Here is a 57,542-nt window from a genome sequence, read left to right as displayed (position 1 = left end):
TACGACGCGCAAGCGGCAGCGGATGCCGCGCTCGTCGCCGCCCTGCTGCTCGCCGTCAGCCACGCCGCATTCAAGTCCACGCTGTTCCTCGGTGCTGGCGCCATTATCCACGCCACCGGCGAACGCAACCTCGACCGGCTCGGCGGCCTCGGTGCCCGTATGCCCGTCACTGCCGCCGCGTTCGGCATCGCCAGCCTCGGCGCGGCCGCCATCCCGATCACGAGCGGTTTCGTCGCCGAGTGGATGCTGCTGCAGTCCCTCATTCACGGCGGTCGCCTCGATGGGGCGGTCGTCTCGGTCGCGGCATCCGTCGCTATGCCGCTCGCCGTCGCCGTGATCGCCCTGACCGCGGGGCTGGCCCTGCTCACCTTCGTCAAGGCCTACGGCATCGCCTTCCTGGCCCGGCCACGAAGCACCGCCGCAGCGGATGCCCGGGAAGTGCCGGCGCTGATGCGCATTTCACTCGCCCTCGGCGCCCTGGCCGTACTCGCTCTCGGCTTGCTGCCGGGACCGATCGCCGCCCTCGTAGCGACCACGGTCAGTTCGGACCCGACGGCCGCGGTGCGGTCGGTCGGACTGGGCGGGGTATCGCTGCCGGGCATCGGCGCGGTGCTCGACCCGATCATGCTCGTCGTCCTGTCGGCCCTCGTCGCCATCCCGGTGATCGTCGCGATCATCGTCTCGGCCCGCCGGCATCCGCACCGTATCGTCGACCTGCCCTGGGGTGGCGGCGGATCTCGAGCCCGGCCACGCATGCAGTACACCGCGACGTCGTATGCGGAGCCGCTGGTTCGCGTTTTCGACGACGTGCTCAAGCCCTCCCGTGACGTGCAGGTCACCCACGTGGCCGAGTCCCGCTATCTGGTGGAACGCGTGCGGGTGGAACAGAGCGTCTCCGATGTGATCGAGACCCGGCTGTACCGTCCGGTGCTCAACCTGTTCCAGCGCTACGGCGTGGTCGTGCGGCACGTCGCCAACGGCAGCATCCACCGCTACCTCTCCTACTCCTTTGTCGCGCTGCTGATCGTGCTGATTGTGGTCTCCCTATGAACAATTACGACGCGAATGCCACGGACGTCAGCGCCATCATCATCGCCCTTGTGCAGGTTGTCTTGTTCGTGTTCCTCGCCCCGCTGCTGATGGGTGTGATCCGGCAGGTGCGAGCCACCATCGAGGGCCGCGCGGGCGCCGGAATCTGGCAGCCCTGGCGCGACCTGCGCAAGCTCCTCGCGAAGAACCCGGTGCGCGGCACCGACAGCAGCTGGATGCTGCGAGTCGGTCCGGTCGCCCTGGTCGTGTCGAGCCTGCTGCTCTGCGTGCTGCTGCCGCTGGTGGGCACGATTCCGTTCGCGCTGATTCCCAGCGACCTGTTCGTCATTGTCTCCATCATGCTGATCGGCGTCGTCGCCCTCGCCCTGGTCGGCCTCGACGGCGGTACCGCCTTCGGCGGCATGGGGTCCAGCCGACACATGACGGTTGCCGCGCTGGTTGAGCCGACCCTGCTGCTCTCGGTCTACGCGTTCTCGATTCCGGCCGGAACCAGCACCCTGTCGGTCATCGTTGAAACCCGGCTGCTCTCCCCCGAGCTGATCATCTCGCCGGTCAGCGTGCTGGCCCTCGTCGCGCTGTCGATCGCCATCATGGCCGAGACCGCCCGACTGCCCATCGATAACCCTGGCACCCACCTTGAAGTGACCATGCTGCACGAGGCGATGACGCTCGAAGCGAGCGGACGCGACCTCGCCTGGCTCGAAGTCGGCTCCTGGCTGAAGCTGGCTGCCCTACTCGGCCTGGTCAGCAACCTGATCGTGCCGTGGGGTGTCGTCACCGATTTCAGCGCCCTGGGCCTCCTGATTGGCGTCGTCTCGATCGCCGTGAAGGTGCTGGTGCTGGGGGTGCTGCTCAGCGTCGGCGAGATCTTTCTCGCCAAGGTACGCCTGTTCCAGGTGCCCGAGCTGCTCGCGGGCTCGTTCGCCCTCGCCTTCCTGGCCGTCACTGCCTCCTACCTGGTCGCCTGAGGAGCATCCGTCGTGTTTGAAACCTTCTTTCCGCAACTGATCGGTCTCTGTACCGGAGCCCTGCTGCTGACCAGCGCGCTCATGGTCTGGCGACACTCGCTGCTCGCGTCCATCCGTCTGCTCGCGCTGCAGGGCGTCGCCCTCGCCGCGCTCGTTGCGGTGATCGGCATCGCCGAGGGTGAGTCCGAACTCGTGCTCGTGTCGCTGCTCATCCTCTCGGTCAAGGGCATCGGACTGCCCTGGGTGCTCGCGCACCAGTCCAAGGCGTCGATCAAGCAGATTCAGGAGTCACCCCGGCTCAATCCGACCGCCGCTCTGCTGGCCGTCACGCTCCTGACGATTCTCAGCTACGTCGTCGTCAGCCGGATCTTCGGGCTCGGCGACACCACGACAGGCCATGCCGCCCCGATCGGGCTGGCCATGGTCCTGATCGGCTTCCTGCTGCTGATCAGTCGGCGTCGCGCCCGCTCGCAGCTCATCGGCTTTCTACTGCTCGACAACGGAATTGCCACCATCGCGTTTTTGACCAGCGGCGGCGTACCGATTCTGCTCGAGTTCGCGGTCTCCCTCGACGTGCTGCTGGTCGTGCTCATTCTGCATGTTTTTGCCGGCCGCATGCGCACCAAGTTCGGCGGCACCGCCGTCGATCAGCTCAGAGAGTTGCACGATTGATGTCAGTTATTCTGTGGATGCCCCTCGTCGGCCCACTCGTCTTCGCCGGTCTCAGCCTGCTGCTGCGCGGGTCTTCGCTCCGCCGTTTCGTCGGTGTCGCCGCATCGAGCGCCGTGCTGGTTTCCGGCCTGTTCCTGATCGGTGCCGTGCTGGGCGGCGATGTGCCCTCCGCCGGCGGCGGCATGCTGCGCGCCGATGCTCTCTCGGCCTATATGCTCAGTGTCGTCGGAGCGGTCGGACTCGTCTCCACCTGGGGTGGTCTCAGTAGCGCGGCGTCGAGCCGCACCCGGGATGCCGCCGGCTACGAAGCGCTTATCGCCCTGTTCCTGGCCGCTATGTCCCTCGCCGTGCTCGCCGACAGCATCGGCCTGATGTGGGCGGCCGTCGAAGCCACGACCATCGCCACCGCCTTTCTGGTCGGCCACCACCGCACCCGGCGGTCGCTCGAAGCCGCCTGGAAATACGTCATCCTCGGCTCGGTCGGTGTCGCGATCGCGCTGCTCGGCATCGTGCTCATCTACGCCGCTTCGGTCGGCACCGACACCCCCACCCTGTCCTGGCGTCTACTGAGCCAGGCCGACCTCGGCCTCGACCCAGCACTCATCACCGCCGGCGGCGCCCTGGCCGTGCTCGGATTCGCGACCAAGTCCGGCCTGGCCCCGATGCACAGTTGGCTGCCGGATGCCCACAGCCAGGCCCCGGCTCCCGTTTCCGGCCTCATGTCCGGCGTACTTCTCTCGGTCGCCCTCTACGCCATCCTGCGCATCCAGTCGATCACCAACCTCGTGATCGGTCCGGAGTTTCTGCGCACCATGCTCTGCATCGGCGGGCTGCTGTCCCTGCTCGTTGCCGCATCCCTGCTCATTCGGCAACGCGATTACAAGCGGATGCTCGCCTACTCCAGCATCGAACACATGGGGCTCATGGCGATCGGTGTCGCCATCGGCCCGGCTGCCCTCCCGTCGGTGTTGCTCTATATTCTCGGCCACGGCTTGATCAAGGCGACCCTGTTCGTCATCTCCGGACGCATCCTGAAGATCGAGGGCACCCCGGTGATCGCCGATGTGCGGGCTCTGCTGGTGCGACGACCCGGGCTCGCCATCCCCTGGCTGATGGCGATGGCGGCGATCGTTGGCTTTCCCCCGTTCAGCATCTTCTTCTCCGAGGTCGGCATCATCATGGCCGGCTGGTCGGTGGGACTCGGCGGAGTCGTCGGCGCGGCCCTCCTGCTGCTGCTCGTCATCTTCGCCGCCTTCACCCGGCTGACCGTGCAGATGACCATCGGCGCTCCCGCGGCCACCGTGCCCCCGAGCCCCCAGGCGTTCACGCCGGACTATTCCACCCACGGCCCAATTTTGCCCATCATCCTGGCCCTGGCGACCACAGCGACGATCGCCTTCGTGGCCGAGCCGGTCGGCACTCTGTTGCTGCAGGCCACAGCCGTTCTGGGAGGTACCAACTGATGCGCGATGACCGACGAGCCCATGACATGACGCCTGAAGACCACGCCGCCGATGAGTTGGCCTCCGGCCGCTCCACCGAACGCGGCCTGGCCGCCGGCGACGGTGCCGAGCTACGCCACCTCGACCGTTCGAAGCTGGCGACGACAGCCGGTGCCCTGTTGGATGCCGGCAGTCGTCTGGCCCTGATCGCCTGCCACGAAGACAGCGACCAGTTTCGCATCGTGTATTCCTTTGTCGGAGCAGACCCGTCCCTGCGCGCTGATCTGTCAGTGAGCGTGCCACGCACGGACGCCTGGATTCCCAGCCTCGCCGAACTGTCGTTTTCGGCCGGGAACTTCGAGCGGGAGATTCGCGATCTGTACGGTGTCGAGCCGCGGGATCACCCGCAGCCCCACCGGTTGGTGCGCCACGGCCACTGGCCGCGCGGCTGGTATCCGATGCTCAAGGCCAACTCGGTCGTCCCCGAGTTCGAGCCCGACGTGGAATCCTTCCCGTTCGTCCCGGTCGAAGGTCCCGGGGTTTATGAGATCGCCGTCGGACCGATTCACGCCGGGATCATCGAGCCCGGACACTTTCGGTTCTCGGTCGTCGGCGAGACGATCGTGCGCATGGAAGCGCGCCAGTGGTACCTGCACCGCGGCGTCGAGAAGGTCTTCGAGGGCAAGAACGCGGCTGAGGGCGTGCTGCTCGCCGAGCAGATCAGCGGGGACACGGCCGTCGGCCACTCCCTCGCCTTCGTCATGGCCGTCGAGCAGGCCACCGGCACCCCGGTCTCCGAACCCGACCGGCTGTTGCGGGCCTTGCTCCTGGAACTGGAGCGGCTGTACAACCACATCACCGACCTGGGCTCACTCGCCAACGATGTCGGCTTCGGCATCATCGACGCGCACGCTCAGGGCCTGCGTGAGCAGCTCATGCGCATCAACAAATCGGTCACCGGGCACCGCCTGCTCCGCGGCGCTCTCAGCATCGGTGGCACGAGGGTCACCGCCCTGCCGAACGCCGACGATCTGGCTCGCATTGCCGCCGACATGGCCGAACTGGCCGAGATCACGCTCGGCCACGCCATCGTGCGCGGCCGCTTCACCGGCACGGCCCGCCTGTCCCGGGCCCATGCGACCACGCTTGGCACGCTCGGCTACGTCGCCCGCGCCTCCGGGATCCAGACCGACGCTCGCCTTGAGCATCCGTTCGTCAATCTCGGCGAGGTCTTTCACATCGTGACCGAGGACGGCGGCGACGTGCTGGCTCGCTACACCGTGCGCGCTCGGGAAGTCGAGGTGTCGACCGCCATCGTGCTGGACTTGCTTAAACGACTGCAGGGGCACACGGGGACCGCGTACAGCGTCAACCCGACCGCGGCCGGAACCGGGCTGGCCCTCGTCGAGGCCTGGCGGGGTACGGCAACCCACCGAGTCGAGCTCGCCGCCGACGGCACGCTCGCCCGGGTCAAGATCGTCGACCCGTCGTTCCTGAACTGGCCCGCCGTGCCGCAGGCCCTGTCGGAAACGATCGTTCCCGACTTTCCGCTCACCAATAAGAGCTTCAACCTCTCCTACGCCGGCAACGACCTGTAGGCCGCGTCGCGCGGGTGTTACTCCTGCTCGAGGTGGCGCAGCAGTGCGTGCGAGTCGGTGAGGCTGGCCAGCACCATGCGCTTGGCCGCGGCCAGCAGCTCCACCGCGCCCTGGTCGCGCAGCGCATAAAAGATGGAGTTGCCCTCGCGCCGGGTCACCACGACTCCCGCCCGCCGTAGCACACCGAGCTGCTGCGACAGGTTGGACAGCTCGCAGCCGAGTGCCTCGGCGAGTGACCCCACCGAGCGTTCACCGGCGACGAGCTGTTCCAAAACCTGCACCCGCAACGGATGCCCGAGCGCCTTGAACAGGTCGGACTTCAATTGGGCGGCGGGCAGACCAGAAGACAACACAGTTTCAGTATATCGCTACCTAATGATTCTTTCAATTAGATGGCTCCCGCTGAATACGGAACGCTGAATACGTACGCTGAATCGCCGTTAGCGGAGGCGCAGCACCCCGTCATTCACGAGGGCACGAGTGTAACCGAGGCTATTGCCAAGCGCGTTCGGGTGAAAGTTGGCCGGCGCGAACGGGTTCAGCGCATCAAATGCAAAGTATGGAACGCGCGACCCGATGCCGTGTGCGGCGAATTCCTGCGCGGCATCGACAAAGTGGATGCGTGGCGTCGCCATCGCCGCGACGGATCCCGCGATAACAGTGTTCAGCGCGTCGGTGGCACCATTGAGCACGTCGCCCAGCGGGGAGAATCCCGGCTTGAACTGGCGCGGATAACTGAGCACCGCGATCTTCGCCTGCGGCAACGTCGCCGCCACGAGACCGTAGGTGCCCACGAGCTTGGGGGCCAGAACGCTCAGCTGAGCCACGCTGTCTTGGATGGCGTCGAGGCAGACCGGGCCGGCCGGGTCGGGCGCACACGCCGCCAAAACGATGGTGGAGCCGGCATCGATGCCGCCGACGGTCAGCGTGACCAGAGCGGTACTCTGGCTGACCCCGAGAAGCTGAGCGGGAACATCCACTGTGCTGGCTCCGGAACAGGCTTTGTTCGACACGAGTTTGAACGGACTAACCAGGTCCGCGAAGATCGGGTAGCTGGCGCGCTTGGAACGCAGGCACGCGGTGCCGTCCAGCACGTAGGGCGGGGCACCCTGACCCGAGGTGAACGAGTCGCCGAGAGCGACATAGCTGGTTGCGGAGGCCTTGACGGACGGAGAGGTCTGCGCGAGCGCCGGGGCGCTCACCGCACCGGCCAGCAGGGCAACAGTGACCAGGGCGACAGCGCCGAGGCGAGGCAAAAACCGTGAAGCCAATCGTTGATTTGTCATGCCACGAACGTAGACCCGGTGCGGGGCCTCAACAAGGCGTGCGCGGGCCTTCTTTCGCGTCAGGAACGCGAAAAGGCCCGCACTGCAAGCAGTGCGGGCCTTCCGTCTACCCGACCGACCTGGCGAGAGGTGATCGGGAGATCTATTGGGGCAAGGTGTTCGTCAGTACTAAACCTCGACTGAAGCGTCTGCGCTGTCGGAAGCCGCAGCGCGACCTTCGGTGTCAGCAGCCTCATCGAGCACCGGAGCGAGCGAGAGCTTGCCACGGTCATCGATCTTCGTGATTTCCACGAGCACCTTCTGGCCGACGCCGAGCACGTCTTCGACGTTCTCGACGCGCTTGCCACCAGCAAGTTTACGCACTTCGGAGATGTGCAGCAGACCATCCTTGCCCGGGAGCAGCGAAACGAAGGCACCGAACGCGGCGATCTTGACGACGGTTCCGAGGAACTGCTCGCCAACCTCGGGGTTGGTCGGGTTCGCGATGGCGTTGACCTGGGCGCGAGCGGCCTCGGCTGACGGCCCGTCGACGGCGCCGATGTACACGGTGCCGTCTTCCTCGATCGAGATGTCGGCACCGGTGGTGTCCTGGATCGAGTTGATCGTCTTGCCCTTCGGGCCGATCAGCTCGCCGATCTTGTCGACCGGGATCTGCACGCTGATGACGCGCGGCGCGGTGGGCGCCATCTCGTCGGGAGCGTCGATCGCCGCGTTCAACACGGAGAGGATCGTGGTGCGGGCATCCTTCGCCTGGTTCAGCGCGCCGGCCAGGACCGAGGCGGGAATACCGTCGAGCTTGGTGTCCAGCTGGATCGCGGTGATGAACTCGCTCGTACCGGCAACCTTGAAGTCCATGTCGCCGAGGGCATCTTCGGCACCGAGAATGTCAGTCAGCGCCGCGTAACGGGTCTGACCATCAACGGTGTCGCTGATCAGGCCCATGGCGATACCGGCGACCGGGGCGCGCAGCGGCACTCCGGCGTTCAGCAGCGACAGGGTCGAAGCGCAGACGGAACCCATCGAGGTGGAACCGTTGGAGCTGAGCGCCTCGGAGACCTGACGGATAGCGTACGGGAACTCCTCACGCGTGGGCAGCACGGGGACCAGGGCACGCTCAGCGAGCGCTCCGTGGCCGATCTCGCGACGCTTCGGCGTTCCGACCCGGCCGGTTTCACCGGTCGAGTAGGGCGGGAAGTTGTAGTTGTGCATATAACGCTTTTTGGTGACCGGGTTCAGCGAGTCGATCGACTGCTCGAGCTTCAGCATGTTCAGCGTGGTCACGCCCAGGATCTGGGTTTCACCGCGCTGGAAGATGGCCGAACCATGCACGCGCGGGATGACCGCAACCTCGGCATCGAGCGGACGGATGTCCGCCAGTCCACGACCGTCGATACGGATGCCCTCGTTGAGCACGCGTGAGCGAACGACGAGCTTGGTGACCGACTTGTACGCCGCGTTGACCTGGTTGTTGGCGCTCGCGTCGAGCTCGCCGGCTTCAACCTTGGCCGCGATGGCGGTCTTGACGGATGCCTTGAGCGCGTCGTCAGCGTTCTGACGCTCGACCTTGTCGGCGATCGTGTAAACCGTCTTGAGCTGGTCGTAGGCCAGCGCGGCGACCGCGTCGTAGGTGGCCGGCTGGTACGGCGGGAAGAGCGCGAAGTCGGCGGTCGGCTTGGCGGCGGCATCCGCTACCTGCTGCTGCGCGAAGACGAGCTGCTTAATGAAGGGCTTGGAAGCCTCGATGCCCTGGGCAACGACGGCTTCGTTCGGCGCGATGGCGCCGCCCTTGATCAGGTTCCAGGCTGCGTCGGTCGCTTCGGCCTCGATCATCATGATCGCGACGTCCTGCGCGCCGTTGGCGTCCGTGACAACACGGCCGGCGACGACCATGCTGAACACGGCGTCATCAAGCTGCGAGTGCTTCGGGAAGGCAACCCACTGGCCGCCACCGTTCTCGTCCGGGATGAGGGCGACGCGAACGCCACCGATCGGTCCGGAGAACGGCAGACCGGCGAGCTGCGTCGACATGGAGGCCGCATTGATCGCGAGCACGTCGTACAGTTCGTCGGGCTCGATGGCCAGAACGGTGATGACAACCTGGATCTCGTTGCGGAGACCATCGACGAACGACGGGCGCAGCGGCCGGTCGATCAGACGGCAGGTGAGGATGGCGTCGGTCGAGGGACGACCTTCGCGGCGGAAGAAGCTGCCCGGGATGCGGCCGGCTGCATACATGCGCTCTTCAACGTCGATGGTGAGCGGGAAGAAGTCGAAGTTGTCCTTCGGCTGCTTGCTGACGCTCGTGGCGGAGAGCAGCATCGTCTCGTCGTCAATGTAGGCGGCGGCAGAACCCTGCGCCTGCTGGGCGAGACGCCCGGTTTCAAAACGGATGGTGCGCTTGCCGTACTTGCCGTTATCGATAACGGTTTCAGCGAACGTGATTTCTGGACCCTCCATGTGGGGGTTTTCTCCTTTAAGTTTGCTTCTCGCCATGCTGGCGACGAAGGCTCGCGTGCCCGTATGACAGGCGAGTTGGACGGGTTGATCTCACAATCAACCCCGCCAATTCTAACAGACCTGTTAGAAAGCGCCCATCAGGCCGACGGCCTAGCCGGCAACCGGCGTGGCAGCATCCGTCATTCCGATGGGCACAGCCGCTGCGGCGGCCGACAATGAGGCGTGGGTGGGCCCGGAAGGCACGGTGGCCGGTCGATTTTTGGCAAACTCGCGGCGGAGCACCGGCACGACCTCTTCGCCCAGAAGGTCAAGTTGCTCCAGCACGGTTTTCAGCGGCAGACCGGCGTGATCCATGAGGAAGAGCTGGCGTTGGTAGTTCCCGACGTAGTCGCGGAAACCGAGGGTGCGGTCGATGATCTGCTGCGGGCTGCCGACGGTGAGCGGGGTTTGCTCGGTGAAGTCTTCCAGCGACGGGCCGTGTCCGTAGACGGGTGCGTTGTCGAAGTAGGGACGGAATTCGTTCACGGCGTCCTGGGAATTCTTGCGCATGAAGATCTGGCCGCCGAGACCGACGATGGCCTGCTCGGCGGATCCGTGTCCGTAGTGCTCAAACCGCTCGCGGTAGTAACCGACCATTTTCTGGGTGTGACTGGCCGGCCAGAAGATGTGGTTGGCGAAGAAGCCGTCACCGTAGAAGGCGGCCTGCTCGGCGATCTCCGGACTGCGGATACTGCCGTGCCAGACGAAGGGCGGCACACCATCGAGCGGGCGCGGCGTTGATTGAAAATCCTGCAGCGGGGTGCGGAACTGGCCTTGCCAATTCACCACGTCTTCACGCCAGAGTTTACGTAGCAGCGCATAGTTCTCCAGGGCCAGCGGGATGCCCTGACGGATGTCCTGGCCGAACCACGGGTACACCGGGCCGGTATTGCCGCGACCGAGCACGAGATCGACCCGACCCTCGGACAGGTGCTGCAGCATCGCGTAGTCCTCGGCGATCTTCACCGGGTCGTTGGTCGTGATCAGGGTGGTCGCGGTCGAGAGGATGATGCGGCGCGTCTTTGCTGCGATGTAGCCGAGCATGGTGGTCGGGGACGACGGCACGAAGGGCGGATTGTGGTGCTCACCGGTGGCGAAGACGTCGAGGCCGACTTCTTCGACCTTCTGGGCGATCGTGACCATTGCCGAGATGCGCTCGTGCTCGGACGGTTCCCGCCCGGTCGTGGGGTCAACGGTGCGATCGCCGACGGTGAAGATTCCGAACTGCATGTAAACCTCCAGGAAAATCAATGCGTTTGCATTGATATTACCAGCAACTGCGGCCGGGTTGACCGCATTCCCGGCAGTAAACCGCCCCGAACTGGTGCCATGAGAATGGGTGGCACGCGTTCCAGTGTCAGTCAAAGTGTTAGTGACTGAAATGAGGATGCGCCGATGCAGGGACTCGCGCGGGTGGCGGCAGCCGGAATGATGCGTACCTGGGCCGCGATCAGCATGCAGGGCAGCGTCACCATTCCGCAGCCCAGCGACACCCCGGTGGCCCACTCCCCCGGCATCGACAGCGATCGCATTCTCGTGCTCGGCAGCGGGCCGGCCGCCGGCTGGGGCGTCAGCAGCCACGACCTCGCGTTGCCCGGTTCGCTCGCTCGGGCGCTTTCGGGGCGCACGCAGCGCGGAGCGGACGTCGCCCTCATTGCCAGCTCGATCGGGCTGCTGGCCTCCGCGCAGGTACAACTGCGCGGGGCTGACCTTCGACGCCTCGATGCGATCGTCGTCGTTCTGGGCGTCGGTGACGCCCTGCACCTCACGGCCGAACGAACTTGGCAGGCCGACCTCACTCGACTCCTGAATTTTGTCGAGCGACACACGAATGACAGCGCGTACATTTACGTTCAGGGTATCCAACCCATTCGTGCCATTCCGATCTTCAACAGCCTCGGCGGAACAATCGCCGATCGGCACGCCCGATCGCTCGACGCGATCACCGAACGGGTCTGCCTGTCGATGCGTCGCTCCGTTTTTGTCCCCGTGGCGGACGTCGAGTTTCTAGCCTCCGCTGGTCTGTCGGATTCCACCGATTATCGCCACTGGGGCGAATTTCTGGCCAAGAAGATGGCGGGGCGTTTGGACGTCGTGCAGCGCAGCCGCTATCCGGTACCGCTCGGATCCACCGATGCACCGCCCAGGACGGCGCCCATCCGTGGCGGTGACCAGCGCCGCCTCGGACGCGGCTGTGACACCCGGTTGGATCATATTGTGGCGCTGGCGCAGCAGTCTTTCGGTACGGCATCCGCTCTCTTCGCTATTCGGGACAGTAATCGCCTGCAGATTCGGTCGAGTATCGGCCCCGCCTTGCCGACCCCAGCCTGGAGCGATTCGATGTCGGCGATGGTCATGCGCGCACGCGGTGCCGTCATCGTGCCCGACACGCTCGCCGATCAACGCCTGCGGCGCAAAGCCTTCGTCACCGGCGCGCCCCACATGCGTTTCTATGCCGGATTCCCCATCGAAGCAGCCTCGGGCGAGCGCCTCGGCGCCCTCGGCGTGTTCGATCCGGAACCGCGCGCGGACTCGGGGGTCGATGCTGTCCTCCTGCGCCAGCTCGCCCTCATGATTCAGGAAGAGATGAACACGAACGGCGAGTTCGCCGGCTAGTCGACGCGCTTGGTCGCGGCGCCAGCTTCGACCCTGGCCGCTTCGGCAGCAGCCGCACGCTGCTTGATGCCGAGCACGGAGTGGCGGCGACCGTAGGCGAAGTAGACGAGGAACCCGACGGCCAGCCACACCCCGAACCGTGCCCAGGTGAGGGTGGTCAGGTTGAGCATCAGCCAGACGCAGAGCACGGCCGACAGGATCGGCAACACCGGCGAGAACGGCACCTTGAACGCGCGCGGCAGGTCGGGACGCTTCTTGCGGAGCACGACGACGGCGATGCTCACCAGCACGAAGGCCGACAGTGTTCCGATGTTGATCATCTCTTCGAGCACCCCCACGTCGGTGAGCCCGGCGATGAGAGCGACGGCGGTACCGGAGATGATCTGAATGCGCGCCGGCGTGCGGCGTTTTTCGCTCGTGACGCTGAGCCAGCGCGGCAGCAGCCCGTCGCGGCTCATGGCGAACAGCACGCGGGACAGGCCGAGCAGCAGCACCATGATCACGGTGGTGAGGCCGACCAGGATTCCGATCGAGATCACCTGCGCGGCCCAGCCGGCGCCGACCGCGACGAATGCGGTCGCGAGGGAGGCGTTCGGGTCGTCGGCCAGTACGGTGTACGGAACCATGCCGGTGAGGACGAGGCTGACGCCGAGGTAGAGCACCGTGACGATCGCCAGGCCGGCGAAGATGCCGCGCGGCAGGGTCTTCTGCGGGTTCTTGACCTCTTCGGCGCTCGTGGCGACCACATCGAAGCCGATGAACGCGAAGAACACCAGGGATGCACCGGCCAGCAGGCCGAACAGGCCGAACTGCGCCGGGGCCGCCCCGGTCATGAAGGAGAACAGGGACTGCATCCAGACGTCGCCCTCGCCGCCGGCACTGGGAACTTCGGCCGGAATGAACGGCGTATAGTTCGCGGTGTTGATGAAGAACGCGCCGACGATGATGACGAAGACCACGATGGCGACCTTGATGATCGTGAAGACGCTGGCGACGCGGGCGGAGAGCTGGGTGCCGAGCACGAGCAGGGCGGTGAAGATGGCGACGATGACGAAAGCTCCCCAGCTGACGTCGAGGCCGATCACGGTGATCGTCGCTGGAATGTTCCAGCCGGCCAGATCGAACACGGTGCTGAGGTAGATGCCCCAGTACTTGGCGATGACGGCGGCAGCCGTGAGCATCTCGAGGATGAGGTCCCAGCCGATAATCCAGGCGAGCAGCTCGCCGAGGGTCGCGTAGGTGAAGGTGTAGGCGGACCCGGCGACGGGCACGGCCGAGGCGAACTCGGCGTAACACATGATCGCGAGGGCGCAGGTGAAGGCGGCGAGCAGGAAGGCCAGGGTGACCGAGGGACCGGCGTAGCTGCCGGCTGCCTTGGCGCCGACCGAGAAGATTCCAGCTCCGACGGCGACCGCTACGCCCATGATCATGAGGTCCCAGGTGCCGAGGGTGCGTTTGAGGCTGTGGCCCTTTTCCAGCGAGTCTGCTATCGAATCTTCAATACTCTTGGTGCGCCTAAGACTCATGCTGATTTCCGTTCGTTATTGCCAACCACCTATGTTAGCAAGCCGCTGTTCTACCCCCGCTCGGCGGCGGGACGCACAACGGGCCGCCACCTAAAAGGTGACGGCCCGTTGTGAAGAAGTTCGCGTTGTCAACGCTGCATTCGCTTCGTGCAATTAAACTGCGCGAAATTAGCGACGCAGGCCGAGGCTGCCGATCAGTGTGCGGTACCGAGTGATGTCGATGTCCGACAGGTAACCGAGCAGACGGCGACGCTGACCAACCATAAGAAGCAGGCCACGACGTGAGTGGTGGTCGTGCTTGTGCTCTTTCAGGTGCTCGGTGAGGTCAAGAATGCGCTGCGTGAGCATTGCAATCTGAACTTCCGGGGACCCGGTGTCGCCTGGGTGGGTAGCGTACTTTTCGATGATCGCCTTCTTAGCATCTGGTTCGAGTGCCATAAAGTGGGATCCCCTTTCTCTCACTGCGCGGTGCCCTTGGCAGGATGCCTGAGCTCTCTTTATCCGCGGCCGTTGAACGGCAACCTTGATACCTTAGCAGAGCACCCGGGTAAAACCGGCACACCCTCCCGTTTTGGTGCCATGCGCCCGGTCTATTCCCGCCCGCTCATAGCGCTACAGTGGGGGAACGATCGAGGAGGTGCATGAACATGGGTACGTTGCTCTATGACAATCCGGGTATCGTAATTACCTTCGACGATCGTGCCCTCATGCACCTGCAGATCGTGATCAGCACCAAGCTGCGGCGCCGGGAGAGTTTCATTTTCACCTGGTCCGATTCGGCCGACGAGGGAAGTGGTCGCAGCGCGATCTGGCTCGACCCGACGAGCACGCTCTACTACCGATATTTTGGCAGTCGCACCCCGTCGATCAACCGGGACTGGATCGAGGCCCTCATGCTCTCGGCCAACAGTGCCGGCGGCCTGGCCTTCATCGCCGAGCCGACACCGTCGCCGAGCATCAGCGCGAAGACGCGGCGCTAAGCGTCGGGGACTGCGCTGCTCTGGGGGCGATGGCACCCAGCGCGTCGGCCAGTGCGTCCAGAAAATGGTCGGCGCTGGCGATACTGAGACAGAGCGGCGGCTTGATCTTGAGCACGTTTTTGAAGTCGCCGGTGGGCTGCACGATGCAGCCGCGCAGCAGTAGCTCGTCGCAGAGCCGCGCGGCCGCGCCCGTCGCTGGAGTGAAGGCGGCGCGGTCGCTGACCAGCTCGACGCCGAGGTAGAGCCCCATTCCGTACACCGCGCCGATCAGATCGAAGCGTTCGCCGAGCCGTTCCAGGCCCTGTTTGAGATGCCGGCCAACGACCTCGGCATTGTGTTGCAGGCCTTCGTCGCGCATGATGTCGAGCACGGTCAGGCCGATGCGGCAGCTCAGCGGGCTGCCGCCAGCCGACGAAAAGAACGGTCCCTCCTCGCTGAAGCGCTCCGCAATGTCGCGGCGGGTGATGACCGCGCCGAGCGGATGCCCGTTGCCCATCGCCTTGGCGATGGTGATGATGTCGGGAACCACTCCTTGTTGCTCGGTACCCCAGAAGTGCTTGCCGAGCCGGGCGTAGCTCACCTGCACCTCGTCGGCGATGCAGAGTGCGCCGCGGGCGCGCATCCGCTCGTAGACGCCCGCCAGGTAGCCGTCGGGCAATAACACGCCGCCGGCATTGCCGAATACGGGTTCGGCGATGAACGCGGCTACCGTGCGCCCGGCGTCGGCCAGGTCCCGCAGATCGCCGTCGAGGTCGTCGAGGTACTGCGAGGCAGACTGCATGCCCCGATATTTGCCGCGCACGGCGTTCGGCGCTTCGACCAGGTGCACCCAGTCGGGCCGGGTGTCGAGCGCCCGGGGGTTGTCGGCGACCGAGGAGGAGACGGCATCCGCTGCCAGCGACCAGCCGTGATAGGCCTCGCGCACCGCGAGCACGGTGTCCTGGCCGGTGTAGCTGAGGGCGAGGCGCAGGGCGAGGTCGACGGCCTCGGTGCCGCTATTGACCAGAAAGACGGTGTCGAGCGGGTCGGGGGCGAGTGCGGCGAGGCGCTCGGTGAAGCGCACGAGCTCCTCGTAGTGAAAGCGGGAGTTGGTATTCAGCAGCGACCATTGGCTGCGCGCGGCCTCGGCAATGCGCGGGTGCCCGTGTCCGACTGTCGTGACATTGTTCACCATGTCGACGTACGCCTGGCCGTGAGTATCGATGAGGTGATGCTGCCAGCCACGTTCGATCTGCGGCGGGGCTTGGTAATAGTGTTCCTGCACGCGCGCAAAGGACTGGTCCCGGCGCTGCAGCAGGGCGCCGGCATCGGCCAGTGAATGGGCAGTTTCCAGCCCGAGCAGCGCTGACGGGTCGGGGCAGACCCGCTGCCAGAGCGCCGCGTGTGACGGTGCGGTGAAGAACGGCGGGCGGATGCCGCGAAGCCGGCTGGTCTGCAGGGTCACGCGGGCCATTCGGGCGGCGTGGCGTGCACCGGCCGCACTGGCCTGAGCCGCACCGAGAGCCGCACCGAGAGCGGTACCGAGAGTCGTTCCGGCTTCGACGGTCTGGCCGTCGATGACCGCGGCGTCGATGGCCGCGGCGTCGATGGCCGCGGCGTCGATGCCGGTCAGCCACAGGTCAAAGTGGGCGGCCTCGAGCCGCACCGTGTCGGAATCGACGACCACAACCGTCCCCGCGATCGGCGCGGTGATGTGGCTGCCGGCCGGCAGGATCACCTCGACGCCGAGGGCCAGGGTGACCGATTCCTCGGCCGTGTTAATGCGCGTTTGGGAGAGCCGGTATTCGCCGTAGCGGGTGACGGCGTGGCCGAGCTGGGCTGCGGCATCCGCTGTAATGCGCGCATCAATGTCCGGTTCCAGCCAGACTCCGGCGTCGTAACCGGCGCTCGTCACGGACAAGTCGATGATGGCCGCTGGATCGAGCGGCCCAGCCAGGGGGTAGTCGGTTGTCATGATGGGGGCGTCGGTGCCCGCCAACGTGAACCGGATGAGGGCTTCAACCTCTGGACCATCAAGGTCGGCGGCCGTGGCGAAGGCGAGCCACTCGCGGGCGCGGTTGGCGTCGGCATAGTCGTTGTCACCGTCGAGCTGCACCTGCGCTTCGCCGCTCACCACGAGCACCGCCGTGCGCAGCACGATGAGGGGCCAGAGAGCGGTGAGTTCGGCGTCGGAGAGCGGCACCTGCCTGGCGAAGGCATCGATGGTGTCGAGAATGGCCAGCGGATGCCGCGGGCTGCGATACAACACACAGGCGCAGGTCGCGGCGAGTTCGGCAACGAGCCAGCCCTGGGCGACGTCGCCGAAGTCGATGACGCCGGAGATGCTGTCGCCGTCCCGGCTCACGACGTTGTCGTCGGTCAGGTCGCCGTGGATCGTCTGCACGCGCAGGTCACCCTTGAGCGGGGCGAGCTGCATTCGGGCGGCGTCGGTCACGGTGCGCAGATGTTCGCGGCGCGCGTCGTCATTGACCCGGTCGAGGAGTGCATCGATGACCTCGCCCCCACGCCGGAGGTCCCACTGCAGAAAGCGGTCGGTTCCCGCGTGCTCGAAGTTGGACAGGCCACGCACGATCCGGCCGGCCACGTCGCCGAGCGAGCGCACCTGCCCGGCCGTGAGCCGCACCGAATCGGTCAGCGGATGCCCATCGACGTAGGTCAGCAGGCGCAGATCGAGGGTCTGCCCGTCGATCGTGATGCGCTGGATCTCGTTGCCGTCGATCGCCTGGAGCGCCGCTGGCAGGTCGAGCCCCAAGCCGCGCAGGTGAGCCAGAGCGGCGTTCTGCGCCTCAAGCTCGACGGCCGCGATGGCCGGGTTGGAGACCTTGAGTACGACCGTGGCGGCATCCGTGTGAATGCGAAAGTTGCGGTCCTGGTTGCTGCCCAGCTCGGTGACGACGCCGATGACGTTGAACCGCTCGCGGGCGAGATCGGCCGCCTGTTCGATCGTTAGGCGCGGGCGCGGCAGGTGGAAATGGCTCTGCTCGGTCATGGTTCTCCAGTCATGCGGGTGGCAGCGGTGGCACGAGCAGGATGGGTTTAGCGCTTGCGCACGAGCCGCTTCGGCAAAATGGCGCGTGGGGCATCCGGGGTGTTCCAGGCCTTGGCGATGGCCCAGGCGACGGCAGCGATCGGCACCGAGAGCACGGCACCGACGATGCCGCCGAGAATGGTTCCGGCGGTCAGGCCGACCAGGATGACGAGTGGATGCAGCTTGAGTGACTGCGCCATGACAACCGGCTGCAGAAAGTTTCCCTCGAGCTGGTTGACGGCGACCACGATGATGAGCACGATGAGCGCCACGACCGGGCCACTCGCGACCAGGGCCACCAGCGCGGCGAGCACTCCGGCCGCGGTCGCTCCGATCAGCGGAATAAACGCTCCGAGGAACACGATGACCGCGAGCGGCAGGGCGAGCGGAACCTGCAAAATGGCCAGGCCGATGCCGATCGCGGTGGCGTCTACGGCGGCGACGATCGCAGTGCCACGTACGTACCCGCCCAGCACGCGCAGGGAGGTGTGACCGATGCGTCGGCCACGGGCCAGGCGCTCTCCCTTGAACGGACTCAGGAAGAAGTTCCAGATCTGGCCGCCGTCCTTAAGGAAGAAGAACAGAATGACCACGAGCAGCACGGACCCGGTGATCAGTTCAAAAACAGCGGATGCCCCGGCCAGCGCCCCCGAGCCGAACTGACTGCTGGTGAGAAAGTCGACGACACTATTGCGGGCGTCGGTAATCTGCTGCTCATCGACCTGGATCGGTCCGTCGATGAGGAACTGCTGGAGCTTGTCGATGCCCTCGGAGGCCGAGGAAAACAGTTCGTTCCACTGGTCGCGCACAGCGAACACGATGAGCGTGATGATGCCGCCGAACACGGCGATGCCGCCGAGCAGGGTGATCCAGGTGGCCAGAATAGCGGCGACGCCGCGCTTGCGCAGTCCGTTGATCACCGGACTCAGAGCCGAGGCAAGGATGATGGCGATCAAGACCGGGATGACGACGAGCTTGAGCTGCACGAGTCCGTAGATGACGGCGGACGCGAGCACGATGACGAGGAGAATCTGCCCGCTGCGCAGGCCGAGCCAGCCGAGCCTGTCATTCAGCGGAGTGCGAGGGACCAGGGGCGTGGGGTCGTCGTGTGCGCGCATGCACCCAGCCTAGACAGGCATCGGGCAGAAACCCCGATCGACCGGCTACTTCATTTGATTTCGGTGAAGGTGTCCGCCACCGCTTCGAGTACGGCTTCGTCGCCGGCGTAGATTCCACTGGCACGCGGCCAATGGCTGATGACGTCAGTGAAACCGAGGTCGGCAGCGCGGCCGACGGCATCCTCGAACGCATTCATGCTCTGCAGGGAATATGTTCCGCCGCTGTCGAGTGAGAGGTAGCGGTCGATGGCGGCCGGGTCTCGGCCTTCAGCGGTCGCCACGTCGTCCAGCCGATGTGTGAGGCCGCGCACGCCCTCCCACCAGTCCTCCCCCGAGGCTCCATCCTGGCCGGTCGTCACCCAGCCCTGCCCGAACCGACTGACCAGTCCCAGGCCTTTGGGGCCGTTGGCGGCGATGACGAACGGTACGCGTTGGCGCACCGGGGCGGTCGACCTGGGCAGCACCATGCGCGCATTGACAGCCGAGTACCAGTCACCAGCGAAACTGATTCCCGCGGTGGAACCCGCCTCCTCGCCGCGTAGCAGGAGGTCGAGGTCGGCGACGAATTCGGCGAACCGTTCGTGCCGCTGCCGGGGCGTGTACTCGGGCTGGCCCAGAACGGTGGCGTCGAACCCGGTGCCGCCCGACCCGACCCCGAGCAGAAACCGTGCGTTCGACACGTCGTCGACGGTGGCTATGTCCTTGGCAAAACGGCACCGGATGCCGAAAATTCGGTGAGGACACAAATGTGCCCAGAACGATGCGTTCGGTCACGGCCGCTGCGGCGGTCAGGGTGGGAATGGTCGCATTCCAGGGTTCGTCGACGAGCGACCGCCAGGACAGGTGGTCGTAGGTCCAGGCGTGGTCGAAGCCGTACTGCTCGGCACCGAGCCACTTCTCGCGCGCACGCGGCCACGGGTCTTGCGGGAGAATGACGATTCCAAAGCGCATGAGGCGAGTCTATTCAGCGGGGCGCTTCGACCTGTTGCGATGTCGGTGCCCGGTGCCAGACTCTGCACATGGACACTCCGCAGATTCACACTCCGCAAATCCACACTCCGCAGATCCACACTCCGCAGATCTACACTCCGCAAATCCACCCACACTGCACGATCGTGCCGCCGTACCTGCTGATGCGATTGGCACAACTGGACGTTCCCAAATTCGCGCGGGCCGCGGCTGCCGCCAGGGACTCGCTACTGCGGGACTCGCGGATTCGGCAATTGCGCGGTGGCACGCATCCACGCGCCCACCCGAGTGCGCGCAGCCTGCCCACCCGCACACCGGGGGAATCCGATCGCACCATTTCGGATGCCGGTGGCCTCGAACGCCTACCCGGTCGCCGGGTGCGCACGGAGGGTCAGCCCGCCGGAACCGACCCTGCCGTGACCGAGTCGTATGACAGCCTCGGAGCCACCCAGGCGATGTACTGGAACCAGTTCGGACGCGACAGCATCGATAACGGTGGTATGCCGATGGATGCCACGGTGCACTATGGCCAGAAATACGACAACGCCTTCTGGGACGGTGAACGCATGGTGTTCGGCGACGGAGATGGCCAGGTTTTCAACCGGTTCACCATTTCGCCGAGTGTGATCGGTCACGAGCTCACGCACGGCGTCACCCAATTCACGGCGAACCTGGAGTACCAGGGTCAGTCCGGCGCGCTCAACGAGTCCATTTCCGATGTGTTCGGCGCGCTCGTCGAGCAAAATCTGCGGGGACAGCCGACCAGCGCGGCCAGCTGGCTGATCGGCGAGGGCCTATTCACCGAACAGGTTGAGGGCATCGCCCTGCGCTCGATGAAAGCGCCCGGCACGGCGTACAACGATGATGTGCTCGGCAAGGATCCGCAGCCGGACAGCATGGCCGGTTACATCGAGACGGACGACGACAACGGCGGGGTGCACCTCAACTCGGGCATTCCCAACCGCGCCTTCTACCTCGTCGCCGAAGCCATCGGCGGCAACGCCTGGGAAATGCCGGGCCGCATTTGGTATGACACGCTCACCGGGCCGCTGCTTCGCCCGCAGAGCGATTTTGCTGCCTTCGCGGCGGCGACGGCGGATACCGCAGCCCGCCTCTATGGAAACGGTTCGACCGCCCACGACGCGGTCTTGCGGGCCTGGGCGACGGTTGGGGTAGTGGCCGCCGTTCCCTCGCCGCTGCCCAACACGACCGGCACTCCGAGGGCCCCTGGTATCTCCCTGCCGCCAGCGTATTCGGCACCTCTCGTCGACCCGCTGGCACCGATGCCGCCGGAGCCGCGACGCGGGCCGACCGCGGGGCAACCATCGGGGTAACCTTTCGGTATGAAAGTCATTGTCTCGCGCAGCGGCGGGATGGCCGGGATCCGCCTCACCTGGGAAGTCAGAGTTGAAGAGCAACCCGACCCCGCAACCTGGGCGGATTTTCTCGATTCGCTGCCCTGGGACGACGTTACCGACAGCGTGGCAACTGCAGACCGGTTCGCCTATCGCATTCGATGCGCCCCGCACGAGGTGGTGCTCGCCGAGCCCGAGGTGAACGGTCCGTGGCGCGAGCTGGTCAACCGCGTCAAGGCCGCCAACGGAATGTAGGCGGCCCTGAACCGGCGGTGGTGCTGGTTATTCTTTCGAGCGACGGCCCCAGCGGGGGCGACGGGCTGGATCGTCGGTCAGCGCGGCCTCGATGTGGCCGTCGACCTGATCGCCGAAGTGGTCGTCGAAGTTCTCCTCGAGGTGCGCGGTCACGGTCTTGCCGATGCGGCGCGCCATCTCCTCCCGACGCTGACGACGTTCAGCACTGACCAGAACCTCGTGCTCGATGCGGAACGCCTTGTAGGTGGCAATACACATACCGATCATGACGATGCTGACCGGTATCGCGGTCAGAATCGCTCCGGTTTGCAGGGCAGCGAGTCCGCCGGCCAGCAGCAGGGCGATCGCGACGATTCCGCCGAGGCTCGCCCACATGATACGGCTCCACTTGGGCGGGTTGGTGTCGCCACCCGAGGCGAGCATGTCGATCACGAGCGAGCCTGAGTCGGCCGAGGTGATGAAGAAGATCGCCACCACGATGACCGCGATAACCGAGAGGATGCCGCCGAGCGGAAGCTGCCCGAGGAAGTTGAACAGCACGTTCTCGGAGATGATTCCGACCGCGGGGTCGAAGAGACCTCCGCCGTCGCCTTCCCAGGCCAGTTTGATGGCGCTGCCGCCCATGACGGCGAACCAGACGAAGGTGACCAGTGTCGGCACGAGGAGTACGCCGGCGATGAACTCACGCACGGTGCGGCCACGCGAGATGCGCGCGATGAAGACACCGACGAACGGCGCCCACGAGATCCACCAGCCCCAGTAGAAGACGGTCCAGGCGCCCTGCCAGGCGGTACCGGCTTCCCCGGTGAAGGAACCGGCGTCGAAGGTGAGTCCGATCACGTTCTGAAAGTACCCCCCGATGGACTCGACGAGCACGCGCAGCAGGTACAGGGTGGGTCCGAGGGCCAGCACGGCGATCAGCAGCAGCCCGGCCACGCCGAGGTTAATGTTGGAGAGCCATTTGATGCCCTTGCCGACTCCGCTCACCACGGAAACGGTGGCGATGGCGGTGATCACGATGATGAGCACGACAAGGAGGGTGTTGTTGACTTCACCCACGACGCCGAGGTAGCTCAGGCCGGCCGCAATCTGCTTCACCCCGAGACCGAGTGAGGTCGCCACGCCGAACAGGGTTCCGACGATGGCAATGACGTCGATGGCGTCACCGAGGCGGCCCTTGACCCGGTCACCGAGGAGCGGCTCCAAGGCCCAGCGGATGGATACCGGACGGCCCTTGCGGTGGATGGAGTAGGCCAGAGCGAGTCCGACGACGGCGTAGATTGCCCAGGCGTGAAAGCCCCAGTGCAGGAAGGTCTGCGACATGGCGGCGGCGGCGAGCTCCTGCGAGTCTCCGGTCACGCCGGGTTTCGGGTTGGTGAAGAAGGTAAGCGGCTCGGCCGCTCCCCAGAAGACGAGGCCGATGCCCATGCCGGCGGCGAACAGCATCGCGAACCAGCTCATGATGCCGAATTCCGGCTTGTCGTCGTCCTGACCAAGTTTGATGTCGCCGAAGCGGCTCGCGCCCATCCAGATGGCGAATACCACGAAGGCGGCCACGATGACCATGTAGTACGGTCCGAGACCGGCGACGACCCAACCCTGCAGCAGGGCGAGCACGCTGCCGGTGCTCACCGGGAAGGCGATGGCGACGATCACGACGGCCAAAATGATGCCGAGCGCCGGATAAAACACTCGAGGAGCCGGAATAACAAATCGCCGGGGTCGAGGGGGACTGCTTTTCGGCGTTTTCGCCGGTACTTCGGGTAGCGCACTCACTGTGAAACTTTCTCAAAGAATAGATTGTGGCGAACGAAAGAAACCGTTGCTGAGCCGCCAGGTATGTGCCCCGCTGGGCAAATTTCCAGCTTACCGGTAAAGCGTGCCGCAAAGTGGGGGCAAGAGATTTTCTTAGGAACAGGCCGACTTTTGCCGATGCACCCCTCGATCGGGGTGCCGGACCGTGTGATTATGAATCATGACCTACGACGATGTCGACGCCACCCACAATCCCGTGCACACTCTCACGGAAGAGGAATGCTGGAATGCCCTGCTTTCGGCGAGTCTGGGCCGCCTCGCGGTCGCCGTTGGCGGCGTTGCCGACATCTTTCCGGTGAATTTCGTCGCGGCCGATCGTCGGCTGCTGTTTCGCACGGCAGCCGGTACCAAGCTCCTGGAACTGACCGTGAACCACACGGTGGCCTTCGAAACGGATGGCGTGGGTCGCGACGAAGCGTGGAGCGTCGTCGTGCACGGAACGGCACGGGCGCTCGACTCCCAGCACGAGATTGACGCGGCCGCCGCCCTGCCGCTTCGGCCCCTGATTCCCACGGTCAAGCCGACCTTCGTCGAAATCATGCCAACAACGATCACCGGGCGACGGTTCACCCTCGGCCCGGAACCCACAACGGCGCTGATGTAGAGCCGGTGACCCGGCGCGCTACCGTTGAGGTGCGCCCGTTGTCATCCAACCAGGGCAAACAGGAGTGCCGTGCCCGCCATGCTCAACCTGACCGTGCACGTGAAGCCGGGCAGCCGCAAAGGCCCCCTCGTGGTCGACGATGCCGAAAGCACCCCAGAACACGCCTCCGTCACCGTCTTTCTGCAGCAGCGCGCGGTAGAGGGCGCGGCCAATGACGCCCTGGTCGCTCTGCTGGCCAAGCATTTCAAGGTGGCCAAGCGTGATGTGAGCATCATTCGCGGTCACACCTCCAAGATCAAGCATTTGCGCATCGACCGGTCGTAGTCGTAGCGCCCACCCGGCAGACGAAACGGGATGCGACTGCAGCAGCCGCTTCCCGTTTCGTTTAGTTTCGTTTCGTTTCGAGTGGCGCTTTAGCTGACGCCGAGCAGGTCAATCACGAAGATCAGGGTCTGGCCGGAGAGACGGTGGCCGGAGCCAGCCGGACCGTAGGCGAGATGCGGGGGCACAACGAGCTTGCGACGCCCGCCGACCTTCATGCCGGGGATGCCTTCCTGCCAGCCCGCGATGAGCGAGCGCAACGGAAAGTTGATCGACTGGCCTCGGTTCCAGGACGAATCAAACTCGTCGCCGGACTCAAACTCAACACCGAGGTAATGCACGTCGACGGTCGCGCCGGCAGCCGCCTCGGCGCCGTCTCCGACGACGATATCGGTGACCTCAAGTTGCTCGGGCGCAGCGCCCTCTGGAAAGTCGATTTCGGGCTTGGAATTCATATCAGTCATGCCCCCATCCAACCGGATTTTGGACCCGATTGCACACCGGCGAGATCCAAAAAAAATAATGCTTGCGTCCACGGCGCCGCGGGTGGACTCTAGTCGTACACCAACTCGTCGCATCGGGAGAGTCGTCGGCATTGCCACACCACCGAAGCGGCGAGTTTCTGTTGGTGCGGACTATTCGTTTTCAGCGCGGAGGCTGCTGCCCCAGCACCTCGGCCCGGTGGTTTATGAGCAAACCGAGCAGGAGTGCCTCGCGGGCGTGTAACGCGGGGGTTCCCTGGCCGCGAACGAGGCGGTCGCGAACAAAGGCGAGGCGGGTCGCATCCGCTATGAAATGGCGCATGGCGAGCTGGCGCGAGCGCGGTTGACGCGCGCCCCAGGCCAGAGCCTGACGTCGGCCGGCCCCGGTGCCGAGCATCGAAACCTCGTCCGCGGTGAACCAGCCGGCCTGCGAATATTCGTGCAGCCGTCGCAGGGTGATGCGCGCCTCCTGGCGGCGGAAAAATACCACGATGAGAATAGCGACGATGAACAGCGGCACCTGCACGACGACGTAGTAGATCAGAACGGATGCGTCACCGGCCAGCACGAAGGTGGCACCGTTCCAGAGCGCGTGCAGGCCGATTGCGGGCAGGAGGCCGAGCAGAAAGAATCCGAACGCCCCACTCTTCGAGGCGCCGCGCCGGGCGGCCAGGCCCAAGGCCAGTCCGGTGCAGATGGTGAAGGTGACGTGCGCGAACGGCGAAAAGACTCCGCGCAGCAAGAACGTGTCCCCCAGGTTCTGCGCGCCGCCATCGGCCATGGCCAGGCCAAAGTACTGAATATTCTCGGAGAAGGCAAAGCCAGCGGCGATGGTGGCGGCATACACGACGCCGTCGAGCGGACCGTCAAAATGCCGACGCACCGCCCAGAACAAGACCAGAACGCCGAACCCCTTGGCGATTTCCTCGACCAGGGGCGCCTGAATAACAGCGGATGCGAAATCGCTCCCGGCGAGTGCCCCCGAGCTCGCCGCAATCGTGATCTGCACCCCGAGGTCGAAGACGAGCGCGCTGGCGATGGAGATGCCAGCGCCCCAGAGTAAGGCGAAGATGAGGGCCGGGCGCGGCTCCGGGTTCCAGCGGTCAATCCAACGCACCGCCAGCAGCACGACCGCGAGCGGCAGCAACGCCAGGAGCAGTCCGAGCAGCAGCGCCCCGGTGCCGAGGAACGTGGTCAGATACAAAATGACGGCCAGCAGGGCCAGCCCGGCGAGCACGATTCCGACAACGCCGAGCACGATCGCGCCGGCACGCGAGGGTCGCACCGCCCGGTTCCAGACCGGTTGAACCGGGGCCGGGCTCGCCTGCACGGGAAGGTGTTCGGGGGACGGCTGGCCAGGCGGCTGGTCGAGACTCATTATTTGAGAATACCGGGACGACCCCGCCGGCGCTCAGGCATCGAACATGGTGCCGGCGTTGAGTATACCCAGCGGATCGAACACCGCCTTGAGCTGACGCTGCAGGTTTAGGCTGCGGTCCCCGATCTCATCGCGCAACCACCGGCGCTTGAGTACGCCGACACCGTGTTCGCCGGTGAGGGTGCCGCCCAACGCGAGCGCTGCCCGGAACATTTCGTCGGCCGCCGCCCAGATCTCTTCGGGCACCGGCGCATCCGCTGCCGCACCGGGTTGCCGCTCGATCACGAAGTTGGGGTGCAAGTTTCCGTCGCCGGCGTGGGCGACCGTGGGGATGGGAATCCCCGTGCGGGTACTGATATCGGCGATCGCGGCGAACATCTCGGCCATGCGCGAGCGCGGCACCGACACGTCTTCAATGAGAACCTGGCCCAGCTGCTCGAGGGCCGGGTGCATGGCGCGGCGGATGGCCAGCAGGCGTTCGCCGGAAGCGGCATCCGTTGAGAGGGTGGCCTCGCCGCCGGCTGCGCGCAACACGATGAGGGCGTGCTCGGCCTCGGCGAGCGCATCCGGCCCGTCGGTCTGCACGAGTAGAAATGCGCCGCGGCCCAGCGGCAACCCGGCCGACCCGTCCGGGCCCAGGTAGGTCGCGACGTGGGCGAGGGCGATCGGGTCGATCAGTTCCATCACGGCGGGACGGATGCGAGCGGCCGTGACGGCAGCGCTCGCTGCGGCCGCCGCGGTGACGGTCTCAAAGACCGCGCCAATCGTGGCGACCGTGCCAGCGGTCAGCGCGCGCACCCGCACCGTTGCCTCGACGATGACGCCGAGGGTTCCCTCCGAGCCGGTCAGAAGTGCGGTGAGGTCGTAGCCGGTGACGCCCTTAATGGTGCGGTGGCCGGTGCGCAGCAGGCTGCCGTCGGCGAGCACGACCACGAGGCCGAGCACGGCCTCCCGGGTGACGCCGTACTTGGCGCAGAGCAGCCCGCCGGCGTTCGTGGCAATGTTGCCGCCGACCGTGGAAATGGCCTTGCTCGCCGGATCGGGCGTGAACCAGAGCTGCTTTTCGGCCAGCACGTCATTGAGGTGCTGGTTGATCACACCCGCTTCAACGACGGCGAGTTCGTCGTCGGCATTGATTTCGAGGATGCGGTTCAGGCCGGCCACGCTCAGCACGATCGAGCCGTCAGTGCCGCAGGCTCCCCCGGACAGGCCGGTGCCGGCCCCGCGGGTCACCACCGGCACTCGAAACTCGGTTGCGATGCGCAGCACCGCCTGCACCTGGCCCACATCGGTCGCGCGCACGATGGCCAGCGGTGTGCCGTCGGCGACCCAGCCGGATTTGTCGGTGCGGCTGGCCGCAAGGTCAAGCGGGTCGATGCTGACGATGTCGCCAAGCTCGGTCTGGAGGCGCGTCAGTGCGTTCATCCGTTCAGCCTAGTGAGCGGCACGATGTCTGATTTTCGCTCCCGGTGCTCGTGCTGGCGTGGCGGGCTGAGGGGGTGAACCGCTCAGCTGCCGCCGCCGACCCGCCAATGCCCGACCGGGTCTTCGCCGAGCGCTGCGGGTGCTCGGCAGCCCGGACAATCTGCTGACCAGCGACCTGGCCCTGCGGCAGGGTGCCGGCCGGCTCGGCCTGCCAATCGAACCGCGCGCGCTCGCGGCCCGCGGCGCGGATTGGGCGCCGTAGCGCAGCTACGCGGGAATGCATCTTTGGCGGGCGGCCGGGGCAATACCTCCCATATCCCCCGTTTCCTCCAAGCGGATCGAATGAGGGTTGGCGCACCCCACAGGGCGGGCCGACGCCCGGGCCGCTAGCCTAGAAGAGTGAAATTTGCGCATCTCAGAGTTGACGGCCATTCCGTTCCCCGATTGGCCGTGGTCTTTGACGACGCGGCTCTGTTCCTCGACGACGTCATGGACGACGCGCCGCGCGACCTGCAAGACCTGCTGGAACGCGGCGATGCCGGCTACGAACACGTGCGGGCGATCAGCCTGGACGCTGTTTCAGGTGGGGCGGTACTAACCCAGGTCGACGAGCTGCGGCACTCCTCCGCCGTGCTGCGCCCGCCGCAGATTATCGCCATCGGCGCCAACTACGCCGCGCACTCCTCCGAGCTCAGCCTGCGCCTCGAAACCGCCGCGACCGTGTTTTCGCTCTGGCCCAACTCGCTCACCGGACACGGCTCGACCATCACCTGGCCGCGCGACCTGACCAAACAGGTCGACTACGAGGCGGAACTCGGCGTGATCATCGGCCGTCCGGCCCGCAACGTGACGGTCGCCAACGCCCTCGACTACGTCTTCGGTTACACCGTCGTGAACGACATCACCGCGCGCGACCTGCAATTCTCCGAAGCGCAGTGGTCGCGCTGCAAGTCATTCGACGGCTTCACCCCGACCGGCCCGCTCGTCGTCACCGCCGACGAGATCGGTGACCCGCAGGACCTGTGGCTGACCACCCACGTCGACGGGCGCATCCTGCAGGATGCCTCGAGCGGCGACATGGTGCGCACCGTCGCCGAGATCATTTCCTACCTGTCGAAGACGTCGACCCTGCTGCCGGGCACGCTCATCTCCACCGGGAGCCCGGGCGGCGCCGNGATCATTTCCTACCTGTCGAAGACGTCGACCCTGCTGCCGGGCACGCTCATCTCCACCGGGAGCCCGGGCGGCGCCGGGTACAGCCGCAAGCCTCCCATCTTTCTGCGCGACGGCTCGACGGTGACCATTTCGATCGACAAAATCGGCATGCTCACGACGCACTGCCGCGAGATTTAGCCGAGCGGCGGCATCCGCTCGAGAAAGCGGATGCCGCCGCTCGGTACACCGACCGGTCAGGGGCGTGGCGCGTCACGACCGTCGCTGGCGAGGAGGTCGTCTTCGACGGTGCCGCCGTAGCCTTCCTGCTGCGGGTCGCGGTGCAACCCGCCGGACACCGCGTATTCCTCTTCGGGTGAGAGCACGAGGCGCTTGCGCCCCCACAGTGCAAAGGCCGCGAGCATGACGACATAGACCACGGCGATGGCCACGATCGCCGGCCGAGCCGGTTCATTGATGAAGAACCCGAAGAAGATGGCCAATGAGAGGATGCCGGCGATGACCGCTCCGGGGACACCCCACGGACTGCGGTACGGTCGGCTCGCATTGGGGAACTTCTTGCGCAACAGAACGAACGACACCATCTGCAGCACGTAGGCGATCACGGCGCCCCAAACGGCGATGTTCAGCACGATGGCCCCCGCGACGCCGCCGGAGCCGCCCAGCGCGTCGACCAGCACGAGTGCCACGAAGCCGATGATCGCACCGACCAGCAGGGCGATGGCCGGGGTTTGGCGTTTTCCGGTCAGCGAGAGGAACTTCGGATAGTAGCCCGCTCGGGAGAGCGAATACATATTGCGTCCGTAGGCGAACATGATCCCCTGCAGCGAGGCCAGCAACCCGATCAGCGCGAACAGTGCCAGCACGGCCGCCACGCCGTCACCGACGATCGCCCGGAACCCGTCGAGCAACGGCTCGCCCGAACCGGCAATTTCCGACGCACCAACCACTCCCGTGTTCAGGAACAGCACGAGCAACCCGGTCACGATCAGGGTCGAGCGAGCGATGAATCCGGCCCGGGGAATATCCCGCACCGGATTGTGCGATTCTTCGGCGGCCAACGGCAGTTCCTCGATGCCGAGGAAGAACCACATGGCATAGGGCAGGGCGAACAGGATGGGGATGATGCCGTGCGGCAGGAACGCGCTCTGGCCGGCATCCGGCACGATATTGAACAGGTTGTCCCAGCTGAACAGGCCGGAGAGGGCTGCCATGGCCGAGAACACCAGCAGGATGGCGATCGAAATGATCGCGACCACGATGGCGAATTTGAACGAGATCGCAGCCCCGGCAGCGTTCAGTGCGATGAACGCGGCGTAGAGCAGCATCCACCAGAGCCAGGGCGGCAGTGAGACGCCGAGCAGTTCCGTGGTGATGAAGTCGGCGTAGGAGGCCGAGAAGTAGACGATGACGGCGGTGGTCGCGACGTACTCGATTGTTTCCGCGAGTCCCGTGACGAATCCGCCCCAGGGCCCCATCGCCGCTCTGGCGAAGGAGTAGGCGCCGCCGGTGTGCGGCATGGCTGCCGCCATCTCGCCGATGCTGAAAATCATGCCGTAATACATGACGATGAGAAGCAGGAAGGCGATGAGCATCCCGCCGAAACCGGCAAATCCGATGCCGAAGTTCCAGCCGGAGAAGTCGCCGGAGATAACGGCGGCCACCGCCAATCCCCACAGGCCCCAAATGCCAGCAGTGCGTTTGAGCTTGCGTTTCTCGAAGTATCCGACCTTCGCGGTGGTGTATTTAACGCCCGAAACTTTCAAGGTGTCTTTGGACATCAGTATTCCTTTGCGCTCGTTGCGCACCCGGTCGGTAAACAGACGCAAAACACCTTCGGCCGGTGAGCACTAGTTCAGTGAGATTGGCACGATGGTATGGCCTCGAATGGTGCGGTGTATATACCTTTGAGTAAATGAAATCTGCTCAGTGTAGGCAAATTGGCCTTCCCTGTACGGCTGGGTCTGTGGTCTAATGGTTGAAAATCGCACGATTGCCGGCTTTGACCGACTCGTTTCGTTTGACCGGCTCCGAGGAGAAGCTCAATGACCACCCGTACCGGAAACCTGACCCTGGACGAGCTGACCGCGCGGGTTGCGCTCGGCGAGATCGATACGGTGATCGTCGCGTTCACCGACATGCAGGGGCGGCTGGTGGGCAAGCGTCTCTCAGCACGGCTGTTCCTGGAGGATGCCGCGGCGCACGGTGCTGAGTGTTGCAACTATCTGCTCGCCGTCGACGTGGAGATGAACACGGTCGAGGGTTACGCCATGTCGAGCTGGGGCCGCGGCTACGGCGATATGGCGATGCGGCCCGACCTTGACACCCTCCGTCTGGCTCCGTGGCTGCCCGGAACCGCCCTGGTCACCGCCGACCTGTACTGGCCGGACAACACCCCCGTGGTCGCCTCGCCGCGGCAGATTCTGCGCCGGCAGCTCGACCGACTGGCCGCACACGGCCTCTTCCCCTTTTGCGCGACCGAGCTGGAATTCATCGTGTTCGACGATGGCTACCGCGATGCCTGGCAGAAGGGCTATCGAGGTCTGACCCCGGCCAGCGATTACAACATCGACTACTCGCTGCAGGCATCCGCTCGAATGGAGCCGTTGCTGCGGGAGATCCGTCTGGCCATGGACGGCGCCGGAATGTATTGCGAGGGCGTCAAGGGTGAGTGCAACCTCGGTCAGCAGGAGATCGGGTTTCGCTACGCCACGGCCCTGGCCACCTGCGACAACCACTCCATTTATAAGAGCGGTGCCAAAGAGATCGCCGACGCCCAGGGCAAGAGCATCACCTTCATGGCCAAGTACAACGAGCGCGAAGGCAACAGCTGCCATATCCATATCAGTCTGCAGCGCCCCGGCGGCGAATCAGCGTTCTATCAAGCGGATGCCGAGAACGGCATGTCGCCCGTGTTCCGACAGTTTGTGGCCGGACAGCTCGCGGTGATGCGCGAACTCACCCTCTTTTCTGCCCCCAATATCAACTCCTATAAGCGCTACGTGCCCGGTAGTTTCGCCCCGACCGCGCTCGGCTGGGGCTTCGACAACCGCACCTGTGCCCTGCGCGTGGTCGGGTATGGCCCAGGTATCCGGGTGGAGAACCGGGTGCCCGGCGGCGACGTCAACCAGTATCTCGCCGTCGCCGCCCTGATCGCGGCCGGTCTCTACGGCATCGAGCACGAGCTCGAACTGGAGCCGGCCTTCGAAGGCAACGCCTACACCAGCGACCTTCCACGGGTGCCCTCGACCCTGCGCGAAGCGGCCGACCTGTTCACCGGGTCGACTATCGCCCGGGAGGCCTTCGGCGACGAGGTCGTCGAGCACTACGCCAACAACGCCCGCATCGAGGTGACGGCCTTCGACGCCGCCGTGACCGATTGGGAGCGGGTGCGCGGCTTTGAACGCCTCTGAAACTCCCGGACCGATCATCGGTCTGACCACCTATCTGGAACAGGCCCAGACCGGGGTGTGGGACGTGCCGGCCGCGATCCTGCCGCGGGTGTACTTCGATGCGGTCACGCGGGCCGGCGGGATCGCCGTACTGCTGCCGCCGCAGCCGGTGAATGCCGCCGTCGCCCGGCGGGTGCTCGACGGGCTCGACGGGCTGATCATCACCGGCGGCAAAGACGTCGACCCGGCCCGGTACGGGCAGGCGCCGCACGCACAGACCGACGAACCCCGGCCCGACCGCGACACCTGGGAAGATCTGCTGCTGCACGAGGCCATCGCCCGAAAACTTCCGTTTCTGGGCATCTGTCGCGGCGCCCAAATGCTCAACGTCGCCCTCGGCGGCAGCCTGCACCAGCATCTGCCCGATCTGGTCGGCGACACCAGCTACCAGGCGGGCGGCGGCGTGTTCAACGTCGTCGACGTCGTGATCGAACCGCACACGACCCTCAGCACACTGCTCGATGGCCAGACCCTGCTGCCGGCGGTGCCGGTGTATCACCACCAGTCCATCGACCGGGTCGCCGACGGCCTCACGGTGACGGCGAAAACGGATGCCGGCATCGTGCAGGCGATCGAACTGCCGACGGTTCCGTTCGGGGTGGCCGTGCAGTGGCATCCGGAGCAGTCGCCCGATGACCTGCGCCTGTTCAGCGGGCTCATTGCAGCCGCCACCGAATACCGGGCGGCCCACATTGAAGGAGCAACCCCGTGAGCAGTTACACCATCGTCAATCCGGCCGACGAGTCGACCGCCGAGACCATCGAGCACGTCGGTGTGGACGAAACCGACGAGGCCGTCGCCCGGGCGGTCGCGGCCCAGAAGCTGTGGGCGGCCGTGGCTCCGGCAGACAAGGCCCGAATGCTGCGCCGATTCGCCGCCGCTGTCGACGGCGACCGAGAGAACCTGGCCGGCCTCGAGGTGCGCAACTCGGGGCATCCGATCACGCAGGCTCGTTGGGAGGCCGGGCACGTGCGCGACGTGCTCGAGTATTATTCGGCGGCACCCGAGCGCCTGTTCGGTCAGCAGATTCCGGTCTCCGGCGGCGTAAACCTCACCTTTCACGAGCCGCTCGGCGTGGTGGGAGTGATCACGCCGTGGAACTTTCCGATGACGATCGGTGCCTGGGGTTTCGCGCCGGCCCTCGCGGCCGGCAACGCCGTGCTGCTGAAACCGGCCGAGTGGACCCCGCTCTCCAGCCTGCGGCTCGGTGAACTGGCCCTCGAAGCCGGACTGCCCGATGGGCTGTTCCAGGTGCTGCCCGGGCGCGGTTCCGTCGTCGGAAACCGCTTCGTCACCCACCCCGACGTACGCAAAATCGTCTTCACCGGGTCGACCGCAGTCGGCAAGCAGATCATGGCCGGCTGCGCGGATCAGGTGAAACGCGTCACCCTGGAACTCGGCGGTAAGAGCGCCAACATCGTCTTCGCCGACGCCGACCTCGAACGGGCCGCCGCGAGCGCGCCATCCGGCGTGTTCGAGAACGCCGGCCAGGATTGCTGCGCCCGCAGCCGCATCCTGGTGCAGGCGAGCCAGTTCGACCGCTTCCTGGAGCTGCTCGAACCGGCCGTTGCCGCGGTCGTGGTCGGCGACCCGACCGACCCGGCCACCGAAATGGGACCGCTCGTGTCCCGCCAGCATCACGCCGCGGTGTCCGCCTATCTGCCAGTGGATGCTCCGGTGGCGTTTCGCGGCCACGCCCCGACCGGCCCCGGATTCTGGGTCGCACCAACCGTGCTCACCCCGGCAAGCCGCACCGATCGCTGTGTCACCGACGAGATCTTCGGCCCGGTCGTGGTGGTGCTGCCCTTCGATGACGAAGCCGACGCGGTGCGACAGGCCAACGACACCCAGTACGGGCTGTCCGGCTCGATCTGGACCCGCGATGTCGGCCGGGCACTTCGCGTGGCGCGCGGTGTCGAATCCGGCAATCTGTCGGTCAACTCGCACTCCTCGGTGCGCTACTCGACCCCGTTTGGCGGGTTCAAGCAGTCGGGGCTCGGACGTGAGCTGGGGCCGGATGCCCCGCTGAACTTCACCGATACCAAGAACGTTTTCATCGCGGTCGACTAGCGCAGCACCCGCGCGAAGCATCCGCTTGTCTGAGATTGAAGGAGAAAATCGTGAGCAGCATCGCTCGAATAGACCTGACCCAGCGTCTGGCCGGCAAGGTCGCCGTCATCACCGGCGGAGCCAGCGGTATCGGGCTGGCCACGGCGAAACGGTTTGCCGCCGAGGGGGCGACGGTCGTGATCGGCGACCTCGACGAAACCGCCGGGCAGGCGGCCGCCGCGCTGGTTGGCGGACTGTTCGTGAAGGTCAACGTCACCGATCAGGAGGAGGTGAACCACCTGTTCGACACCGCCTTCGACACCTACGGCTCGGTCGATGTGGCGTTCAACAACGCCGGCATTTCCCCGCCCAACGACGATTCCATTGAAACAACCGAGCTGCCGGCCTGGCAGAACGTGCAGGACGTCAACCTCAAGTCGGTGTATCTGTGCTGCCGGGCGGCGCTTCGCCACATGGTCAGGCAGGGCAGCGGATCGATCATCAACACGGCGAGTTTCGTCGCGGTGCTGGGTTCGGCGACGAGCCAGATCTCCTACACCGCCTCGAAGGGCGGGGTGCTCGCGATGAGCCGTGAACTCGGCGTGCAGTTCGCCCGCCAGGGCATTCGGGTGAACGCGCTCTGCCCCGGCCCGGTGAACACTCCGCTGTTGCAGGAGTTGTTCGCGAAAGACCCGGCACGTGCCGCAAGGCGGCTCGTGCATATTCCGGTCGGCCGGTTCGCCGAGCCCGAGGAACTCGCGGCAGCGGTGGCCTTTCTGGCAAGCGATGATTCTTCGTTCATGACCGGCTCGACCTTTCTGGTCGACGGCGGTATCAGCTCGGCCTACGTCACCCCAGAATAATGGCCGACCCGCCCGCCGTCAGTGGCCTCGACAGTGGTCTGCTGCTGCGCCCGGTCCCGGGCGGCAACGCCTTCGAGGAGACCGTGCAGCGGCTGCTGCAGACGGTGCGACTGGGGTTGGTCGCGCCCGGGGAACGGTTGCCGGCCGAACGGGATTTGGCCGCGCAGTTGAACGTCAGCCGGGACACGCTGCGCGACGCGATCGCCTCCCTCGCCGAGGCTGGCTATCTGGTGTCCCGGCGTGGACGCTACGGCGGCACCTTCGTCACCGCGGTGATTCCCGCTTCGCCCGGCCCCGACGGTGCCGCGCCGGCGCCCGGTTCCGCCGAAATCGACGATGTGCTGACGCTGCGCGACATTCTCGAGGTCGGCGCCGCCCGGGCCGCCGCCAGCCGGGTGCTGCCGGCGGCGGAGCGCGAGCTGCTCTGGGCCAGCCTCGGTGCGGTGCGGGAGGCCAGCGCCGAGGACTACCGAAGGCTCGATGCTCGCTTGCACCTTTATATCGGGGAGTTGGCCGGTTCGCCGTCGCTCGTGCCGCTGCTGGCCGACGTGCGGATGCGGGTCAACGATCTGCTCGACGCCATCCCGTTGCTGAGCCCGAATATCGCCCACTCCGACGCGCAGCACGAACAGATTGTGCTGGCGATCCTGTCCGGTCGGGCAGGTGCCGCCGCCCAGGCGATGCGTGAGCATTTAGCCGGGACAGCGCTGCTGCTGCGCGGCTTTCTCGAGTAGCCGCGCCGCGGCATCCGCTTGTCGGATAACTCAGCCGATGAGCAGCTCGACCGGGCCGCGCACGAAGTAGAGCACGAAGCCGACGGCGACGACCCAGAGCAGCGGGCTGATCTCACGCGCCTTGCCGGACAGGCTGCGCACGAGCACCCAGCTGATGAAGCCGGCGCCGATGCCGTTGGCGATCGAGTAGGTCAGCGGCATCACGATGATGGTGAGGAAGATCGGCAGGGTGCTGGAGAATTCGGTGAAGTCGAGGTGCCGAATCTGCGACACCATGAGCGCTCCGACGATGACGAGGGCGGCTGCGGCCACCTCGAGTGGCACGATCTGGGTCAGCGGCGTGAAGAACATGGCGGCCAGAAAGAGGATGCCGGTGATCACGTTGGCGACGCCGGTGCGGGCTCCCTCGCCGATGCCGGCACCGGACTCGATGAAGACGGTGTTCGAGGAGGCGCTCGACGCACCGCCGGCGACGGCCCCGATACCCTCGACGATCAGGGCGGATTTCAGCCGCGGAAACTTGCCGTCCTTGTCGGCGAGGCCGGCTTCACTGGCCAGGCCGGTCATTGTGCCCATGGCGTCGAAGAAGTTCGTGAAGACCAGGGTGAAGACCAGCATCACGGCGGCGAGCATGCCGATGCGTTCGAACGCGCCGAAGGAGACCTCGCCGATCAGGCCGAGGTCGGGCACGGCGACGACGCTCGTCGGCAGCACCGGGGCGTTGAGGTTCCAGCCGGCCGGGTTCGTACCGAACGAAGGCCCGACCTTGAAGATGGCTTCCAGGATGACGGCGACGATGGTGGTCGCGACGATGCCGATCAGCAGGGCGGCCTTGACCTTACGGGCCAGCAGCACGCCCATGATGATCAGTCCGATTACGAACACCGCGGTCGGCAGGGTGGCGATCGAGCCGGCATCGCCGAGCTGCACCGGCGGCGAGTTGGCGCCGCTGGCGCGCACGAAACCGGAGTCGACCAGTCCGATGAACGCGATAAACAGGCCGATACCGACCGTGATGGCGATTTTCAGAGGGCGCGGGATGGCGTTGAAGATGAGTTCACGCAGGCCGGTGGAGGCGAGCAGCACGATAATGAGGCCGTTGATGACGACGAGGCCCATCGCTTCGGCCCAGGTGACCTGGCCGACGACGCTCACGGCGAGGAAGGAGTTGATGCCGAGGCCGGCAGCGAAGCCGTACGGCAGGCGGGCAATGACGCCGAACAGGATGGTCATGACGCCGGCGGTCAGCGCGGTGACGGCGGCGACCTGCTCGTTTGGCAGCCAGCCACCCTCGACGTCGACGGCGGCCTGGTCGGCGCTGAACCCGCCGAGAATCAGTGGGTTCAGAATGACGATGTAGGCCATCGTGACGAAGGTGACGACTCCCCCGCGGAATTCGCGGGACCAGGTGGAGCCGCGGCTGGTGATCTCAAAATAGGAGTCGACGCGGGCCTTGAGGCTACGCGATGCCGGCTGCGGCGAGGCAGCTTGAGTGGGTGATTCAGTGCTGCTAATGGTGTGCTCCCGGTGCCGTGGCTCTAACGCAAGGTTCCAGTCTAAGACCGGGCCGCCGCTGGCTTAGACGTGCGGCACAAACCGACCCCAGGCCAAACGTCGTTCCCGATGCGGGTCGGATTCGATCGTGTCGTCCCGATCGATAATGAGCGTCTCTCTGGCACCCTCTTCATACCGCGGCCACTCGGACGATGGCACCCCGTCGAGCACGAAGCCGAGCCACCAGCCCTGCATTCTGGTTCCAATGTCCTGAAAGGCGCGGCGCCCACCGAGGGCCGTCATGCCGCGGCCGAACCAGCCATCGAGGCGGTCGAACAACGGAAACAGTTCGAGGCCGTGCGTGGCGTCGAGGCCCATCAGCCGCAGCAGGCGGGGAGCAGCATCGAAGCGGTAGAAGTACACCGGCGCATACCGGGAATGCCGCTCGGCGACCTTCACGCTCGGATACCAGAAGGAGTAGTCACCCCCAAAATCGAGCGCGGCCCGCAACGCCGGAATGCCCGGATACTGTGCCTTGAGCGCCTTCTTCGCCTTCTTCTTGGTCTTCTTGAAGATCGTGCGGATGCGCGCCGGCGTGGTGGCGAGAATGTCAATGCGACCGCTGAACAGCGAACCCTCCCGCGCATTGGTGCCGATGATCAACGGGATGCGCGCGGCCCGGCCGTCGCGAAAGGCATCGAGCGGCCGCTCCGGCAGAAAATCGCCGTCGATGACCGGGCAGAGCGGAATCGTGCCCGGATCCTGGTCCGGCGTACGCACGGTCAGCGCGGTGGTCGCGGCGGCGAGCACGTCCGGGTCAACGGTGAGCAGCAGGCTGGCCGCTTGTTCGTCGCTGTAATCTGCGGGGCCGTGCGCCAGGCTGTCCACGAATTCGCCGGCCCAGCGCGCGGTGAGCTCACTCGGGTAGACCGCGTTCGGCGGAGCGCTCTGCGCGATGGCCCGGTGGAACAAGCCGGCCGCGCTCGGCACCGTCATCAACGTGGTGACGGCATTGCCGCCGGCCGACTCGCCGAACAGGGTGACGGCATCCGGGTCCCCGCCGAACGCACGGATGTTGTCCCGCACCCACCGCAGGGCTGCGACCTGGTCGCGCAGCCCCAAATTGCTCTCAAACGGATGCTCCGGCGTGGCAAACCGGGAAAAGTCCAGATACCCGAGGGCGCCCAGTCGGTAGTTGAGGCTGACGTAGACGATACCGCCGCGGCGCACCAGTCCCTCTCCCTGGCGCGGAACCTCGCGGCTGGATCCGACGCTGTAGGCCCCGCCGTGGATGAACACCATGACCGGTCGGAGTTGCGCGCCGGCGCGCATCCGCTCATCGGGGGCGATCACATTGAGATTGAGGCAGTCTTCGCCCTGCGGAATGCGCGGGTGGGCGCCGCGAAACTGGCCCTTGTGGCTTTGCGGGGCGATCAGGCCCCACTGGCTCGCGTCGCGCACGCCGGTCCAGGCCGAGGCTGACCGCGGGGCGCGAAAGCGCAGATCGCCCACCGGAGCCGCCGCGTAGGGAATGCCGCGCCAGGCGAGCACGCCGCGTTCACGCACGCCGCGGAGCAGTCCGGTGGCCACTCGCACCTCGAGACCCTGATTGGTGGTCTGATCAGCGAGCTGGCTCATGGGCTCGAGTCTATTGCTGCGCAGGCTACGCTCAAACCTGATCACGGAACAGAAGAAACGAGAACGACATGGCACTGCCCTGGACCCTGCACGGTGACGGAAAAACGGTTGGCGCACAGGAGGTCGTCGGCCCGGGCGAACGACTGAGCTGGCCGTTGACCATCGGAATCGGCTCGCAGCACGTCGTCGCCATGTTCGGCGCAACCTTTCTGGTGCCGCTGCTCACCGACTTTCCGCCCAGCACGACTTTGCTGTTCTCCGGTCTTGGAACCCTGCTGTTTCTGCTGATCACCGGCAATAAACTGCCGAGTTATCTCGGCTCATCGTTCGCGTTCATTGCGCCGATCACCGCGGCAACGGCCTCGGCCGGCATGGGCAGCGCCCTGTTCGGAATTTTGGTCGTTGGAGCGCTGCTCGCGCTCGTCGGGGTGATCGTGCAGCTCACCGGCACCGGCTGGATCGACCGGCTGATGCCGCCGATCGTGTCGGGCGCCATCGTCGCCCTGATCGGGTTCAACCTGGCCCCGGTCGCCAAAGCCAACTTCGACAAGGCACCGCTCACCGCGCTGATCACCCTCGTCGCGGTCATTTTGTGCACGGTGTTGTTTCGCGGCATCGTAGGTCGGCTGTCGATCTTTCTCGGCGTGCTCGTCGGCTACGTCGCGGCCGTCTTCTTCGGCGAGGTCGACTTCAGCCGGGTCGCCGAGGCAGCCTGGATCGGCCTGCCGCCGTTCACCGTCCCGGCCAACCCGTTCGAGAACCCGGCCGCCGTGTTCGGGGTGCTTCCCGCCTTCCTGCCGGTCGTGCTCGTACTCATCGCCGAGAACGTCGGCCACATCAAGGGTGTGGCCCAAATGACGGATGCGAAGGTGAACCGGCTCACCGGGCGCGCCCTGCTCGCCGACGGGCTGGCCACCATGCTCGCCGGCTTCGGCGGCGGCAGCGGAACCACGACCTACGGCGAGAACATCGGCGTGATGGCGGCGACGCGTATTTATTCCACGGCGGCCTATTGGGTCGCCGGAATCGTCGCGATCCTGCTCGGCCTCTCCCCCAAGGTCGGTGCGATCATCTTCACGATTCCCGACGGGGTGCTCGGCGGCGTCACCACCGCGCTGTACGGGCTGATCGGCGTCATCGGCGTGAAGATCTGGCTCGACAACAAGGTCGACTTCTCCAAGCCGGTCAACCAGTTCACGGCGGCGACAGCGCTCATTATCGGCATCGCCGACTTCACGCTGAACGCCGGCACCCTCAGCTTCAACGGCATCGCGCTCGGCACGGTCGCGGCCATCGTGATCTACCACCTGATGACCTGGCTAGCGCGGGTGCGCGGAACCGCCTAGCTCGCACGTGCAGGGTTAGACGTGCAGGACGGGCACGATCAGGTAGACGCCGTAGAGCACGGCGGCCGCGCACAGGGTGAAGCAGACGTAGCCGGCGTAGAGGGCCAACCGCTTCTGGGCATCCGACAGCGGGTTCGCCGCGGCAGCCTTGCGCGCTCGCTTGACCTGCTTCGCGGCCTTTTTGGGGCTCAGCACGGTAATCGCGCCGGTGAACTCGTACGGCTCGACCAGGGGGATGCGGCCGGCCGTGGTGAGCAGGCGCAGACCGAGCGAGTAGAGGCTCACCACCAGTGCCGCCGAGACGAGCGACGCAGTGGAGACGATGAGGAAAGCCACCCAGTCGATCACAGCGACACCCTCCTGCGGTCGGAACGAGTGGGGCGACGCGGCGTTTTCCTGATCCTGACCACCCGGCCGGCATCATCGATGTCGTTGAGCAGAGTGTGGTGAGTGACCCGATTGCGCCGAGACCAGCGGAACAGGGCCATGATCACGATGGTGCCAATCACCATGTCCAGCACGATGCCGATCGGGCCGAGCAAGGCCAGCCCGGCCGCGAAAGCACCCATGATGGCCGAGGCCGGCAACGTCATAGCCCAGCCGAGCGCGATGCGTCCGGCCATGCCCCAGCGAATCGTCGAGCCACGGCGGCCGAGCCCGGAGCCGATCACCGAACCGGAGGCGACCTGGGTGGTGGAGAGTGCGAAGCCGAGGTGGCTCGAGGCCAGGATGGTCGCGGCGGTGCTGGTTTCGGCGGCAAAGCCCTGCGCTGGCTTGATCTCGGTCAATCCGGTACCCATGGTGCGGATGATGCGCCAGCCGCCGGTGTAGGTGCCGATCGCGATCGCCAGCGCGCAGGCGGCGATCACCCAGAACGTTGGCCCGCTGCCAACGGCCTGAAATCCACCGGCGATCAGGGTCAGGGTAATCACGCCCATCGTCTTCTGCGCATCGTTGGTGCCGTGGGCCAGGGCTACGAGGGAGGAGGAGAAGATTTGCGCGTACCGAAAGCCGCCGCGCCCGTCGGGCTGACCGACGTCCCGGCGAGTGATCGTATAGGCGAGGCGAGTGGCGACGAGGGCGATGACGCCGGCGATCACGGGCGCGATCAGGGCGGGCAGAATGACCTTCGCGGCGACAACGTTGTAGTCGATGGCCTGGGTGCCGACACCGATGATGGTGGCGCCGATGAGACCGCCGAACAGGGCATGGCTGGAGCTCGACGGCAGCCCCATTAGCCAGGTGACCAGGTTCCAGACAATTGCGCCGATCAGACCGGCGAAGATCAGCTCGGGGGTGATCAGCACCCCGCCGTCGCCCTCCTTGATGATGCCGCCCGAGATTGTGCGGGCGACCTCGGTCGACAGGAATGCCCCGACCAGGTTGAGAATCGCAGCGATACCGACGGCGACCTTGGGTTTCATGGCGCCGGTCGCGATCGGGGTGGCCATGGCGTTCGCCGTGTCGTGAAAGCCGTTGGTGAAGTCGAAGATGAGGGCCAGGGCGATGACCAGCACGATAATGAGGCTGAAATCAGGCACGGAACACCACGCTCTCCAGGTCGGCGCCGAAGGTGAAGGTGGCGCGCACGGACACACCGTTGAGAACACCGGGCAGCCAATGGCGGGCGTCGTCCCACATCTCATCGACCGGCAGGGTCGCCACATCGAACCAGAGGGGGTTCAGCTCGTTGGATTCCCGCGGTGTTCCCGACCACTGGTCGCAGACGAAGACGGTCGACTCCTGGCTCCACTCCTCGCGGTGGGGAAACAGGTAGGTGAGCAGCCCCAGTTCGGTAAGAGCGGATGCCGCCACCACGAGAGACGACTCCTCCTCGATTTCGCGCACCGCAGCATCCACTGCGGTTTCGCCGCTTTCGAGTTTGCCACCCAGCCCGACGATGTTTCCCATGCCGAGGCCTTTCTTCTTGCGCCCCAGCAGGACCTGTCGGTTGCCTTCGGGAGATAGTCGAGTGAGGTAGCACACGCATACCTGGGGCAAAGTCATTGCCTCATCTTAATGCTTGTTGAACAGAAGGCGCGTGGAGCTGGTTGGGAGGCAGCTCGGATAAGCTCCGAACATGGACTTTTTACCAGCTACCGGAACCATCACCATGTTCACGACCGACTGGTGTGGTTACTGCAAACGATTGAAGAAGCAGCTCGACAGCGTCGGAATCGGCTACACCGAGGTGAATATCGAACGGGTTGACGGCACGTCGGAGCTCGTCATGAGCCTCAACAACGGCAACCAAACCGTGCCGACGATTTTGTACCCCGACGGCTCAGCGGCGACGAATCCGTCGCTGGCACAGGTTCAGGCCAAACTCGCCTGAACCTGACCAGGCCTGACCGCCCTGGGCGAGCCCGCGCGGCTAACCGAACAGTACGGCGGCCTCGTCGTAGCGGGCCGGTGAGACGCGCTTGAGACCGATGGTGGCGGCGGCGATGCTCACGACGACGATCTCGGTGCCGCGCAGTGACACCATCGAGCCCCACTGCGAATTGTGGATCGCGTCGACGGCGGCCATGCCGAGTCGGGTGGCGAGCACGCGGTCGTATGCCGAGGGGGCGCCGCCGCGCTGGGTGTGACCGAGCACGGTCGCTCGGCTCTCGATGCCGGTGCGTTCTTCGATCAGCGGCGCGATGACCTCACTGATTCCGCCGAGGCGGGGACGGCTGAAGGCGTCCAGCCCCTTGGTGGAGTGCGCCTCCTCCATACCGGAGAGCAGGAAGCCCTCGGAGACCACGATGACGGGGGCCCGGCCGCGGTCGCGCACGTGCTCGACCCAGTTGCAAATCTGTTCGATCGACTTCGGCTGTTCCGGGATGAGGATGGCGTGGGCGCCGCCGGCCATGCCGGAGTGCAGGGCGATCCACCCGACGTGGCGTCCCATCACCTCGACCACCATGCAGCGGCCGTGGGATTCGGCGGTGGTGCGCAGCCGATCGATGGCTTCGGTGGCGATTTCGACGGCCGTGTTGAAGCCGAAGGAATAGTCGGTGGCTTCGAGGTCGTTGTCGATGGTCTTGGGCACGCCGACGATATTGAGGCCGGCCTCGGTCAGGCGATGCGCGGCGGTCAGCGTGCCCTCTCCACCGATGGCGATCACGGCGTCGATGCCGTTCTCATCGAGCGTGCGCTGGATGTTCTCCGGTCCGCCGTTCTCCCCCTCGAACGGGTTCGTGCGGGAACTACCCAAAATGGTGCCGCCCTGGCGAGAGAGCCCGCGAACGCTGTGCCGGTCGAGCGGCATGAACTCGCTCTGCACCAAGCCGCGCCACCCGTTGCGAATTCCGACGAACTCGAAATCGTGCGTGCGCACGCCCTTGAGCACAGCGCCGCGAATGACCGCGTTGAGTCCGGGGCAGTCGCCGCCGCTGGTAAGGATGCCGATCTTCATTGCTGGCCGATCTTGGTAGCTGGGCGAATACGGTCGATTGATCATGACGCAACGCGCGCCACCATTCAATGTCAGAACAAGCGCATCAACGATGCACGCTTGACAATCATGCTGCCTGACCGGGCACGGCTCAAATCGCATCCGGTCCGGTCAGTCGCGCAGGGCCTTATAGTTTTCCGTCGAGGGCCTGGGTGAGCAGGTAGATCAGAGCACTCTCCTGCACCGAATCGGCCGCGGCGTACTCTTCCTGCGAACCATCCAGTGCTCGAGCCGCCAGGCCCTGCTTGCTTCCGATCAAGTCGGCAATGCGCGCGTCGATGGTGTGCGCGGCGATGATGCGCCAGGCGGTGACCGGCTCATCCTGCCCGATGCGGTGCACCCGGTCGATGGCCTGGGTCTGCTCGGCTGCGGTCCAGCTAAGCTCGGCCAGCACAACGTTCGACGCGGCCTGGAGGTTGACGCCGACGCCGGCCGCGGTGAGGGAACAGACCGCGATCGCAACGTCGGGGTCGTTGTTGAAGGAGTCGATTGCTGCCTGCCGGGCAAGCGCGCTCTGGTCGCCGCGCAGCGACACCGTTTTCAGGTCACGCTTGGCGAAGATCTCCTCAGCGGTGTCCATGACATCGATGTGCTTGGCGAAGAACACGACCTTACCGACCGACCGGGCCAGCTGGGCCGCGTAGTCGGCTGCGAGACCGGCCTTGGCCTGACCGATTTTGCGCACCATCGTGAATACGTTTTCACCGGTGCTCTGGCCCTTGGAATCTTCGAGTTCGGCGTGCGCGACGGCGCGAATGTAGGCATCCCGCTGGTCCTCATCGGGAACGGCCGGGCCGCCAGAGCCGGTGTGCCGGGCCGCGACGAGTGCGCGGTACCGGATGACCAGCCGGGCACCGAGTTCCCGTTCGGCCTGGCGGATGGAGCGGCCGAGGTCGTCGTCGAGCTCGACCGGGAGGTCGGCGATGCGCTTGGCCGGCAGGTCGGCGGCGACGTCGATCTTGCGGCGACGCACGATGCCCATGTCGATCACGGCGGCGCGAGCTTCCTTGTAAAAACCCATGTCGGCGGGCGTGAGGCCCGTCTCTTCGAGGCGTTTCAGCAGTGCGGGGGCCGGCTTGTCGCCGTCGATCCAGCCGAGGAACTGCCAGATGGCCCGAAAGTCGTCGACGTCGTTGATCAGGGGCGTTCCGGTCAGGGCCATCAGCAGCGGGTTGCCGCCCGGGGTACGGCGGCGAATCTGGTCGGCCAGCGAGAGTACGTGCTTGGAGCGCTGGGAGGCGAGGTTCTTAATGAAGTGGGCCTCGTCGACGACCATGCCCTTGAAGCCGAGGGTGCCCAGCCAGGCCAGGTGCCGGTCGAGCACGTCGTAGTTGACGACGACCACGTCGGCGAAGGCGTCCAGGCTGTCACCATCGCCGTGGATGACGGTGGCACGCCGGTTCGGCGTCCACATTTCCACTTCACGGGCCCAGTTCATTTTGACGACGTTGGGCACGATGGCCAGCAGCGGGTAGGCGTTGGCAACGGATGCTGCCAGCAGGCTCTGCGCCGTCTTGCCGAGGCCCGGCTCATCGGCGAGCAGATAGCTGCGGTGGCCCAGACGAGCGCTCTCGATGAACCGGGCCTGGTGCCGCATGAGCTCCATACCGTTCGGCGACAGTCGGTCAAGCTTGGGGGCTTCCGGCATGTCCATGCTGGCGGCCTGGCCGCCCGAACCGTACTCGAACGATTTGAACAGGGGACCGAGCAGTTCCCAATTGGCCAGCCGGCGCGGGTGCACGATCGGCTGGGCTGCTGCACTGAAGTCGGGGGCGAGGAAGGGGTTGGCCAGCTGCCGGGCCTTCACCGACTGCGGGACGACCTGGTTCTGCAGCACGACCGGTTTGGCTTCGGGTTCGCGGGTGATGATGAGTTCGTCCGGACTCAGTTCGGCACCGGATTCAAGCAGCCAGTCCCGGCGAAAACGCTGCGCGACGGTGGAGACGCCGGCATCGGGTTCGAGCAGGGTGATCAGGCTGGTATCGCGAGCCGCGGTCTTGGCCAGAATCTGGGCAATGCCGTCGAGGCGTTTGAGCAGCTCGGCCCGATTGGCGTCGGAGAGCTCCTTATCGCCCTTGACCCTGGCGCGTTCCTCGCGCATGAGCAGGGCGATGACCTGATACTTGGTGCGGTTGGTCGGCCCGAGCTTGGTACCGGACTGCGCCTTCGCCTCGACCTCGCGCACCTTGCGGGCGAGAATCGGGATGATCGGCGCGTCGTCGTCACGCGAACGCGGGTGGGCCCGATTGCGGGTGACACCGCCGCGGCCGAGGTTGTTCCGGCTGCCCGAGGCATCGGTGCGGGTATAAGCCATTGTTCTCCACTCAAAAGCAGCACGGTACGGGTACCGGCTGTATCCGTCCACGCGAGCCGGTCACGGCATCCAGGTGTTGCCGGAACGCTGCACCCCGCCAATCGTTCTGATGAGTTCTCAGGAACAAACGATTCACGAAACACAGCACGGGTCGCGATCTTCACACAAAACTCGCGGTCAAGCGGATGCTGTCGCAGCGGTGGTGCCGTCGAATCACGCGCCTCTACAGGTACTGATTCAACGAGTACGGCCATCGCCGACGAGCGCACAGTAGAGACCTGACCCAGTTCTCTCAACGCGCTAGTAGTCTACGCCCCCGTTCAATTCTTGCGAACCGGCACCTTGGTGCGCAGGCCGACGGCGATGAAAATGATCGCGGCGATGAACTGGGCCGAGACCCAGCCCTGACCGCTGACGTCGAGAATCACGACAGGGTTCCACAGAATCGCCATCGGCACGAGGCCGATCAGCCAGTACCAGGACCGCGCCTGAAGCACGAAGACGCAGATAATGAGCGCGAGGATACTGACGGTGTAGCGGATGATGATGAAGCTCTCGCTGTCCAGCAGGGCTAGGCCGGCGAGCAGGACGATCGCCCCCAGCAGACCCGGTGCGAGGGCAGAGCGGGTGAAGGTCGGTTCGACTGGCGTGCCCATCAGACGCCCCCTCCGCCGCCGCCGCCGGAGAACCCGCCGCCACCGCCCGAGGTTGACGAGCTGGTGGCACTGCCCGACCACGACGCGGCAGAGGACGCCGAGAAGCTGCTGATAGCACCGGCGAACAGCGCGGCCTGGAACATTCCCGTTCCCAGATACCAGTCGGGCTGGGTGCCGCTCTCCCCGTAATACCCGCCCAGGACCTTCGACCATTCCTTCTCCTGGCCGAACAGTATGGCCAGCGGCAGTACGCGCTCGTAGAGTTTCACGATCTGAACGGAGGGAGCATCCGCTGTGATGGTGGCTCTGGTCAGATCGGGACGACCGTTCTCCGGCCGGTAGACCGACCGCACGGCCCCCTCCGGACTCTGCAGAACACGAAGTCGATCGGCTTCGGCAAGACCTATATACAACTTGACGCCTTTCAAATAGTCACGCAGTTCAGCGCCGCTGTCGGTGAGCGGTCGCAGATTTCCGGCACAAACGAAGGTGACCACCGCGGTGGTGATGCCCAGCACGATGAACAGCAGCGGCCAGAAACCGCCCACGACGGTGATGACGGCCTCGAGACTCGCCACTCCGGCGGCCAGGGCGCTCACGCTGGCCAGCAGGAACAGCCAGACCCGCAGCCCATCGTTTTGTTTTTTCCTGACGCCCAGCCGCAGCGATTCGGCGCGGGTCGCCAGCCGTTCCTTCTGCAGGGCCTTACTGAGCGAAACGCTCTTCTTCTTCAGGTCGCGCTGGTCGCCGGGCCGCAAGCCGGGAAAAAGTTTGCCGAGAATGCGGCTTTCGGTCTCATCGACGCCGTCGGCGTGCACGAATTCCAGCAGAAAGTGATTCTTTTTGTCGTCGGCATCGAGAATGCGCACGTTACCGCGCACGGCGAAGCTGATGAATTGTGCGGCCATCGCTTTAGCGGCGGCACCGACGACCAGCCCACCGAGGGTCAGGACACGTGCGGGGCGAACCGATCGGAGCATGAGTCCACTCTACCGAGCCGCACTGAGCCGCCCGCAGCGCGGGTCAGTCCCAAACAGTTCAGTCCCGAACAGCTCAGTCCCAAACATTTCAGTCCCGAAAAGCTCAGTCCCGAAAAGTTCAGGCGTGCTGAATCGGAATCGACGTCGTCGACGGCGGTCGCTCGAACAGCATCTCCAGCCCCGGCCGCAACTCGGCCAGCCACGCGGCATAGCCGGCCTCGTTCAGGTGCAGCCGGTCGATGCCGAAGGTCGGGTCGAGTTCACCGTCTGGCAGGGCCAGGGCCGGCCACAGGTCGAGATATTGCACGTGCTGGGTGGGGGCGTACTGCCAGACGTGCCGGTTGATCGAGCGGATAGTGCCGGCGAAGTCCCGGTCGCGCGGCAGCACCGATTGCACCATGATGCGGGTCTCCGGCAGGGCACGGCGCAGCGTGTGCAGGATGGTTTCGAGGTTGCGCACGACATATTCGTCGGATTTGCGCCAGCCGAGATCGTTGGTGCCGACCCCGATCACAATGGCGTCGGGCCGCAACTCAATCACCTGATCAAGCTGTGAAATAATCTCATCGGTGGTATTGCCGCTGGCAGCGAGATTGTGCACCACGTACTCGGGAAACCACTCTTCCCACTGACCATTTGCGGTGAGGCCGTCGCCCAGAAAGGCGAGTGAAACTGTCATAGTAGGCCTCCTATCTGTTAACCATCATGCCCCGAACCGGGCCGAGTCGCCAGAATTCCCAGAGTATACGCACGATTTATCGACACATCTACCCGCCGGATCAGTCGTGGTGGGAGCGAGAAACCACCGCCAGGGAAAGCCGCTCCTAGGCCTCGTCTTTCGCCACGCGTTCGGCCGCGGCCGTCGCCGTGATGCGGGTCGCCATGCCCTCGAAGATGATGCCGTGGAACGGGAAGATCGACGCCCAGTACAGCCGTCCACCGAGTCCGCGGGGAAAGAAGACCGCGCGCTGGCGGTAGAGCGAGCCGCCGGCATCCGTTGGTATGACGCTCATTTCGAGCCAGGCCCGACCGGGTAAGCGCATTTCGGCGCGCAACCGCAGAAAGCTGCCGTGGTCGATCTGCTCCACCCGCCAGAAATCGAGCACCTCGCCGGTGTGCAGGTGGTCGGGATTGCGGCGGCCACGGCGCAGGCCCACACCGCCGACGGCCTTGTCCATCAGGCCGCGCACGGCCCAGGCCAGCGGGAAGGAATACCAGCCGTTCTCGCCGCCGATGCTTTCGATGACTCGCCAGAGCGCTGCCGGATCGGCCGGGGTGGTTTTCTCCCGCAGGTCTGTGTAGACGGCGTGGCCGGCCCAGTTCGGGTCGCTCGGCAGCGGGTTGCTGGAAGCGCCCTCGATCGAGGAGTTGCGCCAGCTGGTCTCCACGTCTCCGTCGCGCATGCGGCCCAGGGCGAGGCGCACGGCCCGCCGGTAGCCGGTGAGGCCGCCGTCCGGCTGCGGAATGTACTGATCGATGTCGCTCTCGTGCACGACGCAGTCATACTGCAGCGACGCGATGATGGGAATGGCGAGGTTGCGCGGAATCGGTGTGACCAGGTTCACCCATTGTGAGGCCAGCCACGGGGTGAGCACCGGCAGGGCGATAATCGCCCGATGTTTGAGGCCGGCCTCGAGGGCGTAGCCGTTCATCATCTGGTCGTAGCGCAGCACGTCGGGGCCGCCGATGTCGAAGGTACGGTTCACCTCACTGGGGAGATCAGCCGCCGCCTGCAGGTAGTAGAGCACATCGCGCACGGCGATCGGCTGGATACGGTTACGCACCCACTTGGGCGCCGGCATGCAGGGAAGCACGTCGGTGAGGTGACGGATCATCTCGAACGAGGTCGAGCCGGAGCCGATAACGACGCCGGCCTGGAAGGCCGTGGTCGGTACACCGCTGTCGAGCAGGATGCGGCCGACCTCCATGCGGGAGCGCAGATGGGCCGAGAGCGTCTGTGTGTCTGGATGCAACCCGCCGAGGTAGACGATGCGCGACACGTGCGCTGCAGCGGCGGCCTTGGCAACGTTTTCGGCTGCGATGTGCTCGGTCTTCTCGAAATCACCGGCCGCACCCATCGAGTGCACGAGGTAGTAGAGCACGTCAATATCGGCGCAGGCGGACTGCACCGATTTGGCGTCGCCGAGGTCGCCCTGCACGATTTCCACCTGATCAGACCAGGGCACATCGCGCAGCTTCGACGGGGTGCGCACGAGCACGCGCACCGTGAAGCCGGCTTCGAGGAGTTTGGGTACGAGGCGTCCGCCGATGTAACCGGTCGCACCGGTGACAAGTGCTCTGCGTGAGGTCATGAGGCGGAGTTTATCCCGTCCGCTTGACCCCCTGCTGAGTGCCCCGGAACCGAATCAGAGAATAGCTTTGGTGTGCCAGACCGTCTTCAGTTCGGTGAAGGCGAGGATGCGGGACAACGCCGGTGCTGCGGCATCCGTTCCCGTCTCGGGCGGGAGCACCCGCTTGAGCGTGTCGGCGGCGCTGATCTGCAGCTCGACCCAATCCAGGTCGCCGGCTCCAACGAGGTCGAGGGCGTTGACGTCGGCGTGGCTGGCCAGCCAGGGCGCGATCTCAGCTGGCGAACCGGTCACGATGTTGACCACTCCACCAGGCACATCACTCGTGGCGAGCACCTCGCCGAGGCTGATCGCAGACAGCGGCGCAGTCTCGTTGGCGACGACGACGACGGTGTTCCCAACGACGAGGGCCGGGGCGATAGCGCTGACCAGTCCGAGGAGCGATTCGGTGCCCTGCGGCGCGATGATCGCCACGACGCCGGTGGGTTCGGGCACCGAGAGGTTGAAGAACGGGCCGGAGACCGGGTTGGCGTTGCCGGCGACCTGCACGTACTTGTCGGCCCAGCCCGCGTACCAAACCCAGCGGTCAATGGCTTCGTCGACCTGGGCGCTCGCCGCTGCGGCATTGACGCCCTCGCTGCTCATGATCTCGTCGATGAACTGCGCCCGACGGCCCTCGAGCAGTTCGGCGATGCGGTACAGCACCTGGCCGCGGTTGTAGGCCGTGGCGCCGGCCCAGCCGCCGAGAGCGCTGCGAGCGGCAACGACCGCGTCGCGGGCATCCTTGCGGCTGCCCTTGGCTGCGTTGGCCAGAAACTCGCCCTTGTGCGAGAGCACCTCATAGACGCGGCCGGATTCGCTGCGCGGAAACTTGCCGCCGATGTACAGCTTGTAGGTCTTGGGGATGGCGAGGCGGTTCACTTGGCGGCCTTCTTTGCAGATGCTGACTTCTTGCTGGCGGATGCGGTGGCGGGACTCTGCTGCACAACGGCGGCGGCGGACCGCGAGCCGGTGCGCACGGCGGGCTTGAGATAGGCAGCGAGGCCGTGGCGGCCGCCCTCACGGCCGTAGCCGCTCTCCTTGTAGCCGCCGAACGGGCTCGACGGATCGAACTGGTTGAAGGTGTTCGCCCAGATCACGCCGGCGCGTAGCTTGTCGGCGACGGCCAGGATGCGGCTGCCCTTGTCACTCCAGATTCCGGCGGAGAGACCGTACGGGGTGTTGTTCGCCTTGGCGATGGCCTCGGCCGGGGTACGGAAGGTGAGCACCGAGAGCACCGGGCCGAAGATCTCATCGCGCGCGATGCGGTGGCTGGTGGACACGTTGGTGAAGATAGTCGGCGCGAACCAGAAACCGTTCTCGGGGATGACGCAGTCGGCGCTCCAGCGTTCGGCGCCCTCCTGCTGACCCAGCTCGGACAGTTCGCGAATACGGGCGAGCTGCTCTGCACTGTTGATGGCACCGATGTCGGTGTTCTTGTCGAGCGGGTCGCCCAGGCGCAAAGTCTGCATGCGGCGCTTGAGCCGGTCGATGACGTCGTCGTGGATGCTTTCCTGCACGAGCAGGCGACTGCCGGCGCAGCAGACGTGACCCTGGTTGAAGAAGATACCGCGCACGATCCCCTCGACCGCCTGGTCGATCGGGGCGTCGTCGAAGACGATGTTGGCGCCCTTGCCGCCGAGCTCGAGGCTGAGCTTTTTGTCGGTTCCGGCGACGGAACGGGCGATGGCCCGACCGACCGAGGTCGAACCGGTGAAGGCGACCTTGTTGACGCCGGGGTGGTTGACCAGCGTCTGCCCGGTGCTGCCATCACCGGTGATGATGTTCACGACACCGGCGGGCAGGTCGGCCTGCTGCAGAATCTCAGCGAACAACAGCGCGGTCAGCGAGGTGGTTTCGGCGGGCTTGAGCACGACGGTGTTACCCGCGGCGAGGGCGGGGGCGATCTTCCAGGCGAGCATCATGAGCGGAAAGTTCCACGGGATGACCTGGGCGGCAACGCCGAGCGAGGCCGGGTTCGGGCCTACTCCGGCGTGATCGAGCTTGTCGGCCCAGCCGGCGTAGTAGAAGAACCAGGCGGCGACGAGGGGAATGTCGACGTCGCGGGTCTCTTTGATCGGTTTGCCGTTGTCGAGGGTTTCGGCGACGGCGAGTTCGCGGGCGCGTTCCTGCACCAGGCGGGCGATGCGAAACAGATACTTGCCCCGATCGCTGCCGGACAGGCGGGACCAGACCCCGTCGTAGGCGTGCCGGGCGGCCGAGACGGCGGCGTCGACATCCGCTTCGTTGGCGGTCGCGATCATGGCGATCTGCTGTTCGGTGGCCGGGTTGATGGTCTGAAACGGGGTGCCGCGGCCGGCCGTGAAGTCACCGTTGATGAACAGGCCATAGTCGGTTTTGAGGTCCAGCAGTGCCTGCGACTCGGGGGCCGGAGCGTAGTCAAGAAATTTCATGGTCGTTCCTAATCAATCGTCACGTAGTCGGGGCCGGAGTAGTGCCCGGTCGTCATCTTCTGGCGCTGCAACAGCACGTCGTTCAGCAGGCTGGAGGCACCGAAGCGGAACAGGTGCGGCACGAGCCACTCCTCTCCCACCGTTTCGGCGACGGTCACGAGGTACTTGATGGCGTCCTTCGAGGTGCGGATGCCGCCGGCCGGCTTCACGCCGATGCGCACGCCGGTGAGGCGGTGCCAGTCACGCACGACCTCGAGCATGGACAGCGTCACCGGCAGCGTTGCGGCCGGGGCGACCTTGCCGGTGGAGGTCTTTATGAAGTCGCCGCCGGCCAGAATGGCCAGCCAGGAGGCGCGGCGCACGTTGTCGTAGGTGTTCAGCTCGCCGGTCTCGAGGATCACCTTGAGGTGGGCCACCGATCCGTCGGCGCGGCGGCAGGCGTCTTTCACCGCGACGATCTCGTCGTAGACCTGGCCGAAGCGGCCGGCCAGAAAGGCGCCACGGTCGATGACCATGTCGATTTCGTCGGCGCCGGCGGCGACCGAGTCGCGCACATCGGCGAGCTTGATGGCGAGCGAGGCGCGGCCGCTGGGGAAAGCGGTGGCGACGGCGGCCACATGTACCCGCTGAACACCGGCTCCCTCGGTGCCGCCGGCGGCGTGGGCGGAGCCGAGCGCGGTGACGGCCGTGCCAACCATGTCGCCGTAGACGCAGACCGCAGCGACGCGCGGGCAGCCGGGGTCGCCCGGATCGGGTACCAGCGCCTTGGCGACGAGTGAACGCACCTTGCCGGGGGTATCGGCGCCCTCGAGGGTGGTGAGGTCGATCAGTCCGATGATGGTGTCGATCGCCCAGCGCTTGGAGCTGGTCTTGATCGAGCGGGTGCCGAGGTCGGCGGCGCGGGCTTCTAGGCCGACGGCGTCGATTCCGGGGATGCCGTGCAGGTACCGGCGCAGGTTGGCGTCGGTGGCCTCCCCGCCGATCAACGCGGCGGCGCGCTGATCGGGTTGGTAGGTGGCCAAGGGGCTACTGGTCATGGGGTGTCCTTCTGGGCATATACGTGCTGTGCGGTGGCACTGGTGTTATGGGTCACAGATGTTCAGTCTTGGAGGAGGGCGTTCGCGGTGTCTTCGTCGGTCACCAGAACGGTGCACAGCCCGTTGCGCACGACGGCGCGGGCGATGGCGTGTTTGGAGCGTCCGGAGATGACGGCGATGGTGAGCGGAGCTCGGCGCAACTGGTCGAGTTGGATGCCGACCGTGCGTTCGTTGAGTTCGGGGTCGACGATTCGGCCGTTGTGGTCGATGTAGCGGCCGACGACGTCGCCGACGGCGCCGCGCGCCACGAGGTCGTCGATCTGGGCGACCGTCAGGTAGCCGCTGTCGACCAGGGCGGAATTCGCATCCGCCTGCCCCGCACTGAAGACGTAGGCCTGGGCGTTGCGGGCCAGGGCGAGCACCCCGGCAACCGTGCGGTCGGCTTCCATCGCCTGTTTGGTTTCGAGACGTTCGAAGATGGCGGGGCTCGGCAGCAGGGTGGCCGAGCCGTCAGCCTTGTGCGCGATGGTCACCGCAGTGGATGCCGCGGTGCCGGTGCGCTGATTCAGGCTGACGCCGCCGTTGATCTGCACCACGTTCACCCCCGGCGCCCAGCCCTGTTTGAGGTGCAGGGACACGTCGTGCAGGGTGCGACCCCAGCTAATGCCGAGCGTGCGCGGAATCGGGCGGAGGCTCGTGAGATAGTCGGCGGCGGCCTGTGCGGTGCGCGACTGCAGCTCGGCGTCGCTTGACACCCCGGCGGAGGACACCACAATGGCATCGGTCAGACCGGTCGATTCGCGCAGCCGTCGTTCGATCGGCAGCCGGCGGGCGCGCGGGTGCACGATTTCGATGCGGATGAAGCCGTTCGCCTTAGCGCTCGCGAGCAGCCGGCCGACCTTCCAGCGGGTGAGGCGCAGAATCACGCCGATCTCATCCTGGGTCTGGTTTTCTTCGTAGTACAGCTCGGCCGCGCGGATGGAGAGGAGTTCGTCGGTGTCGCTCATATACGGTTCGCGGTCCAATCGGTTGAGTCCAGCCTACGTGGGCCCGACGCGCGAATCAACAGCTGTAGGCGATCTTGCTCTTTTGAGCAGGAGCCTCCGCTGGGCGCGTTGAGCGAACCCATCCCATACGATCAGAGCATGCGCGCCAATGAAGCTCTCGAGTACGTTCTCGCCGTCGACGTTGGAGGAACCAAGGTCGAAGCTGCACTCGTGGACGACCGAGGTACGGTGCTTCCAAGCAGTCGGCACCGCGCGCCGACCGGGGCCAGCGCGACCAGTGAGCAGCTCGCATCCGCTGTCAGAACTGTCATTCTGGCAACCCTCGCGAGCGTGCCGCCGGGCTCTCCGCTGATCGGCGTCGGCATTGGCTGCGCCGGGCCGATTCACCTGAACTCGGGGGCGGTGTCGCCGCTCAATCTGCCGGTGTGGCGCGAGTTCGAGCTCCAGGAGCTCGTGGCCGAGCTGGTTCCCGGTCGGGATGTGCGGCTGCGCATGGACGGCCTGTGCATCACCCTGGCCGAACACTGGGTGGGCGCGGGCCGCGGCGTCGACAACCTGATGGGCATGATCGTGTCGACCGGTGTCGGCGGCGGCCTGATTCTCGGCGGCGTCACGGTGTCCGGTCCCACCGGAAATGCCGGTCATATCGGCCACATCGAGGTCGGCGGCTTCCTGGATGCCTGCGCCTGCGGCGGAACCGGCTGCATCGAGGCGATCGCCTCCGGGCCGAAAACCGTCGCTTGGGCCAGATCTCAGGGCTTCACCGGCGAGTCTGGCGAGGACCTGGCGGCGGCCTACGCGGCCGCCGACCCGATCGCGATTCTGGCCGTAAAGCGCAGCGGCCGGGCCCTCGGCCAGGCAATCGCCTCGGCAGCGACGCTGCTCGACCTCGACGTGGTCGCCATCGGTGGTGGCTTCTCGAATGTCACTCCCGACCTGCTGGATTTCGCTCGCGCAGCGATCCTGGAACGCGTGCAATTCGCCTACGCCACCTGGGTGCGCGTGGTGCATTCGACCCTCTCGGGCGACGGCCCGCTGATCGGCGCCGCAGCGCTGATTCACCGCGGGGAATTGGTGCCGTAGCCGGCTGGCTCAGCGGGAGCGTGCCAGGTCGTCTTCGAGCATGTGCGGTCGACCGATCACCGCTCCAGCGACAAGCACGACCAGCGCCGTTACGAGGAGGAAGACCATCGGCCAGGTCCACCCACCGCTCAGTTCGTGCAACAGGCCGAAAACCAGCGGGCCCAGTGCACCGAGGGTGTAACCGATGCCCTGCACGAAGCTGCTGAGCGCGACCGCACCGGCGTGGGTGCGGGTGCGCAGATTAATGAGCACGAGAGCCAGCGGGAAAAACATGGGTCCCAGGCCGGCGAGCGACACCCAGAGCCAGGTCAGGGTCGCCGGCAGCAACAGTAGCCCCAGATCGCCGATTACGAACGCGAATACGCCCACGTAGACGAGCGGGCCGATATTTTTCAGGCGGGCGGTGAGGATCGGAATGATCAGGGCGCACGGGATTCCCATGCCGGCGTAGACCGCGAGAAGCGTCCCCGCCTCGCCCGGAGTCGCCCCCGCGGTCTCGACGAGGAGCTGAGGCAGCCAGGCGAACATGGCGTAGGCGTTGAGCGACGAGGTCGCGAACACGCCGGCGATGGCCCAGGCGATCGAGGATCGCCACAGTCGACCGAGAATGGCCGCATCGGCCTCATCGACGACGGGGCTCGGCGATTGCTCGGTGCGGTGCCGCAGGAGCATCGTGATCCACGGCACTAGCGCCAGCAGAGCCAGCAGCATCCACATGCCGAGCGAGATTCGCCAGCCCGCGGCATCCGCTACCGGAACGGCGATGAGCGGAGGAACGAGGGTGCTCAGCGACATCACTGTGGCGTAGAGGGACGTGACGAGGCCGATCCGGTCCGGAAAGTACTTCTTGACCAGCGGCGGCAGGAGCACATTGCCAACGCCGAGGCCGGCGAAGGCGATGACACTGCCGATAATGAGCATGGTGATCGAGCCGGATGACCCGCGAGTGAAATGACCGACCAGAATCGCCAGGAGAGCGAGCACGAGGGGCAGTTCGAGGCCATGGCGGCGGGTGATCATGGGGGTGAAGATACCGAACACGGCAAAGCAGACCGGCGGAAGCATGCCGAGCACGCCGAGAGCTACCACCCCGAGCGGAATATCGACGTTGATCTCGGCGACGATGGGCGAGAGGGCGGTCACCGCGTTGCGGAGATTGGCAGCGACCAGAATGATGCCCAGCAGGGCCAGGCCGCGTCCCGGCCAGAGGGGGCTGGGGGTTGCGGTAGTCACTCGGTCAGTCTAGGGGGCGAGGTTCAGCCGAGCGGATGCGACGGTTACAGCCCCGCGCGCTCCCGCCGGATGCGCTCCGGCAGGTCTTTCAGATCATCCCAGCGGCCGGGAGCAACGAGGGCCGGCAGCAGCATGGCCCACATCTCGGTGAGACGCTGGTCAATGTCTGCCCGCTTGGTCAATACGTCGGAGACGACCTGCACGCCGGTGAAGGCCGCGGTGCAGAAGTGCGCGGCCGCGCCCACGTCCAGCGCGGGGTTGACGTCGCCGGAGGCGATCCCCCGGCGGAGGAATTCCTCGCAGGCGACCATCCAGTCGAGGTACGGACCGGCCACCGGGGTGGAGAAATTCACCGCTTCGATGGTTAAACGGACACCGGCGCTCACGACGAGGTCGTCGCGGAGCTGCCGGGCGAGCTCGTAGGACATCGAGACGAGGGCGTGCAAACCGGGATAGTTGTCATCGAGGAGCTTCTGGCCGGCCGCCGCCGACGCCACGTGCTGCGCGTCGATGATCGCGACGGCGAGGGCTTCCTTGGAATCGAAATGGAAATACAGGGCGCCCTTGGTGACGCCAGCGGCGCTGCTGACCTGGGCCAGGGACGTGCTCCCGTAACCGCGTTGCTCAAAGGCCGCTGCTGCGCCGCGAATGATCGCGGCACGCGTTTCGATCGCTCGTACTTGTTGTGACATTGGATCCCCCGGGAAATGCGCGAGTTTCCAGAATACCCGGGGCCAACGACCCGCATCGACTCCCCCCGAGGGCCTTGACGGTACCCCCTTTTGGGGCAATACCGTTCAGTTAAGCACTTGAATGGTGATTTCTGGCTCGTGACCGGGTTGTGGCCAGTGGGCGTGGTGGAAGCGTTTGGCGGGCCATTTCGAGACCTTGCGTT

51 protein-coding genes and 1 pseudogene (1 of these 52 running past the window's edge) are annotated in these 57,542 nt (G+C 65.7%); 20 read left to right on the top strand and 32 right to left on the bottom strand.

All coding sequences use genetic code 11. The features are described from left to right. The 5 genes in view from E3O45_RS15960 to E3O45_RS15940 are tightly spaced (at most 26 nt apart) and all read left to right on the top strand, a layout consistent with a single transcriptional unit that may run on beyond the window. Nucleotides 1-1,050: the 3' portion of a proton-conducting transporter membrane subunit gene (locus tag E3O45_RS15960; RefSeq protein WP_134444404.1), read on the top strand. Its footprint begins 1,029 nt before the window's first position; the window shows 1,050 of its 2,079 coding nt (coding positions 1,030-2,079); its start codon lies off the left edge, out of view; its stop codon occupies nt 1,048-1,050. Then, complete coding sequence (locus E3O45_RS15955; protein WP_134444402.1) at nt 1,047-2,018, top strand: respiratory chain complex I subunit 1 family protein; 972 nt, start codon at nt 1,047-1,049, stop codon at nt 2,016-2,018. The genes E3O45_RS15960 and E3O45_RS15955 overlap by 4 nt, the downstream gene beginning before the upstream one ends. Nucleotides 2,019-2,030: 12 nt before the next feature. Next, nucleotides 2,031-2,690: a hypothetical protein gene (locus E3O45_RS15950; RefSeq protein WP_092449961.1), complete on the top strand. Its 660-nt coding sequence runs from the start codon at nt 2,031-2,033 to the stop codon at nt 2,688-2,690. After that, nucleotides 2,690-4,153 (top strand): proton-conducting transporter membrane subunit, encoded by a 1,464-nt coding sequence (locus E3O45_RS15945; RefSeq protein WP_092449962.1) that lies wholly within the window; start codon nt 2,690-2,692, stop codon nt 4,151-4,153. Before E3O45_RS15950 ends, E3O45_RS15945 begins: the two co-directional genes overlap by 1 nt. A 26-nt stretch (nt 4,154-4,179) precedes the next feature. Next, entirely contained in the window at nt 4,180-5,730 is a 1,551-nt protein-coding gene (locus tag E3O45_RS15940; protein ID WP_134444401.1) for an NADH-quinone oxidoreductase subunit C, read from the top strand. A gap of 17 nt (nt 5,731-5,747) precedes the next feature. On the opposite strand, the gene E3O45_RS15935 is transcribed toward E3O45_RS15940, so the two are convergent. From E3O45_RS15935 to E3O45_RS15920, 4 genes are all read right to left on the bottom strand, one after another. Then, a complete protein-coding gene (locus E3O45_RS15935; protein ID WP_198414356.1) occupies nt 5,748-6,083 on the bottom strand; it encodes a helix-turn-helix transcriptional regulator in 336 nt (111 codons plus the stop codon). An 87-nt stretch (nt 6,084-6,170) separates the two neighbouring features. Beyond that, nucleotides 6,171-7,016, bottom strand: a complete 846-nt coding sequence (locus E3O45_RS15930; RefSeq protein ID WP_134444399.1) for an SGNH/GDSL hydrolase family protein — start codon at nt 7,014-7,016, stop codon at nt 6,171-6,173. A 168-nt stretch (nt 7,017-7,184) separates the two neighbouring features. Then, the gene (locus E3O45_RS15925) at nt 7,185-9,473 is read right to left on the bottom strand and encodes a polyribonucleotide nucleotidyltransferase (protein WP_104132399.1); all 2,289 of its coding nucleotides are present in this window, start codon (nt 9,471-9,473) and stop codon (nt 7,185-7,187) included. Nucleotides 9,474-9,623: 150 nt separating this feature from the next. Further along, nucleotides 9,624-10,742, bottom strand: a complete 1,119-nt coding sequence (locus tag E3O45_RS15920) for an LLM class flavin-dependent oxidoreductase (protein ID WP_134444398.1) — start codon at nt 10,740-10,742, stop codon at nt 9,624-9,626. Nucleotides 10,743-10,907: 165 nt separating this feature from the next. On the opposite strand from E3O45_RS15920, the gene E3O45_RS15915 reads away from it, so the two are divergent. Next, on the top strand, nt 10,908-12,128 hold the full coding sequence (locus E3O45_RS15915) for a GAF domain-containing protein (protein WP_134444396.1): 1,221 nt from the start codon (nt 10,908-10,910) through the stop codon (nt 12,126-12,128). Here the strand turns inward: E3O45_RS15915 and E3O45_RS15910 are convergent. Together E3O45_RS15910 and rpsO are read right to left on the bottom strand one after the other, a co-directional pair. After that, nucleotides 12,125-13,654, bottom strand: a complete 1,530-nt coding sequence (locus tag E3O45_RS15910; protein ID WP_134444394.1) for an amino acid permease — start codon at nt 13,652-13,654, stop codon at nt 12,125-12,127. The two genes, E3O45_RS15915 and E3O45_RS15910, sit on opposite strands and share 4 nt — an antisense overlap. Nucleotides 13,655-13,822: 168 nt before the next feature. Further along, nucleotides 13,823-14,092 carry a 30S ribosomal protein S15 gene (rpsO, locus tag E3O45_RS15905; RefSeq protein ID WP_092112143.1) on the bottom strand — a complete coding sequence of 90 codons (270 nt, stop codon included), beginning with the start codon at nt 14,090-14,092 and terminating at the stop codon, nt 13,823-13,825. Nucleotides 14,093-14,295: 203 nt separating this feature from the next. Here rpsO and E3O45_RS15900 point away from each other — a divergent pair, with 203 nt between their 5' ends. Continuing rightward, nucleotides 14,296-14,634, top strand: a complete 339-nt coding sequence (locus tag E3O45_RS15900) for an ATP-dependent DNA ligase (protein ID WP_370450392.1) — start codon at nt 14,296-14,298, stop codon at nt 14,632-14,634. Here E3O45_RS15900 and E3O45_RS15895 read toward each other — a convergent pair. The 4 genes and pseudogenes from E3O45_RS15895 to E3O45_RS18465 all read right to left on the bottom strand — a co-directional run. Continuing rightward, nucleotides 14,612-17,623, bottom strand: a complete 3,012-nt coding sequence (locus E3O45_RS15895) for an aminotransferase (protein ID WP_134444392.1) — start codon at nt 17,621-17,623, stop codon at nt 14,612-14,614. The two genes, E3O45_RS15900 and E3O45_RS15895, sit on opposite strands and share 23 nt — an antisense overlap. 47 nt (nt 17,624-17,670) lie before the next feature. Further along, nucleotides 17,671-18,780 (bottom strand): AI-2E family transporter, encoded by a 1,110-nt coding sequence (locus E3O45_RS15890; RefSeq protein WP_092449976.1) that lies wholly within the window; start codon nt 18,778-18,780, stop codon nt 17,671-17,673. A gap of 50 nt (nt 18,781-18,830) precedes the next feature. After that, nucleotides 18,831-19,460, bottom strand: a complete 630-nt coding sequence (locus E3O45_RS15885) for an LLM class flavin-dependent oxidoreductase (protein WP_370450391.1) — start codon at nt 19,458-19,460, stop codon at nt 18,831-18,833. Between the two features lie 94 nt (nt 19,461-19,554). After that, nucleotides 19,555-19,731, bottom strand: a pseudogene (locus tag E3O45_RS18465) (LLM class flavin-dependent oxidoreductase); the annotation flags it as partial. 182 nt (nt 19,732-19,913) lie between these two features. On the opposite strand from E3O45_RS18465, the gene E3O45_RS15880 reads away from it, so the two are divergent. Together E3O45_RS15880 and E3O45_RS15875 are read left to right on the top strand one after the other, a co-directional pair. Continuing rightward, nucleotides 19,914-21,083: a M4 family metallopeptidase gene (locus E3O45_RS15880; RefSeq protein WP_241985407.1), complete on the top strand. Its 1,170-nt coding sequence runs from the start codon at nt 19,914-19,916 to the stop codon at nt 21,081-21,083. Between the two features lie 9 nt (nt 21,084-21,092). Beyond that, on the top strand, nt 21,093-21,359 hold the full coding sequence (locus tag E3O45_RS15875) for a protealysin inhibitor emfourin (RefSeq protein WP_134444391.1): 267 nt from the start codon (nt 21,093-21,095) through the stop codon (nt 21,357-21,359). A gap of 27 nt (nt 21,360-21,386) precedes the next feature. On the opposite strand, the gene E3O45_RS15870 is transcribed toward E3O45_RS15875, so the two are convergent. After that, a complete protein-coding gene (locus E3O45_RS15870; RefSeq protein WP_198418280.1) occupies nt 21,387-23,051 on the bottom strand; it encodes a BCCT family transporter in 1,665 nt (554 codons plus the stop codon). A 283-nt stretch (nt 23,052-23,334) separates the two neighbouring features. Here E3O45_RS15870 and E3O45_RS15865 point away from each other — a divergent pair, with 283 nt between their 5' ends. Further along, complete coding sequence (locus tag E3O45_RS15865) at nt 23,335-23,778, top strand: pyridoxamine 5'-phosphate oxidase family protein (RefSeq protein WP_134444387.1); 444 nt, start codon at nt 23,335-23,337, stop codon at nt 23,776-23,778. A gap of 78 nt (nt 23,779-23,856) precedes the next feature. Further along, nucleotides 23,857-24,102, top strand: a complete 246-nt coding sequence (locus tag E3O45_RS15860; protein WP_092449986.1) for a DUF167 domain-containing protein — start codon at nt 23,857-23,859, stop codon at nt 24,100-24,102. Between the two features lie 89 nt (nt 24,103-24,191). Here the strand turns inward: E3O45_RS15860 and E3O45_RS15855 are convergent, their stop codons facing one another. From E3O45_RS15855 to E3O45_RS15845, 3 genes are all read right to left on the bottom strand, one after another. After that, complete coding sequence (locus E3O45_RS15855; RefSeq protein WP_198414357.1) at nt 24,192-24,563, bottom strand: FKBP-type peptidyl-prolyl cis-trans isomerase; 372 nt, start codon at nt 24,561-24,563, stop codon at nt 24,192-24,194. Nucleotides 24,564-24,744: 181 nt separating this feature from the next. Next, nucleotides 24,745-25,959, bottom strand: coding sequence for a PrsW family intramembrane metalloprotease (locus E3O45_RS15850; protein WP_134444385.1), 1,215 nt, complete (start codon nt 25,957-25,959; stop codon nt 24,745-24,747). Between the two features lie 33 nt (nt 25,960-25,992). Further along, a complete protein-coding gene (locus E3O45_RS15845; protein ID WP_134444383.1) occupies nt 25,993-27,384 on the bottom strand; it encodes an FAD-binding oxidoreductase in 1,392 nt (463 codons plus the stop codon). Between the two features lie 399 nt (nt 27,385-27,783). Between E3O45_RS15845 and E3O45_RS15840 the strand changes: the two genes are divergently transcribed. After that, the gene (locus E3O45_RS15840; RefSeq protein ID WP_241985404.1) at nt 27,784-28,737 is read left to right on the top strand and encodes a fumarylacetoacetate hydrolase family protein; all 954 of its coding nucleotides are present in this window, start codon (nt 27,784-27,786) and stop codon (nt 28,735-28,737) included. A 56-nt stretch (nt 28,738-28,793) separates the two neighbouring features. Here E3O45_RS15840 and E3O45_RS15835 read toward each other — a convergent pair whose 3' ends face one another. Beyond that, nucleotides 28,794-30,338: an amino acid permease gene (locus tag E3O45_RS15835; protein WP_134444381.1), complete on the bottom strand. Its 1,545-nt coding sequence runs from the start codon at nt 30,336-30,338 to the stop codon at nt 28,794-28,796. Between the two features lie 264 nt (nt 30,339-30,602). On the opposite strand from E3O45_RS15835, the gene E3O45_RS15830 reads away from it, so the two are divergent. From E3O45_RS15830 to E3O45_RS15810, 5 genes are all read left to right on the top strand, one after another. Beyond that, nucleotides 30,603-31,970: a glutamine synthetase family protein gene (locus E3O45_RS15830; RefSeq protein WP_134444379.1), complete on the top strand. Its 1,368-nt coding sequence runs from the start codon at nt 30,603-30,605 to the stop codon at nt 31,968-31,970. Next, nucleotides 31,957-32,721, top strand: a complete 765-nt coding sequence (locus E3O45_RS15825; protein ID WP_134444378.1) for a gamma-glutamyl-gamma-aminobutyrate hydrolase family protein — start codon at nt 31,957-31,959, stop codon at nt 32,719-32,721. The genes E3O45_RS15830 and E3O45_RS15825 overlap by 14 nt, the downstream gene beginning before the upstream one ends. Nucleotides 32,722-32,732: 11 nt before the next feature. Next, nucleotides 32,733-34,079, top strand: coding sequence for an aldehyde dehydrogenase (locus E3O45_RS15820; protein ID WP_370450393.1), 1,347 nt, complete (start codon nt 32,733-32,735; stop codon nt 34,077-34,079). Nucleotides 34,080-34,153: 74 nt separating this feature from the next. Beyond that, nucleotides 34,154-34,921, top strand: a complete 768-nt coding sequence (locus E3O45_RS15815; RefSeq protein ID WP_304466174.1) for a 3-oxoacyl-ACP reductase — start codon at nt 34,154-34,156, stop codon at nt 34,919-34,921. Then, on the top strand, nt 34,921-35,655 hold the full coding sequence (locus E3O45_RS15810; protein WP_104132381.1) for a FadR/GntR family transcriptional regulator: 735 nt from the start codon (nt 34,921-34,923) through the stop codon (nt 35,653-35,655). Before E3O45_RS15815 ends, E3O45_RS15810 begins: the two co-directional genes overlap by 1 nt. Before the next feature lie 30 nt (nt 35,656-35,685). On the opposite strand, the gene E3O45_RS15805 is transcribed toward E3O45_RS15810, so the two are convergent. Both E3O45_RS15805 and E3O45_RS15800 read right to left on the bottom strand, forming a co-directional pair. Continuing rightward, nucleotides 35,686-37,170 (bottom strand): NCS2 family permease, encoded by a 1,485-nt coding sequence (locus E3O45_RS15805; RefSeq protein ID WP_092450004.1) that lies wholly within the window; start codon nt 37,168-37,170, stop codon nt 35,686-35,688. Nucleotides 37,171-37,233: 63 nt separating this feature from the next. Beyond that, nucleotides 37,234-38,787: a carboxylesterase/lipase family protein gene (locus E3O45_RS15800; RefSeq protein ID WP_134444374.1), complete on the bottom strand. Its 1,554-nt coding sequence runs from the start codon at nt 38,785-38,787 to the stop codon at nt 37,234-37,236. Nucleotides 38,788-38,855: 68 nt separating this feature from the next. Here E3O45_RS15800 and E3O45_RS15795 point away from each other — a divergent pair, with 68 nt between their 5' ends. Further along, complete coding sequence (locus tag E3O45_RS15795; RefSeq protein ID WP_134444372.1) at nt 38,856-40,133, top strand: uracil-xanthine permease family protein; 1,278 nt, start codon at nt 38,856-38,858, stop codon at nt 40,131-40,133. Between the two features lie 15 nt (nt 40,134-40,148). Here E3O45_RS15795 and E3O45_RS15790 read toward each other — a convergent pair whose 3' ends face one another. The 3 genes from E3O45_RS15790 to E3O45_RS15780 are packed head-to-tail and all read right to left on the bottom strand — an operon-like array spanning nt 40,149 to nt 42,140. Then, entirely contained in the window at nt 40,149-40,481 is a 333-nt protein-coding gene (locus E3O45_RS15790; protein WP_134444371.1) for a peptidase, read from the bottom strand. Further along, the gene (locus E3O45_RS15785) at nt 40,478-41,674 is read right to left on the bottom strand and encodes an inorganic phosphate transporter (protein WP_241985403.1); all 1,197 of its coding nucleotides are present in this window, start codon (nt 41,672-41,674) and stop codon (nt 40,478-40,480) included. The genes E3O45_RS15790 and E3O45_RS15785 overlap by 4 nt, the downstream gene beginning before the upstream one ends. Next, nucleotides 41,667-42,140 (bottom strand): 8-oxo-dGTP diphosphatase, encoded by a 474-nt coding sequence (locus tag E3O45_RS15780; protein WP_134444367.1) that lies wholly within the window; start codon nt 42,138-42,140, stop codon nt 41,667-41,669. The genes E3O45_RS15785 and E3O45_RS15780 overlap by 8 nt, the downstream gene beginning before the upstream one ends. A gap of 73 nt (nt 42,141-42,213) precedes the next feature. Between E3O45_RS15780 and E3O45_RS15775 the strand changes: the two genes are divergently transcribed. Beyond that, a complete protein-coding gene (locus tag E3O45_RS15775) occupies nt 42,214-42,468 on the top strand; it encodes a mycoredoxin (RefSeq protein WP_092450016.1) in 255 nt (84 codons plus the stop codon). A gap of 39 nt (nt 42,469-42,507) precedes the next feature. Here E3O45_RS15775 and E3O45_RS15770 read toward each other — a convergent pair whose 3' ends face one another. The 10 genes from E3O45_RS15770 to E3O45_RS15725 form a co-directional block, all read right to left on the bottom strand. After that, nucleotides 42,508-43,536: a 6-phosphofructokinase gene (locus E3O45_RS15770; RefSeq protein WP_092450022.1), complete on the bottom strand. Its 1,029-nt coding sequence runs from the start codon at nt 43,534-43,536 to the stop codon at nt 42,508-42,510. Nucleotides 43,537-43,702: 166 nt separating this feature from the next. Then, entirely contained in the window at nt 43,703-45,889 is a 2,187-nt protein-coding gene (locus E3O45_RS15765; protein ID WP_134444366.1) for a DEAD/DEAH box helicase, read from the bottom strand. 320 nt (nt 45,890-46,209) lie between these two features. Then, nucleotides 46,210-46,545 carry a DUF6804 family protein gene (locus E3O45_RS15760; protein WP_241985402.1) on the bottom strand — a complete coding sequence of 112 codons (336 nt, stop codon included), beginning with the start codon at nt 46,543-46,545 and terminating at the stop codon, nt 46,210-46,212. Then, nucleotides 46,545-47,525, bottom strand: coding sequence for a DUF2207 domain-containing protein (locus E3O45_RS15755; protein ID WP_134444364.1), 981 nt, complete (start codon nt 47,523-47,525; stop codon nt 46,545-46,547). The genes E3O45_RS15760 and E3O45_RS15755 overlap by 1 nt, the downstream gene beginning before the upstream one ends. A 118-nt stretch (nt 47,526-47,643) precedes the next feature. Then, entirely contained in the window at nt 47,644-48,204 is a 561-nt protein-coding gene (locus E3O45_RS15750) for a GDSL-type esterase/lipase family protein (RefSeq protein WP_134444363.1), read from the bottom strand. 145 nt (nt 48,205-48,349) lie between these two features. After that, nucleotides 48,350-49,837, bottom strand: coding sequence for an SDR family oxidoreductase (locus tag E3O45_RS15745; RefSeq protein WP_134444362.1), 1,488 nt, complete (start codon nt 49,835-49,837; stop codon nt 48,350-48,352). A gap of 54 nt (nt 49,838-49,891) precedes the next feature. Beyond that, nucleotides 49,892-50,755, bottom strand: coding sequence for an aldehyde dehydrogenase family protein (locus E3O45_RS15740; RefSeq protein ID WP_134444360.1), 864 nt, complete (start codon nt 50,753-50,755; stop codon nt 49,892-49,894). Further along, complete coding sequence (locus E3O45_RS15735; protein WP_134444359.1) at nt 50,752-52,287, bottom strand: aldehyde dehydrogenase family protein; 1,536 nt, start codon at nt 52,285-52,287, stop codon at nt 50,752-50,754. Before E3O45_RS15735 ends, E3O45_RS15740 begins: the two co-directional genes overlap by 4 nt. Before the next feature lie 8 nt (nt 52,288-52,295). Then, nucleotides 52,296-53,324 carry a deoxyribose-phosphate aldolase gene (gene deoC, locus E3O45_RS15730; protein ID WP_134444357.1) on the bottom strand — a complete coding sequence of 343 codons (1,029 nt, stop codon included), beginning with the start codon at nt 53,322-53,324 and terminating at the stop codon, nt 52,296-52,298. Nucleotides 53,325-53,386: 62 nt separating this feature from the next. Beyond that, a complete protein-coding gene (locus E3O45_RS15725; RefSeq protein WP_092450038.1) occupies nt 53,387-54,331 on the bottom strand; it encodes a sugar-binding transcriptional regulator in 945 nt (314 codons plus the stop codon). Between the two features lie 138 nt (nt 54,332-54,469). Here E3O45_RS15725 and E3O45_RS15720 point away from each other — a divergent pair, with 138 nt between their 5' ends. Beyond that, nucleotides 54,470-55,414 carry an ROK family protein gene (locus E3O45_RS15720; RefSeq protein WP_134444356.1) on the top strand — a complete coding sequence of 315 codons (945 nt, stop codon included), beginning with the start codon at nt 54,470-54,472 and terminating at the stop codon, nt 55,412-55,414. Nucleotides 55,415-55,423: 9 nt separating this feature from the next. On the opposite strand, the gene E3O45_RS15715 is transcribed toward E3O45_RS15720, so the two are convergent. Continuing rightward, entirely contained in the window at nt 55,424-56,647 is a 1,224-nt protein-coding gene (locus E3O45_RS15715) for a CynX/NimT family MFS transporter (RefSeq protein WP_134444354.1), read from the bottom strand. Nucleotides 56,648-56,691: 44 nt separating this feature from the next. Next, nucleotides 56,692-57,339, bottom strand: coding sequence for a ScbR family autoregulator-binding transcription factor (locus E3O45_RS17730; RefSeq protein ID WP_134444353.1), 648 nt, complete (start codon nt 57,337-57,339; stop codon nt 56,692-56,694). Between the last annotated feature and the right edge of the window lie 203 nt (nt 57,340-57,542).

The sequence above is a fragment of the Cryobacterium sp. TMS1-20-1 genome, assembly GCF_004402355.1.
In the GTDB taxonomy this organism is placed as follows: Bacteria; Actinomycetota; Actinomycetes; order Actinomycetales; family Microbacteriaceae; genus Cryobacterium; species Cryobacterium levicorallinum.
The sequence above is the reverse complement of the archived record's forward strand: the minus strand, read 5'-3'. Positions and strand labels throughout refer to the sequence as shown.

Coding starts and splice junctions, on each gene's coding strand:
- E3O45_RS15955 (WP_134444402.1), top strand. CDS start 1,047: ATGAACAATTACGACGCGAATGCCACGGACGTCAGCGCCATCATCATC.
- E3O45_RS15945 (WP_092449962.1), top strand. CDS start 2,690: ATGTCAGTTATTCTGTGGATGCCCCTCGTCGGCCCACTCGTCTTCGCC.
- E3O45_RS15940 (WP_134444401.1), top strand. CDS start 4,180: ATGACGCCTGAAGACCACGCCGCCGATGAGTTGGCCTCCGGCCGCTCC.
- E3O45_RS15930 (WP_134444399.1), bottom strand. CDS start 7,016: ATGACAAATCAACGATTGGCTTCACGGTTTTTGCCTCGCCTCGGCGCT.
- E3O45_RS15925 (WP_104132399.1), bottom strand. CDS start 9,473: ATGGAGGGTCCAGAAATCACGTTCGCTGAAACCGTTATCGATAACGGC.
- E3O45_RS15920 (WP_134444398.1), bottom strand. CDS start 10,742: ATGCAGTTCGGAATCTTCACCGTCGGCGATCGCACCGTTGACCCCACG.
- E3O45_RS15915 (WP_134444396.1), top strand. CDS start 10,908: ATGCAGGGACTCGCGCGGGTGGCGGCAGCCGGAATGATGCGTACCTGG.
- E3O45_RS15910 (WP_134444394.1), bottom strand. CDS start 13,654: ATGAGTCTTAGGCGCACCAAGAGTATTGAAGATTCGATAGCAGACTCG.
- rpsO (WP_092112143.1), bottom strand. CDS start 14,092: ATGGCACTCGAACCAGATGCTAAGAAGGCGATCATCGAAAAGTACGCT.
- E3O45_RS15900 (WP_370450392.1), top strand. CDS start 14,296: ATGAACATGGGTACGTTGCTCTATGACAATCCGGGTATCGTAATTACC.
- E3O45_RS15895 (WP_134444392.1), bottom strand. CDS start 17,623: ATGACCGAGCAGAGCCATTTCCACCTGCCGCGCCCGCGCCTAACGATC.
- E3O45_RS15890 (WP_092449976.1), bottom strand. CDS start 18,780: ATGCGCGCACACGACGACCCCACGCCCCTGGTCCCTCGCACTCCGCTG.
- E3O45_RS15880 (WP_241985407.1), top strand. CDS start 19,914: ATGCGATTGGCACAACTGGACGTTCCCAAATTCGCGCGGGCCGCGGCT.
- E3O45_RS15875 (WP_134444391.1), top strand. CDS start 21,093: ATGAAAGTCATTGTCTCGCGCAGCGGCGGGATGGCCGGGATCCGCCTC.
- E3O45_RS15865 (WP_134444387.1), top strand. CDS start 23,335: ATGACCTACGACGATGTCGACGCCACCCACAATCCCGTGCACACTCTC.
- E3O45_RS15860 (WP_092449986.1), top strand. CDS start 23,857: ATGCTCAACCTGACCGTGCACGTGAAGCCGGGCAGCCGCAAAGGCCCC.
- E3O45_RS15855 (WP_198414357.1), bottom strand. CDS start 24,563: ATGACTGATATGAATTCCAAGCCCGAAATCGACTTTCCAGAGGGCGCT.
- E3O45_RS15850 (WP_134444385.1), bottom strand. CDS start 25,959: ATGAGTCTCGACCAGCCGCCTGGCCAGCCGTCCCCCGAACACCTTCCC.
- E3O45_RS15845 (WP_134444383.1), bottom strand. CDS start 27,384: ATGAACGCACTGACGCGCCTCCAGACCGAGCTTGGCGACATCGTCAGC.
- E3O45_RS15835 (WP_134444381.1), bottom strand. CDS start 30,338: ATGTCCAAAGACACCTTGAAAGTTTCGGGCGTTAAATACACCACCGCG.
- E3O45_RS15830 (WP_134444379.1), top strand. CDS start 30,603: ATGACCACCCGTACCGGAAACCTGACCCTGGACGAGCTGACCGCGCGG.
- E3O45_RS15810 (WP_104132381.1), top strand. CDS start 34,921: ATGGCCGACCCGCCCGCCGTCAGTGGCCTCGACAGTGGTCTGCTGCTG.
- E3O45_RS15800 (WP_134444374.1), bottom strand. CDS start 38,787: ATGAGCCAGCTCGCTGATCAGACCACCAATCAGGGTCTCGAGGTGCGA.
- E3O45_RS15795 (WP_134444372.1), top strand. CDS start 38,856: ATGGCACTGCCCTGGACCCTGCACGGTGACGGAAAAACGGTTGGCGCA.
- E3O45_RS15780 (WP_134444367.1), bottom strand. CDS start 42,140: ATGACTTTGCCCCAGGTATGCGTGTGCTACCTCACTCGACTATCTCCC.
- E3O45_RS15775 (WP_092450016.1), top strand. CDS start 42,214: ATGGACTTTTTACCAGCTACCGGAACCATCACCATGTTCACGACCGAC.
- E3O45_RS15770 (WP_092450022.1), bottom strand. CDS start 43,536: ATGAAGATCGGCATCCTTACCAGCGGCGGCGACTGCCCCGGACTCAAC.
- E3O45_RS15765 (WP_134444366.1), bottom strand. CDS start 45,889: ATGGCTTATACCCGCACCGATGCCTCGGGCAGCCGGAACAACCTCGGC.
- E3O45_RS15760 (WP_241985402.1), bottom strand. CDS start 46,545: ATGGGCACGCCAGTCGAACCGACCTTCACCCGCTCTGCCCTCGCACCG.
- E3O45_RS15755 (WP_134444364.1), bottom strand. CDS start 47,525: ATGCTCCGATCGGTTCGCCCCGCACGTGTCCTGACCCTCGGTGGGCTG.
- E3O45_RS15750 (WP_134444363.1), bottom strand. CDS start 48,204: ATGACAGTTTCACTCGCCTTTCTGGGCGACGGCCTCACCGCAAATGGT.
- E3O45_RS15745 (WP_134444362.1), bottom strand. CDS start 49,837: ATGACCTCACGCAGAGCACTTGTCACCGGTGCGACCGGTTACATCGGC.
- E3O45_RS15735 (WP_134444359.1), bottom strand. CDS start 52,287: ATGAAATTTCTTGACTACGCTCCGGCCCCCGAGTCGCAGGCACTGCTG.
- deoC (WP_134444357.1), bottom strand. CDS start 53,324: ATGACCAGTAGCCCCTTGGCCACCTACCAACCCGATCAGCGCGCCGCC.
- E3O45_RS15725 (WP_092450038.1), bottom strand. CDS start 54,331: ATGAGCGACACCGACGAACTCCTCTCCATCCGCGCGGCCGAGCTGTAC.
- E3O45_RS15720 (WP_134444356.1), top strand. CDS start 54,470: ATGCGCGCCAATGAAGCTCTCGAGTACGTTCTCGCCGTCGACGTTGGA.
- E3O45_RS17730 (WP_134444353.1), bottom strand. CDS start 57,339: ATGTCACAACAAGTACGAGCGATCGAAACGCGTGCCGCGATCATTCGC.